The organism is Mesorhizobium sp. WSM4313, from assembly GCF_002294725.1.
Taxonomy (GTDB): Bacteria; Pseudomonadota; Alphaproteobacteria; order Rhizobiales; family Rhizobiaceae; genus Mesorhizobium.
Window position 1 is genome coordinate 115,343 of sequence record NZ_NSFT01000012.1, and the last position, 41,724, is coordinate 157,066.

Annotated in this window: 35 protein-coding genes and 3 pseudogenes (1 of these 38 running past the window's edge); 15 read left to right on the forward strand and 23 right to left on the reverse strand. The window is 57.9% G+C overall.

Going from position 1 to position 41,724, the window contains the following annotated elements; genetic code table 11:
- From CK219_RS23435 to CK219_RS23450, 4 genes and pseudogenes are all read right to left on the reverse strand, one after another.
- Positions 1–29, reverse strand: the beginning of a protein-coding gene (locus CK219_RS23435) for a HAMP domain-containing sensor histidine kinase (RefSeq protein WP_063169275.1). It extends 1,300 nt beyond the left edge of the window; only the first 29 of its 1,329 coding nucleotides appear in the window; the start codon lies at positions 27–29; its stop codon lies beyond the left edge, outside the window.
- Complete coding sequence (locus CK219_RS23440) at positions 26–685, reverse strand: response regulator transcription factor (protein ID WP_024505389.1); 660 nt, start codon at positions 683–685, stop codon at positions 26–28. Before CK219_RS23440 ends, CK219_RS23435 begins: the two co-directional genes overlap by 4 nt.
- A 619-nt stretch (positions 686–1,304) precedes the next feature.
- A pseudogene (locus CK219_RS23445) lies at positions 1,305–1,737 on the reverse strand (helix-turn-helix domain-containing protein); the annotation flags it as partial.
- Positions 1,738–1,981: 244 nt separating this feature from the next.
- Positions 1,982–2,440 carry a response regulator transcription factor gene (locus CK219_RS23450; RefSeq protein ID WP_224570033.1) on the reverse strand — a complete coding sequence of 153 codons (459 nt, stop codon included), beginning with the start codon at positions 2,438–2,440 and terminating at the stop codon, positions 1,982–1,984.
- Positions 2,441–3,191: 751 nt separating this feature from the next.
- Here CK219_RS23450 and CK219_RS23455 point away from each other — a divergent pair.
- Both CK219_RS23455 and CK219_RS23465 read left to right on the forward strand, forming a co-directional pair.
- A complete protein-coding gene (locus tag CK219_RS23455; protein ID WP_063169274.1) occupies positions 3,192–4,313 on the forward strand; it encodes a DUF418 domain-containing protein in 1,122 nt (373 codons plus the stop codon).
- 1,543 nt (positions 4,314–5,856) lie between these two features.
- Positions 5,857–6,069, forward strand: a complete 213-nt coding sequence (locus CK219_RS23465; RefSeq protein ID WP_008874821.1) for a cold-shock protein — start codon at positions 5,857–5,859, stop codon at positions 6,067–6,069.
- Positions 6,070–6,297: 228 nt separating this feature from the next.
- Here the strand turns inward: CK219_RS23465 and CK219_RS23470 are convergent, their stop codons facing one another.
- The 6 genes from CK219_RS23470 to CK219_RS23495 form a co-directional block, all read right to left on the reverse strand.
- A complete protein-coding gene (locus CK219_RS23470; RefSeq protein ID WP_024505385.1) occupies positions 6,298–6,768 on the reverse strand; it encodes a MucR family transcriptional regulator in 471 nt (156 codons plus the stop codon).
- Positions 6,769–7,662: 894 nt separating this feature from the next.
- Positions 7,663–8,205 (reverse strand): tetratricopeptide repeat protein, encoded by a 543-nt coding sequence (locus CK219_RS23475; protein ID WP_082826568.1) that lies wholly within the window; start codon positions 8,203–8,205, stop codon positions 7,663–7,665.
- 53 nt (positions 8,206–8,258) lie between these two features.
- Entirely contained in the window at positions 8,259–10,322 is a 2,064-nt protein-coding gene (sctV, locus tag CK219_RS23480; RefSeq protein WP_063169272.1) for a type III secretion system export apparatus subunit SctV, read from the reverse strand.
- Positions 10,323–10,554: 232 nt separating this feature from the next.
- Positions 10,555–11,445, reverse strand: a complete 891-nt coding sequence (locus tag CK219_RS23485) for a hypothetical protein (RefSeq protein WP_024505382.1) — start codon at positions 11,443–11,445, stop codon at positions 10,555–10,557.
- 117 nt (positions 11,446–11,562) lie between these two features.
- Positions 11,563–11,805, reverse strand: a complete 243-nt coding sequence (locus CK219_RS32315) for a nodulation protein NopA (protein WP_224570034.1) — start codon at positions 11,803–11,805, stop codon at positions 11,563–11,565.
- Positions 11,806–11,876: 71 nt separating this feature from the next.
- Positions 11,877–12,206, reverse strand: a complete 330-nt coding sequence (locus CK219_RS23495) for a hypothetical protein (protein WP_081714433.1) — start codon at positions 12,204–12,206, stop codon at positions 11,877–11,879.
- 1,348 nt (positions 12,207–13,554) lie between these two features.
- Between CK219_RS23495 and CK219_RS23500 the strand changes: the two genes are divergently transcribed.
- Entirely contained in the window at positions 13,555–15,669 is a 2,115-nt protein-coding gene (locus CK219_RS23500) for a hypothetical protein (protein ID WP_224570035.1), read from the forward strand.
- Positions 15,670–16,194: 525 nt separating this feature from the next.
- Here CK219_RS23500 and CK219_RS23505 read toward each other — a convergent pair.
- The 12 genes from CK219_RS23505 to CK219_RS23560 form a co-directional block, all read right to left on the reverse strand.
- Positions 16,195–16,998, reverse strand: coding sequence for a hypothetical protein (locus tag CK219_RS23505; protein WP_024505378.1), 804 nt, complete (start codon positions 16,996–16,998; stop codon positions 16,195–16,197).
- 355 nt (positions 16,999–17,353) lie between these two features.
- Complete coding sequence (locus CK219_RS23510; RefSeq protein ID WP_024505377.1) at positions 17,354–18,391, reverse strand: EscU/YscU/HrcU family type III secretion system export apparatus switch protein; 1,038 nt, start codon at positions 18,389–18,391, stop codon at positions 17,354–17,356.
- On the reverse strand, positions 18,388–19,206 hold the full coding sequence (gene sctT / locus CK219_RS23515; protein ID WP_063169270.1) for a type III secretion system export apparatus subunit SctT: 819 nt from the start codon (positions 19,204–19,206) through the stop codon (positions 18,388–18,390). Before sctT ends, CK219_RS23510 begins: the two co-directional genes overlap by 4 nt.
- 8 nt (positions 19,207–19,214) lie before the next feature.
- Positions 19,215–19,463, reverse strand: coding sequence for an EscS/YscS/HrcS family type III secretion system export apparatus protein (locus tag CK219_RS23520; protein ID WP_081714428.1), 249 nt, complete (start codon positions 19,461–19,463; stop codon positions 19,215–19,217).
- A 29-nt stretch (positions 19,464–19,492) separates the two neighbouring features.
- Positions 19,493–20,158, reverse strand: coding sequence for a type III secretion system export apparatus subunit SctR (sctR, locus tag CK219_RS23525; protein ID WP_029354851.1), 666 nt, complete (start codon positions 20,156–20,158; stop codon positions 19,493–19,495).
- On the reverse strand, positions 20,151–21,179 hold the full coding sequence (sctQ, locus tag CK219_RS23530) for a type III secretion system cytoplasmic ring protein SctQ (protein ID WP_095769044.1): 1,029 nt from the start codon (positions 21,177–21,179) through the stop codon (positions 20,151–20,153). Before sctQ ends, sctR begins: the two co-directional genes overlap by 8 nt.
- An 89-nt stretch (positions 21,180–21,268) precedes the next feature.
- Positions 21,269–21,781 (reverse strand): hypothetical protein, encoded by a 513-nt coding sequence (locus tag CK219_RS23535; protein WP_063169269.1) that lies wholly within the window; start codon positions 21,779–21,781, stop codon positions 21,269–21,271.
- Positions 21,757–23,115, reverse strand: a complete 1,359-nt coding sequence (sctN, locus tag CK219_RS23540) for a type III secretion system ATPase SctN (RefSeq protein ID WP_063169268.1) — start codon at positions 23,113–23,115, stop codon at positions 21,757–21,759. The genes CK219_RS23535 and sctN overlap by 25 nt, the downstream gene beginning before the upstream one ends.
- Positions 23,112–23,735 (reverse strand): type III secretion system stator protein SctL, encoded by a 624-nt coding sequence (sctL, locus tag CK219_RS23545; protein WP_024505371.1) that lies wholly within the window; start codon positions 23,733–23,735, stop codon positions 23,112–23,114. Before sctL ends, sctN begins: the two co-directional genes overlap by 4 nt.
- A complete protein-coding gene (locus tag CK219_RS23550) occupies positions 23,732–24,418 on the reverse strand; it encodes a nodulation protein NolU (RefSeq protein WP_210326671.1) in 687 nt (228 codons plus the stop codon). The genes sctL and CK219_RS23550 overlap by 4 nt, the downstream gene beginning before the upstream one ends.
- Complete coding sequence (sctJ, locus tag CK219_RS23555; protein ID WP_024505369.1) at positions 24,363–25,226, reverse strand: type III secretion inner membrane ring lipoprotein SctJ; 864 nt, start codon at positions 25,224–25,226, stop codon at positions 24,363–24,365. The genes CK219_RS23550 and sctJ overlap by 56 nt, the downstream gene beginning before the upstream one ends.
- A gap of 9 nt (positions 25,227–25,235) precedes the next feature.
- Positions 25,236–25,745 carry a nodulation protein NolB gene (locus CK219_RS23560; protein ID WP_024505368.1) on the reverse strand — a complete coding sequence of 170 codons (510 nt, stop codon included), beginning with the start codon at positions 25,743–25,745 and terminating at the stop codon, positions 25,236–25,238.
- A 187-nt stretch (positions 25,746–25,932) separates the two neighbouring features.
- Here CK219_RS23560 and CK219_RS23565 point away from each other — a divergent pair, with 187 nt between their 5' ends.
- The 12 genes and pseudogenes from CK219_RS23565 to CK219_RS23620 all read left to right on the forward strand — a co-directional run bounded on the left by CK219_RS23565 (position 25,933) and on the right by CK219_RS23620 (position 41,486).
- Entirely contained in the window at positions 25,933–26,631 is a 699-nt protein-coding gene (locus CK219_RS23565; protein WP_024505367.1) for a secretin N-terminal domain-containing protein, read from the forward strand.
- Positions 26,632–26,932: 301 nt separating this feature from the next.
- Positions 26,933–28,867: an HrpF/NolX family T3SS translocon protein gene (locus CK219_RS23570; protein ID WP_024505366.1), complete on the forward strand. Its 1,935-nt coding sequence runs from the start codon at positions 26,933–26,935 to the stop codon at positions 28,865–28,867.
- 1,056 nt (positions 28,868–29,923) lie between these two features.
- Entirely contained in the window at positions 29,924–30,268 is a 345-nt protein-coding gene (locus CK219_RS23575; RefSeq protein WP_082826567.1) for a helix-turn-helix domain-containing protein, read from the forward strand.
- Positions 30,269–30,305: 37 nt separating this feature from the next.
- On the forward strand, positions 30,306–31,643 hold the full coding sequence (gene glyA, locus CK219_RS23580) for a serine hydroxymethyltransferase (protein ID WP_063169266.1): 1,338 nt from the start codon (positions 30,306–30,308) through the stop codon (positions 31,641–31,643).
- Between the two features lie 57 nt (positions 31,644–31,700).
- On the forward strand, positions 31,701–32,876 hold the full coding sequence (gene metK, locus CK219_RS23585; protein WP_063169265.1) for a methionine adenosyltransferase: 1,176 nt from the start codon (positions 31,701–31,703) through the stop codon (positions 32,874–32,876).
- A 100-nt stretch (positions 32,877–32,976) separates the two neighbouring features.
- Complete coding sequence (locus CK219_RS23590) at positions 32,977–33,990, forward strand: adenosine kinase (RefSeq protein ID WP_063170366.1); 1,014 nt, start codon at positions 32,977–32,979, stop codon at positions 33,988–33,990.
- A 65-nt stretch (positions 33,991–34,055) separates the two neighbouring features.
- Positions 34,056–35,090, forward strand: a complete 1,035-nt coding sequence (gene tdh / locus CK219_RS23595; RefSeq protein ID WP_063169264.1) for an L-threonine 3-dehydrogenase — start codon at positions 34,056–34,058, stop codon at positions 35,088–35,090.
- Positions 35,091–35,804: 714 nt separating this feature from the next.
- Positions 35,805–35,973, forward strand: a pseudogene (locus CK219_RS32320) (transposase); the annotation flags it as partial.
- Between the two features lie 805 nt (positions 35,974–36,778).
- Positions 36,779–37,465, forward strand: coding sequence for a response regulator transcription factor (locus CK219_RS23605; RefSeq protein WP_063169262.1), 687 nt, complete (start codon positions 36,779–36,781; stop codon positions 37,463–37,465).
- Positions 37,466–37,536: 71 nt separating this feature from the next.
- Complete coding sequence (locus CK219_RS23610; protein WP_063170365.1) at positions 37,537–38,958, forward strand: type II and III secretion system protein family protein; 1,422 nt, start codon at positions 37,537–37,539, stop codon at positions 38,956–38,958.
- 12 nt (positions 38,959–38,970) lie between these two features.
- Positions 38,971–39,531: a CpaD family pilus assembly lipoprotein gene (locus tag CK219_RS23615; RefSeq protein ID WP_063169261.1), complete on the forward strand. Its 561-nt coding sequence runs from the start codon at positions 38,971–38,973 to the stop codon at positions 39,529–39,531.
- An 83-nt stretch (positions 39,532–39,614) separates the two neighbouring features.
- Positions 39,615–41,486, forward strand: a complete 1,872-nt coding sequence (locus CK219_RS23620; protein ID WP_063169260.1) for an acyltransferase family protein — start codon at positions 39,615–39,617, stop codon at positions 41,484–41,486.
- Between the two features lie 106 nt (positions 41,487–41,592).
- On the opposite strand, the pseudogene CK219_RS23625 reads toward CK219_RS23620, so the two are convergent.
- A pseudogene (locus CK219_RS23625) lies at positions 41,593–41,724 on the reverse strand (IS481 family transposase); the annotation flags it as partial.

Below are 41,724 nucleotides of genomic sequence, written 5' to 3' on the forward strand. Positions count from 1 at the left end.
TTTCTCGTCATGCTGTTCGAGTTCGTCATGTGACCACGAGCCTGTATCCGGAGCCACGCACGGTTGCTATTCTATCCCCGCCGATCTTCTTGCGGAGCCGGCTGACATAAACCTCCACTGTGTTGCTCTCGAACTCCGAATTGAATGAATAAAGCGCGTGCTCGATCCTCCCCTTTGAAACGACCGAACCGGGCCGGCGTAGAAGGCAGTCGAGCACCGCCCATTCGCGTCCAGACAGGTGGACCTCCTGCCCGTCGCGGAAGAGGCGTCGCTCGGCTGCCTGTATGGAAAGCGTCCCAACCGAAAATTGCGGCTCCGGAAAATGCCCTTGGCGACGTGCCACTGCACGGATGCGTGCCGAGAGTTCCCCCAGATCGAACGGCTTGACCAAATAGTCGTCGGCGCCAGCGTTGAGCCCCTCGATGCGATGCGAAATCCGATCGCGGGCTGTCAGAATGATGACCGGCGTTGTATCAAGCCCCTTGATCAGCTCCCGCAGATAGTCGATGCCATTGCCGTCCGGCAGGTGAACGTCGAGCAAAATAACGTCGTAGCCGGCCACAGCTGCATGACCGCGCGCTCCGGACAGGCCCTCGGCCCAGTCGACCGCGTGGCCACCAGCCACCAAATGATCGTGCACAGCACTTCTAAGGTCGTCGTCGTCTTCAATGAGCAGTATTCGCATCAGGCTGCCGAGCTCCGGTATGAGGGCAAGGCTCCTGCCTTATTGATCGAAGCTGACAGTAGGCTGAACCGGCGCCAGCGAATATCTGGGGGCTTTCAGGCTGCTGTCAGCTACAATTGCAAGAAAGGGGTCGTTAACAAAGCCAAACGAAGAGGCCTTATGAAACCCCTCCTGATCTCGGCACTTTTGCTCAATGTGACCACCGGCGGCTGTACACTGGTTGGCGGGCAATTCGACGTGGCGGTCAACGAATGGCAGCCGCGCCACGCGTCAATGTCCAGGCTTGAAACTGACAGGTGTCTTAAATACGAGGGCACCGTAGCGGGTGCCTCCAGTTATCGAACAGTGCCTAGCAGGTCAGAAGTGCACTTTGACCATAGGGGTCGTCCGTATTTTCGGCGCTCGCGAACAGAGTCGACGGTCAATCGATGCGCCACTGCCAGAGTCTGGAACGGTCAAGTGTTTGTTATCCCCCGTCCGGGCCATATTCTCTGCCGAGGACCAAGAAGGCCCTATTTTCGGTGCCCACGAACAGAGCCAACGGTCAATCGATGCGCCACTGCCAGGGTCTGGAACGGTCAAGTGTTTGTGATCCCCTGTCCCGGCCGTGTTCTCTGCCGAACTCGCCCTTGTAGTCGGCACACCAAAGATCGTTAGGGCGACAGCCGTTTGAAAGTGGTGTCCCCGTCGCCCTGTTGCGCCTGCGCTTGCGGCGCTCGACCATGCCGTGGCGGTCGAGCACGGCATGCACGGCCGAGATCGCGGGCCGGTGCACATCCGGATACAGCCGGGCCAGCCGCTCGCGTATCTTCGGCGCACCCCATGTCGGCTTGTCTTGCTTGAGGCGCACAATCAGCTTCTCGATTTGAAACGGAAGCTGATTGGCGTGGCGATAGGGCCGCCGCGATCGGTCCGTCAGCCCTCCAGGCCGCTGTCGTTGTAGCGCGTGAGGATCTTGTAGCCGGTCTTGCGCGAGATATCGAACTCCCGGCAAAGCACCGCCATCTTCTCGCGTCCAGCAGCCGGGCGACGAACTTCAGCCGCTCTTCCATGACGTTACACTCCTTCCAAGGCACCTTGCTCTCCTTGCAAAGGGCCGAAAGTGTAACCCATCTATCCGGAATGAACTGTCACCCATCTCTCGGGAAGGAAAGTCATGGCCAAGGCAACTGGAAGCCGAATTTTCTTTTAGAGTATGAATCAGCGCCGTCTGCCGAAAAGCGCGTCCACGATCTTCCCTTTTGAAACGACCGTGCAGGGCTGGGGCAGACGGTAGTCGAGCACCGCCCATCCGCGTCAAGTCAGGTAGACCTCCTGCCCGTCGCGGAAGAGGCGTCGCTCGGCTGCCTGTATGGAAAGCGTCCCAACCGAAAATTGCGGCTCCGGAAAATGCCCATGGCGACGTGCCACTGCATGGATACGCGCTGAGAGTTCCCCCAGATCGAACGGCTTGACCAAATAGTCGTCGGCTCCAGCGTTGAAGCCCTCGATGCGATGCGAAATCCGATCGCAGGCTGTCAGAATGATGACCGGTGCCGATTCAAGTTCCTTGATCAGCTCCCGCAGATAGTCGATCCCATTGCCGTCCGGCAGGTGAACGTCGAGCAAAATAAGGTCGTAGCCGACCACAGCTGCATAATCGCGCGCTTCGGACAGGTTCTTGGCCCAGTCGACCGCGTGGCCACCAGCCACCAAATGATCGTGCATAGCACTTCCAAGGTCCTTATCGTCTTCAGTGAGCAGTATTCGCATCATGCTGCCGAGCTCCGGTATGAGGGCAAGGCTCCCATCTTATTGGTCGAAGCTGACAATAGGCTGAACCGGCGGCAGCGAATTATTTGGGGAGCTTTCAGGCTGCTGTCAGCTACAACTTGCAAGAAAGGGGTCGTTAACAAAGCCAAACGAAGAGCCCCTATGAAACCCGTCCTGAACTCGGCACTTTTGCTCAATGTGACCCCCGGCGGCTGCATCAGCAAATTGATTTGGGAAACAGGCGCGCCGGTTCTAATGACCGACGCAGGCCGAGGTCTGGAGCTGGACCAGCGAACGGCGTCTTCGGTTTTTCAGGCAACAGCCACATGGAAGAATATGATTGGCTCGACCATGCGCCGAGCTTTGTCGAACGGATTGGTCGCGGGCGCACTACCACAGATTATGGCAGGTTTACGCCCTGGCCTTGACACCCGGGGTGATCGTCACCGGCGGAGCCGCGGCGTACTGATCGGATATCTAACGTCGCTGAGTCTCTCGTCGGTGCAGTGGATCTCTCGGCTTAGCCATCATGCAAAAAACGACGGTTCCGCGACACCACTTTTCAGGTCCGTGACACAGGCTTTGTGAGCCGATCTGTTGTTCTTACCCCAGGCTAATGGCTGAACAGCTCTGTCGCCGGCTCGATGCGCCAGATGGCGCGATGTTTTGAACCCTTTCACGAGGCGACGGCAGCAGCCGACCGGCTCTCCTATCGCGGCTCCCGCGATCCACACACCCAACAAGGGAATCTACCATGGTAATGAAGGCACCGGTTGCCGACGCTAGGAATGGGTCGGTAGTAGATCGGCTGGTCGGCATCGACCTCGCTCGGGGCCTGGCTGTCTTCGGGATGTATGCCGCCCATCTCGGTCCCGACCCCGGCGAAGGAGGACTAGTCGGGTTTCTGATGGAACTAACCCATGGGCGGCCGTCGGCCCTGTTTGCCGTATTGGCCGGTTTTTCAATCCTCCTGATTACAGGTCGCAAGGCGCCGAAGTCGGGGATAGCCGGTAGACAGGCCATCGCCAGAGTCGCAATTCGTGCCCTTGTTTTGCTCGCGCTTGGCTCAATCCTGGGCTGCCTCGGTACCCAGGTCGAAGTCATCCTAGAATACTACGGAATTTGCTTCTTGTTGGTATTGCCGCTCCATCGGCTCAGCGCATATCAGCTGGGCTTGATCGCTGCCGCTACGGCATTAGTTCTCCCGCAAGTCCGTTCCTCCCTTCTGTCGGTTGCCCCCAACCTCCTCGACCCGGTCTTCAACCTCATGGTCAACGGCTACTATCCCGCGGTGACCTGGGTTCCTTTCCTCATCGCTGGCATGGCCATCGCGCGCCTTAATCTTAATACGCTAGCAGCGCATTGGCGCCTTGGTCTGGCGGGGGTCGCGCTGGCCGTGTTGGGCCATGGGGGATCCTTGCTCGCGCTGAGTTCCCGCGCTTTGACTGAAACCTCCTTGTGGTGGTCTGACGTTGACGGCGCTTTTGAGCCTTCCAAGTCGTCATTTATAGTCAAGTCGTCATGGATAGCCGCACCTCATAGCGAAACGACGCTTTCGATCGTGGGCAGCACCGGTTGCGCAATGATCATCTTGGCGGCTTGCATGCTCGCTGTGGATGCGCTCCCGCGTCTGCGAAAGCTGGTCTGGCCAATAATCGCAGTCGGCTCGATGTCTTTGACGGCCTATGTGCTGCACATTGCGGGAATAGCCTATCTTATGAAGATAAACATTTTCAAAGACGAGAGCCTGTCCACGCTCTTTGGCTTCGTTGTGGTTATCAGCACTTTTGCGGTGCTTTGGCTGCGCATCTTCCAGCGAGGACCGATGGAAGTGCTGATGGGTAGGGTCGCAGATCTCGCGCGTCACATCCGCTGAGCACCGCCGCGCCCCGGCCTCCCGATCACATTACGGACAAGGTGGGGCTTTGTCCAAAGCTTGTTCGCGGCAGGGGAGGGTACTTCCTCCCAGCCTGCCGCCTTGTTGATGGAAGCTAAAACGGTCGCGCAGGCGCTAGAGTTGCATCGGCATAATCAGCTTAAACTCGCGAAGTTAAACCCGCGGTTGGTCTATCTCGGCCCGCCTCACCTGAAAGGCTAAGGTATCCGTTTCGGTCAAGGGTTTTAGGGGCCATTTTCGCTGCGCCTTGAGGAGAGCGTTTGCTAGGATGAGGAGCTTTCGCAACAAGATGATGACCTTTGCGGGTTTGCCTGCCGCCTTTAGCGCCTGGTATTTTGCCTTGAGGTCGGGGTTGAAGCGCAGGGCGAAGGGCCGGGCATGTAGAGGGCCTGGCGAACATTGGCCCGGCCGCCCCGGATGAAGGCGCGGCCGCTCCATTTTGCCGAGGCCGGCGAGGCTTGCGGCCTTTGGTTCCGAGTTCCGGCATGTCGATGGTGAGTGTGCAGGCGGTGGCATCCGATGCGCCATATGCTGGTCAGGATTTCGCGGCGCTGGACAGCGTCGGGATCGGCTTTCATGAGGGTAAGCATCGTCTGATCGATATCGCTGAGTTCACGTGGATCTGCTTCCAGCCACTCGTTGTTGTGGCGCCTGAGCAAGGCAAGCGGTCAAGGTCTGGCTCTGGTGCTGGCTGCGGTGCGATCCCCGCACGGGCCAGGTGCCGATCGTGTCGACGATCCACCTCGCCGCGACCAGAGAGCTGCTACTCTCTTCCGCTGTTCATTCTGGCCTCTTCGCAATGAATGTCATAAAATCACCTGTCGCAATTAATGGTTTTTGATTTGGCTCCTACAGCTGGCAGATATCGCCGAGAGTTCCGCAGAGAGCGTCGAAAGTTTTGGCCGCCTTCTTCCGCAGCCGCGCCTTGAGTTTTGAGCAGACCTGTCTTGATCGGGTTGAGATCGGGCGAGCATGGCGGCAGGATCAGGAGCCAGTGCCCCTTTGGCCAACCAGTGGGCGGCGCGTACCTTGCCGACAATCTGGGGTTCCGAACCCGACAGTTGGTTTTCAACCCGACAGTGGCCCGCCTCAGAGCAGGCTACCGCCCTTCGGAGCAGGCAGAAGCTAATCGAGGTTCGCGGGTTCCGGTTTGAATGTGCAGGTCGCTGCGCGCCTGATCTTTCGGTCTGGCGGCACATGACAAAAACTCTCATTTTGGCCGACGATACCCGGTCAGGAGCGGGTATCGCAGTCGAGAAGCGACCCGAGCACGTCCACAAGATGTGCCGAGTTTGCAAGGTGTGTCATTGTTTCTGTCAACGTTCGAGCGACAGCGCACGACGAAACGTCTGGCATACGCCTCGTCTGGCACGCGCCTCGCATATGTTGCAGTTGCTGCTGGAGATCAGGCGATCGAGTGGGCCTTGCAATTTTCCGATTTTGATGCGCCTAAAGTCTCGTGTACAAATCAGGCTGGCGTGAATGGCCTGCCTAAGTTGCGACTTATTACAAAGGAATGGATATGGCGACTGGAACGGTGAAGTGGTTCAACAGCACGAAGGGTTTTGGTTTTATTCAGCCTGACAACGGCGGTCAGGATGTCTTTGTCCACATTTCCGCTGTTGAACGAGCGGGCCTGTCGACCCTTAATGAGGGCCAGAAGATCAACTACGAGGTGGAACAGGATCGCCGCACGGGAAAGTCCTCTGCAGGCAGCCTCAGCAAGGCTGGCTAACGGTCCGGGAAAGCCTTGGCAAGGTTCGTCATCGCCGGAACGCATTGACGGCTCGAAACCCGGGCCGGAGCATGCAAGTTAATGCCGCGGCAGGGATTGCTGGAGCCATCATGAATTACTCTGGAAATGAGGCTCTTGGACGGGAAAGGCGGGGCTCATCCCCGCCCTTTGATTCCGCGCAGATTGGGCCAACGGCTGCTGCGCGTCCGAACGACTGTTGATACGGATTTAGGCTGCGACCTTCTTGCGGGTCCGTTTCGCCGGCGCCGTGGCTGGGGCTTCCGGCTCTTTCGGTTTGCGGCCGAGTCCCATGGTCTTGGCCAAGGCGGAGCGCGCAGCGGCGTAATTCGGCGCCACCATGGGATAATCCGACGGCAGACCCCATTTGGCGCGATATTCGTCTGGGGTCAGACCATAGTGCGTCGCCAGATGGCGCTTTAGCGATTTGAATTTCTTGCCGTCTTCAAGGCTAATGATGTAGTCCGGTTCGATCGACTTTTTGATCGGGACAGCAGGTTTTTTTACAGGCACAGGCTCTTCTGCCGGTATGAGTCCAGCCGTGCCGTTTAGAGCCCCGTGCACTTGGGCGATCAGGGCAGGAAGCTCCCCCGCCGGGACGGGGTTGTTGGAGACGTAGGCTGATACAACATCGGCAGTGAGCTCGATGAGGATGTCGGTCTTGTGGGGTTCTTCTGTCATAAACTTCTCCGGGCAGCTTGAAACACAGTTGGGCGAAGTGTCGCTTCATAGTGGCGGTTGCCGCTGAAAGCAAATGGATCGACGGGTGCGCTGCTCCTCCACCATTGAAGTCTCGGCGACGCATCCCGTCATCGTCCATCGCTAAAGGCAGCGTATTGAATTATGGGAGCGGTCGCGCCCGCCCCACCATAGCGATACAGCAAGACAATCAAAAAAGCCGGTCTTTGCTTGGCCCCAAATCTTTTCTCCTTTCGTGAACGCTGAGCTGCCAAGCTGCTACAGTTCACCTCGCGGGGCAACCGTGCACAACACAGGAGTTGCCCGAGCGATACATTCTTCACTTGCCGCTTATCAGCGCTGGTGATTGCACTTTGCAGCCTGCCTCCGGACCCGCAGCGCTCACGCTGTTGGTTTTGCGCCTGCAGGCGTCGGAAGTCGGATCGCCGCAGCTAATTTCCTCAGGCGGACGAATTCAACAAATCGATTGTTTGGATCGAAGGCATCCACACCATCGATGCCTCTAGAATATGATCCAGCTACAATCACCGTGCTGTAATGGCAGGGACGGCCAGCACAAGCGCGACACGATCCGGCGGGTCCATCGCTGCGTTACGTATTCATGGCTACTGCATCGGGCGCTCGGTCGACCGCCTTAAGCCAGGTCGCCGCATTGCGAGACGGTGACCGGCGAGGGAGAGGGCGCTCTGGCAACGAAGCGAGGCGGGTGGCCTTGCGGGTGGCCGCGTGATGTCATCCGGCTCTCCTGCCGATCTCTGCCGGCCAGATCTGGAGCAACTGTTTTGCATAGATATGGCTCTCTTCAGGGGGCCATCTATGATGGGAGCCGAGCGCGTGTTCGAGCCGGGGAACAGGCTGCGCATGCACTGTGCCCACCTATTGCGATCGTGCTAACCTTGGTTGTTCGGACTTGCCGTTAAAGGCAAGCGACAGATTGAAGTTATGCTGCACCATCTGATTGCCTGGCTCGTTTTCGAGAGCTCGCCGATACAGGGCCTGTGCCGCGTCATGCCGCCCCTCAATGTCCAAAATCACGCCCTTCGCATTCAATGCACGTACGTTTCCTGGGGCTGCAACCAAGACGCTGTCGAGCACCTCAACCGCTTCGTGCGGGCGCTTCTGGCCCACCAAGGCATTTGTAAGTCGTATCGCCGCATCAACATTGTCCGGGTGCTGCTTCACCTCATCCCGCAAAGCCCGCTCTTGAACATCCTGACCAACTTCGCGCAAAATGCGTTCGCGCATAGCCGGATCGATTTGATCGGCGCTGAGCAACTCGGGGGAAGATGTCTCCTGCACGGAAAGAGCCGGCTTTTGCCAGCTGGCGCAACCGCCCAAAGGCAGAATGGCGAGTACGGCAAAAAGAAGTGAGTTCCGGCGCAGAAACATAGGCGATGGAGAAACTGTATTACTATTCATGTTATCTCTCAGTTATCGGGGAGGCGCGTGGCGTTCAGTTAGGAAAGGTGGGACTACTCTAACAATCCGCTGTTCGATCCGTGCGGGAGTGTGACGGATCCTGCGGGGCGAATTGTAAAGTCGGAGGCGAGGTCTTGATAAGACAGCACGGCGAGATCAACCCCGTTTCGCGTCAGAAAGCCGCGGACGAAACGTCGGACATCCATCGACGTCAACAGAATAGGGCGGGTTTGACCCGGTTCTGCGTTCGAAAGGACCTGACGTATCTGTGATAGCATCGCTTCGCTTTGCCGATCCTCCAGTGCGAGATAGGGGCCTGCATCCGAATCTCGAACCGCGCCACGCATCACATCCTCGCTCTCGCGCTCGACGACCAGGGCGGACACGATGCCCTCCGTGTTGGCATGGCGGTGGCAGATCTGTCGCTTCAAACCAGAACGGACATATTCCGTCAGCAGGGCAACGTTCTGCTCACGCTCGCTCCATTCGGCCAATGCCTCCAACACGAGACGGGTGTGGCGGATTGGGATACCTTCCTCCAGGAGGCGGCGCAGAACATCGGCAATCCGAGGAATCGGCGTCGTGCGTAGCACCTCTTTCACAAGCTCAGAATATTCCTGCTCCATTCGGCCCAGGAAATGTCGGGTCTCTTGGATGCCCACCAATCGCGGTGCGTAGCGGGTCAACGCTGCATGGACGCGCAAGGCGAGGAGTTCGCCGGGAGCCCTATGCTCCGTGCCGGCGCCCGTAAGGGCCTTTGCAGGGGTATGTTCAACCGGGAGTCTGTCCGTTTTCGGCTCACGTCTAAGGGGGACACCGCTCGAGTCGACGTGCGCTACATCGGCTCGGAGCGCCATCTGGTTTGGATCTAAGGCGTCCTGTTCGACTGGCACGCCCTCGACATCAATTCGGAATTGCGATTCAGGCAGCTGCTCGTCAACCAAGACAGGGATGCGAGGAACGATAATGCCCAGATCGGCTGTGACCAGGAGCGAAACGCGCCCAATATGTTTTTGCAATTCGGCTTGATCGACCGCCTGCATAAGATCTGGCGCTAGAAAAAATGCGATCGGGAATTCCTTCGCAGGCGCGGCTTGCTTAGGCTCCGCTGCAGTTCCACCTTTCGCATCGGCAGTGCCGGCGCCCAGCACATCAGCCTTGACAATGCTTACCGCAGCGAACACTGCGGCCAGCATCAGAAAGACGGGGAGGGGAAACCCAGGAACGAACCCCATTACAACCAGGACGCCGGCCGCCAGTCGCAAGGCTCGAGTGCTGGCCGTGAGCTGACTGACCATTTCTGTACCGAGGTTGATCCTCGCCGTCCCAGTCACACGGGTGACGATGGTCGCCGCAGTAATGGAGAGCAGAAGGGCCGGAATCTGCGATATCAATGCATCGCCTATCGTCAGCAGAGTGTAGTGATGCAGTACCTCGCCGAAGGACATGCCCTTGGAGAGCAGGCCGATCGAAATTCCACCCAGCATGTTGATGCAGATAACCACCAGCCCGGCGATGGAATCGCCCTTCACAAATTTCATCGCGCCGTCCATCGCGCCATAGAGTTGGCTTTCCTTCTCCAATTCGGCGCGCCGCCGGCGGGATTCGTTGGCATCGATGTGGCCGTTGCGTAGCTCTGCGTCGACCGCCATTTGCTTGCCCGGCAGAGCATCCAGCGTGAAACGCGCCGCCACTTCTGCCACCCGTTCGGCACCCTTCGCGAGGACCATGAATTGCACCATGGTGACGACCAGAAATATGACGAAACCCACCACGATATTGCCTGAAATGACGAAATCGCCAAAAGTATGAATAATGCTGCCGGCCTCCCCCTCGGCCAGGATCAGTCGCGTCGTTGCGACCGTGAGCGCGAGACGGAATACAGTGGAAATCAAAATAACGCCGGGCAAAGAGGAAAAATCAAGTGGAGTACTGACATACAGGGCAACCATCATCAGCAGTATGGCCAACCCCATATTGAATCCTATCAGGGCGTCGACCACCACGACCGGGATAGGCATGACCATCATCGCGACAGCCAGAAGCAGCATCAACGCAACCATTAAATCCGGGCTGGCCGGCGCACGCTTGATGAAGTCACGCAGGACGTTGGCCATCGAGACACCTTTGCAATCGGTTGAGACTTACTCTGCTGTTACGCCATGAAACGTGGCTTTCGAACTCCGAAGGCGCCTCAGCCTTGGCCAGCGCGTGACCCTGCATGAGAGCCACAAGCAGGCGCGAAATGGCTGGGCAGCAAATGTTTCCAACGCAGCCAGCTTGTCAGCACCGAGCGCGACAGGATGTTTGGCTGGCCATAGAGTGCTGCTTGATGGGGCCTGCGAGCTTTCAATATTGGAGAGCAGCAATGCGGCCATTCCTGCTCAGCAGCACACGGCTGTCCTCAATACGTTCGACCACCCATCCATCAGCCAAAATGGCGCCGACAAAATACTTCTCGCTGTCGATGACAATATATGGTTGGACCCCATGCCACACAGCTTCGACCGCGATTGCGGATGGCGCCTTCTCCTCTTTGATGAGCACTCCGTTCACCAGTGTTAGAGTACCCTTGGTGCGACGATCGAACGATTGCTGAAGCTTCTGCCAACTGATGACCGATTCAGACGTGACGGTGCCTTCGGCGGTCACAACACCCTTTGCCGACCCAATCTTGACGTCGAGAAGACCCGCTCGATCGACTTCCTCCTGCAGCTCTTGGGCCGCTGCCTCCGTAAGTTCATTGTCAGCGCGGTGACTGATCGTTCTGGACGCGACTTCAGCCCGAAGTGAATTGGGGCTCGATCCACTTGCATTGCCAAGATAGGAGATCGTGCCTGAAAGCGCGCCGATCCCGAGTGAGCTGATTATGACCATGGCGAGCACACCGATCGGTAGGCGCGGTATGCCGGTCGAACCAGGCGGCTCTGCATCCTGCACGGACAAAGCAATGGACATCTCGCCTACGAGCAGGACGACAGGAAGGGGCACAACAACGGACTGGCCTGCGGCGATATTCCGGTTGCCCTCGATACTGAGTCCGGGTGCAAGCGCCTCCAGTTCGATCGACTTGCCAAGAAGAGTTACACGAAGGTGATGCGGTGCCAGTCCCTGCTCGACAAAGACCAAATCGGCATCGAAGCCGCTGCCGATTAAACACTTTTGAAGATCCGTCTTGCCGGTCAGACCGCAATAGTGCCCCGAACGCACTTCGAAACGGAGGGAAACGGCGTCATCCACAGAGCATCTCTCAAACAGGATAGAAGCCGCATGGCAATTGCCATGCGGCTCATTTCGGGACTACGTCGCGTCAATAAGGAGACGCGCTAGGGGGCAGTCTAAAACCCGCTTCCGACATTACGAAACGCGTTCGTCGGCGGCCTTCTTGATGGTCTGGAGATTGGTCGTTAGAGTGCGCAACTGGACACTCCTTTTCGTCGCCTCCAAGCTAACATTGGTTAGTTCCTGCACTTGCGCCTGAAAAGCAGTAGCATCAGCTCCGCTTGTATTGCCGGGAGTGCCACTGTTAGTTTTATCGGTATTGCCGGCGCTACTGGTATTGGTATTGCCTGATTTTTTATTATTATCAACTGCAGCCATGATCATTCCTTTTTCTGTTGGAGTTGTGCCGTCAATAACGGCCTGTATGACCTCACGCCGGATTTCCCGCGTCAGGCATCTTCTGTGTCATCCAAAGCTTCATCGGCCTCAGCCATCGCATCGTTCGCGAATTGGAACGCGAACGATCGCAGGATACTTTGGAAGGCTTCACTTTGTGCTGCAGACTGTGAGTTGTCTTGAAGTTGATCATTTGAAACGGTCCGGTTATCCGCCCGATCGTTCCCGCCAGCTGCCTTGCCATCATTCCCACCAGCTGGCTTGCCATCATTGCCATCAGCCGGCTTGCCATCACCAGAATGCTCGGATTTCGAATCCCCATGGCCCTTTCGGATCAAGGAAGTCCCGAGGTTGCCAACTCCACTCCCAATTGCTGCTATCATCAGGTACTCCGGCATTTGCCATTGGCGGCGACGTGTTAAAGGTTAGCCTCGATCAAGCTAAGGGCGGGAGCTTTCGAGAACCTGACGGCTTTTGACAAAAACCGGCCAGCGCAAAAACGTATGCTCTGCAGGATGTTGCTCTCGCATCGAACAGTCGACCACGATCTCGGCTGTTCGGCCAATCCCGCCGTCCACGCATGCCGCGACCGAATGGCAGCCGCAGCAGCTCGTTTGCATCCTCGATGCTGTGGTGTCGAACAGGAGACACGGTCCACGTGCTGCATGACCGCAATGACCGTATTCTTGCTGGCTCCACGGGCGCACGCAACGAGCAGGAACTCGGTCTTTGCATCACCATTCTCTCGCCTGCACATCACGGCCCGGCGCGGTGAGCTCATTGGCTTCGAGAAGGTCGGCGACCGTACGAACATGGGATGGTCTGCCGGCTTTGGGAGGCCGGTGCGGATCCTCTTCTCACCATATCGAAAGCTTGAAGCGGTCGGATTTTCTTGCCCTGTTCGTGAGAACTCCCATCGTCAGCTAATCGTCAGCCAAGCGGTCTATCTAGGCCGGCCGTGCCTGACCTTCGGATCCAAAGGTCCCGTCTCGACACTTTTTGTAACTATAGATCGAAATGGTCCGCGTGATACGCAACGCACACGCTTCTCTGAAGCAAATGTGTGACTTTGTCGGTGGCGAACGAGAGGAGTGACGCATCAATAAAATCGTCAGGCACGTGTCTAGGAAGGGGAGCTAGCCGAGTTGGTCTGATTTCATTCGCTGTTCCTGGAAATCGGCGGACTGAAGCGCTGATAATCTCAGGACATCGATGGCAACGTTGCGAAAGTCCTGTGAGCTCGGGCCAATCTTGGCCTGCTACTGAGAAGCACTTTGGCGGGAACATTACGCCGTCGCGGGTCTGGCTGACCGTGACGTTAACCGAAAGATGCCGCTGGTCTCGTCAGCCGCCAGCACAATAGCAGCACATTCTCGCCTACTACGGAGACGCAATATGAAGGGCATTGGCCGACCACGGAAATCGCAGGCTGAAACTGGAGCCAGCCGCGCGGGGCGGGCGAGCAGTTCCCTTTCGCAATCAAGTCTTGCTGCGGGAGAAGGTGGACAGTCATTCGATTCCGTTGTGGAGCAGATGCGCTCTGGGGACGCCGATAGGAGGCCCTCCTCCCTTCCAGTTGCGCGCGGTCCAGGCGATGCCCGCGAAAGTCTGCCAGGCGCCTCGATTGGCGAAGATCAAATCCTGAACACACCGCCACGTGGAGCCGCTGCGCCACCACGCGGAACCGTAGCGCCACGTGGCGCAGCCGCAAGGCGGCGCGGTTCTCCCTCCATGTCTGAGGGCGAAGCCATGGCGCCGGTCGGTAGCCAACTATCAACCGCGCAGGTGGAAGGCACCAGCTCATCGTCAAATAAAGATATCAGTCCGACACAGCTCAGAATGAACAGTCTTGTTCAACAACTGACTGATTGCGAGGCTGCGGCCAGGAAAACCGACGTCCCCGAGGAGGCGGTGGAGCTGATCAGTGGGGTCGTCGATGCAGCCTCAGCAATTCTGGAGTACCGCGCTAGCCTGCCTGCGGCTGAGGCGCAGACAATTATGCCAGACGACAAGGTGCGTAGATGTTGCCAGATCGTGTGCGACGCCGCGAATGAAGTAGACAAACTTGGCCTGTCGACGATCACGAAATTGGACAAAAAGACCAAGAAAGCGGCAGGTATGGTCGATAAACTCTACTCCTACTCCCAGGCGGACCGGCAGGAGCTGTTGATTTTAAATGTGGAGAACCACCATACGGCGGCAATTAAGTGGTGGGAAAAAAAGGCATGGCGCTCCGAACGGCAGCGATCCGCCTGCGCTGCCACCGCTAGCCTATCCAGTGGAACGCCCGTGATGCGGGAAGCCGAGCGGTGCGCACTGCGGCTGCGTGCCGGCTCGGTACTGAGTGTCAGGATCTGGCTGGTCCGTGAGCGGATCGGTCTTGCGCGGGCCAAGATTGAACTGCGGGCGAGCAGGTTCGAGCCAGATTTGAAGGAACTCCTCGTCGGTCGAAATGGAGTGGTGCAGCTGATGGCAAGCGCCGCTCAAGAAGCTCTTCGCGCCCTCTCTTTGGCGAAGGGCATAATGGATGATGGCAAAACACTCAACGCTCATGATTGCGCGGTTGTAGAAAAAATCATGGAGCGGCTTTCGGATTTTGGATTGGCGTTGCACGAGGTGCATACCAAGCTAAGCCATACCTACCCAGATGCCGGCCTCCCATTGAAACTGTTCGAACGGATCGTGGACGATGCATGGATCACTGCGCACGATGCCATGCACTTGTTGAACCTGCAGTCTCCGCCGTCAGCCATCATGGCGCCACAGGCCCAGGCGGGCGCTGCGATGCCGGCCAGGGCAGGCGCTGCGATACCGGCTGACACTGCTGGTACGGCTGCAGTGTCAGAAGGCACTACAGCGCGAAGGAAAGGGAAGTCAAAGCATAAGTCGGCAGCTCGCGCCGGGACTTCTGCCGCCGGGCAGCCATCAACACCAGTCGCTGCGAACGCCGGCACAGTGCCAGCAGCCAAGGTTCTCGCGCGCTCGGATCAAGTTGCGAGTACACAGGTGAGAGCGCAAGAGGTGGCTGCGAGTTCGTCGGGGGCAGGCTCGACAATCGGGGGCGCCGCGTTGTCAATGGAGGTATTGACGGAGCGGCTCAAACGATTGGACGAACTTTTGCAGTTCGATCTGGCCGGTCAGCAAAGCGTCGTCTCCCAAGTGCGCCAGATGAAGCCTGAGGAGGCCGGTAAGGTCGTGGACGATGTGGCCCAGTACCTGCGAGCCCAGGCCATTGAGATGCAAACCTGTCTCGCCGGGTTGCAGGGGCGTAATGTACGCCTGCTACTCACCTCCACCCAGCTACCCAAAGTGCACGAACGCACAGACCAGCTCAAAGGGTTGCTGAACATGGTGCTGGGACAGGCCAACGCATTGAATGAAGGAAAAGCCGGCATTACGACTGATTGCATGAAGACCTACGCATTTCCGGCGCAAAAATACCTGGAACATTTGTGCAATGCCGACGAATTGATGCCGCCGGAGGCACCGGTCGCGCTGCGTGGCGAGCCAGGAAAGCTGTTTGAGATGAAGCTGCAGCCCAAGATGCTGGTCAATGGTGCGATGCCGAGCCCGATGTGGGTGCACATCCACACGAGTCGCCCCGTCATGGCCAGAAACTTGGAAGGGCTGGCTGATTCCGAATTCACCGCTTGCCACGTTAAATCCAACGAACAGCGCGGCTACAATCGAGAGCGAGAGGAAGCCGATGCTAGGTCCGGTCGCGAGAAGGTCATAATTCATCGCGGCAAACTCACCCCCGCTTTCTGTAAGTCCTTGTTGACCTCAGGGCTTGGCCGCCAACCACGCCATTCGCGTGCCGAGCTCCCGTCGGCGCAGGCTGCATGACAGGGCACTCAGAATGCGGCCGGCCACGCTGTGAGTCAGCGAGCATTTCTCCTGGCCAAACCGCGAATGCCGCTGCGCGAGTTGCGGTCCGGCGATTGGAGTCGATCGGCTACCGTCAGGGCCGATTTGCGATGTCGCGTTACCGGCTGTTGACGTGGCGGCGTATCTTGCCTCCCATCCAACTTATCGCCGAGATCGCGCCGCCAAGATCGAGGCGGAAGGTCTTCCTGCGAGCGCGGAGCAGGCATAGCCGATCCGATCGGGATCGGCGCATCGCAACGACCCAACGGTGTGGTGGAGAAAATTGGATTCGGGAGAGCTCGGTTCCAAGAGGCGGAGTTCCGGCCCGAATACAATCCGCTCGCAAGCACCCACGATGCGCATCCGCAGTTTATTGTCTGGGAGATGGGCTGGATTGCTCGGCGGCGCTGGCGCTAAGGCGGGGCTGTCGCCGGACAATTAGCATTCACTGCCAACAGCCTTGCAACCGTCACCAGTTGCAAGGCTCGGCGGCGGGTCGACAAATCACATGAAATCGTCGTCGGACCCGCTATCGCTGCTGTCGCTATCCTCGGTTTTGTGGAGATAGAGTGGAGGTTTGCCTGCACGCTGCCACTCACCGGCACTGTTCTTCGTCCATTTGTCGGGATGCTGCGTAGGGTCAAGCACCAGGTCGCCATGATCCACTTCAACAAACCCCATCGTCTGCGCGCGCGCTTGTGCTTCCGGATTAGCCGCACGCCAATTCAGCAACGGTCGGTCGCCGTCTATCCGAAGTTGATGCTCCAGCAGAATATCGCCCGCATTTTCGACGAGCGGATGGGCGACTTGAAGATCCACTATGGAAGTGACCTCAGTTCGACCAGGAAATTGTTCCCGCCAACTTTCCGATTCGAACTCGTTCATGCTGAATCCGCCTTCCATTCTCAGCAGTCCGGCACTCCGGTCTCCCAATTGGTAACTGAAATATCGCGCGTGCTCCGTATCTCGACGGATGCCATATTGCTGAGCAACGTCCGCGGTGCGCCTGGCTCGTGACGATACGAACTCCGAATACTCTTGAGGATTGTCGGCGATGTGCGTGATTTCATCACCATGAAATTGCCTCACCTGTCTCCTGAAGGAAGTCCTGTTGATCTCCACCACAGGAGGTCGGGAATTGAGGGAGTATGCTTGGGGAGCCGCCGATGATGAGGCGCCGCTACCTTCCGATCCGGATAAGTGCATTCGGGCAAATGTGTCCGCGAACCCTTCGCTTCCTGCATCCGATTGCTCGCCGGCATTATGCGCGCGGTAACTATCGGATGAGCCACCAATTCGACCATACATGACGATTCGTACTCCTATGTTTCGCAACCGAGCTCAAGTTAGCACGGCTGTTCAACATAGGGCGCTTAGTTGACGACTAGCTGACGAGGGCATTCCAACGGCTGCACCAATCAAATCCGCACTGCCGGCCTCAAAACCTCGGACTGCGCCACGCACCGGCCAGCAGAGGCTGCAAGGTCATGCCCGGAGGACTTGCCGTAGTTGCTGGGTGGCAGATCCGAGGGGAGTGATTGCCCCAGGCCCGCGGTTGCGCGGTTGGCCTGACAGAGACACTGGGGCACGGATGGCCAGCCGACATTTGCCACTAGCATGGAGCCAGGTCAGTTTTGAACTGGGCAGTCGTGGACTTCCATGACTAGGCCAAGCCTGCGGCAAAGAATGCTTTCGCGACAGGCTGGAAATATTGCATAGGAACCGCGTGGCCGAGTTTTGTAGTGCCTATCAGCTGACGCGCTAAGACATGGTCATGGACGATCGTCAGGCGTAGTGCCCGCGCCTCGCTCAACACATGTGAAACGCGCTCACCTTCGGCACGGCAAACTAAGAACGGCACCCCGGTTTCACCGCGAACGTAACGCAGACCGATCAGGACCGCCCTTCCTGTTAAGACCAGCGTGGCGCGATGCACGCCAAGCGCAGGCTCGTCGGCCGCCTCCTCGCGGATGCGACGCTGTTCACCTTTCAACTCTGGCGCTCCTTGCTGATCCTTCGACTCGCGCGTCACTTCGGTATTGGTCATGCGCATTTCGCGCAGATACAACGCGCGCTGGAGCAGAAGATCGATCAGTCCGCCGACCAGCAGTGCGCCGGCGCCAATTCCCATCAGCAATTTTGTCTCCATAAAGATGAGGCCAACACAGCCCATGCCGCAGATCGGCAGAGGGACCATTGTCTTCCACATCCCGAGAAGGACAATGGAAAAGGTTGCGCTGAGAACCAATACCTTGAACATGGTCTTGCAGACTTCGACCATGGAACGAGCAGACCCCAAGCGCTTCAGCCCTTCAAAGGGGTCAATTTTCTTAAAGCTGAGCTTCATCGGCTCCAGAGAGAAGACAAATCCACCATTGGCTAGCAGGCTGGCCAAAATCACCGCGGCGACAAGGGTTCCAAGCAGCGGGCCAACAGCCGCGACTGTGAGTTGGACGAGCACAACCAATGCCTGCGGCACCGCGGTATCGAAAGGTAGGCTCTGCAACTTGGTGGCTAATAGGAGCGCTTCCCGGCATTTGTCCTCGATCACGCTGCCTCTTAGCCAAAGGTAGCCGAGCCCAGCGCAAGTCCCGACCGCGCGGACGAAATCGGAGCTACGTGGCAGCTGTCCTTTTTTGCGCGCTTCACTTAACTTCTTCGGGCTGGCGGCGTGTGTCTTCTCTTCACTTGTGTCGCTCATGGCAGCAATTTGTCGAACCACTCCAGCACGCCGTTGGCACGTGTGACCTCCAGTTTCATGCTCTCCACCAGATAGGCAGCGTAGGTGACCATGAGAACTGGAAAGACAATGTTCTTGATTGCCGGAGACAGTTGGCTCGCCTTAAATTGCGGGGCAAAGCGACGCAGCAGCATCATCGATATATCAATCAGTATCAGGAAGAACACGACAGGCCCCGAAACCAATAATGCCGTGCGCATTATGCTGTCGAGAAGCCCCAACAACTCCATTGCTCCTGGCCCGCTCAGTGTCGGGTGAAACTGATACACCGGCCAGATCAAGTAGCTGCGGTACAGGACACTGATCAAAGTTTCCAGGCCTCCTGATCCGACGAATATGGCAATCGCAGTGATCCCCAGAAAAACGCCCATCGCGGAAGCCTGACTGTTCGTCGCGGGATCGGCCGAAGCGGTCGGGCTGCTGATGCCGCGTTGGTTGTCGATAAGCTCCCCGGCAGCCTGAAGGCCCCAAAGCGGAATGCCAAGAAAAGTGCCAAGGAGTACACCGACAAAAACTTCCTTGAATCCGAGCAGGGTTAGCTGGATCAGGCGCGTATCAGGATCCAGCGCCGGCAATCCGCCGCTGACGTGTGCCAGGCATGGTAGTGCGAAGCCAACAGCCAAACAGCCCCGGATCAGCCCACTGATCTGCGAGCGTGTGAATACGGGAAAGATCAGCATGATGCCCATCGCGCGGGCTGCCCCAAGACCTGCCGCAACGACGAGTTCGAAAGCCGTCTGGATCAGAATTTGAATATCGGCCGATGGCGCGTCCATGGGGCGGACTAGTAGCTAAGTGTCATTGCGGGAAACTCGGTGAAGATCTGATCGGCTAGCTCTATGAGCGGGGCGCTTAGCACAGGAGCAAACAGCCCAATCACCGCGACAACGACCAGAAGCTTCACGGTGAGCGGCAAGCTTTCATCCTGGATCTGCGTCGCCGCCTGGAGGATGCCGATGACGAGGCCGACAACCACTGATGCAATGAGCGGCGGTAGAATCCAGATCATGAAAACCACCAGTGATTGGCTCATAAGAGTAATGATGCTGGATTCAGTGATGATCAGCCTCCCGGTAACGTATAACTCAGCACAAGCCCATGCATCAATTTTGACCAACCATCAATGGCAACAAACAAGAAGATCTTGAACGGAACAGATATAACAGTTGGTGAGACCATCGACATACCCATTGCCATCAAGATAGTTGTCACTATCAGATCTATAACAATAAAAGGCAGATAAAGTAGAAATCCTATCTCAAATCCGCGCTTCAATTCTGATAGCAAGAAAGATGGTACAAGTATTGCAAAGTCATCAGGCGTGGCTGCAGCGTGCATTTCCTCTGGCCAGACCTTTTCTGTCGAAGATAGGAAAAATCGCCGCTGCTCTTCATTTGTGAATTTCTTGAGATGCTCGCGCAAGGGCTCACTTCCGGCTTTAGCGGCGCTTACCCAGTCGTCGAATGTCTGATAGTGGAGCTTGGGATCCGACATGCGGTCATAGGTCTGCTCAGCAACGGGCGCACTAACGAACATAGTGAGGATCATCGCCGCGGCGTACAGCACCACATTGGGTGGTATGGTCTGGGTCCCGAGCGCATTGCGGACGAGGAAAAGAACAATTGATACCTTTACAAAGGCCGTTGTCGTGGCAACTGCTAAAACCAGCAGACCGAGTCCGGCGGTAACCGCAAGAAGCGCCAGGATTGTCGGCTGAGCTTCACTCATTGCATGCAAACCCGCCACGGAGCCTGATGCCCAGCTCTTCTCCGATGCGGACAATGTCGCCACGCCCGATACGCTGACCATTGGCCACTATGTCGACCGGGCCGTCGATCGGCCATCCAAGTTCAAAAATATGCCCTTCGCCGGCACTTCTTAATTCCCCAAGAGAAATAGGCCAGCGGCCGCATTCAAAGACAAGCACGATCTCGACATCGTCGAGATCCTTAGTAAGCTCCAGTTGCGATCCGGGTTGTGTCATATGCGCACTCTCCAAAGGACACGGTCGCGGGCGGAAAGGCCCCCGCAAGATTAATTCATCGCCGTCAAGATCCGCCTCGGCGCACAACTGGCCGACAGCTAGGGTGATCTGGCCGCGGCCGAACGGCGCAATATCGGGCAACAATGCATCACCGACACATGCGCTTCGAAGAAGCGCCGCAGGAAGGCGAAGCGTGCCGACCTCTCCTGCAACAATGAGCGGGAGCTCTGGAGGCAGCCCGCCCAGCTGCCGCGGCAACTGGGCAAGCAGTTCGCCTAGCGCGCGAAACGCAGGCGGTACTAAGCCGTCAAGTGGCGTGAACAGGAATAGACGGCCCTTGCCCTTGACCGCGCCGAAAATGATGTCGAGTTCAAGATGAGGAGCCAGCATCGTGGCTTCGCATACCCGCACGAGTTGCACGTTCAGACGCGTCGTCTCCTCCAGTCGAGTGACAAGCGGCTCCAGAGCGAGTTCGAGAATTAGCGAAGCAGTTGGCTCGGAAGGGAAGGCCAAGCCGTTCTGCACTGTCGTGATGAACTCCTCTACGAGCGGGCGCGACAGTGACAAGATGACCGTTTCGGCTCCCACTCTCCAGACGCAGTCAAGCATCGGAATGGCAGCAGGTTCCTGCTGCCAGACAAGCCCTGCCGTTCGCACCGATAGCGGCACCTCGTTGATCCGGCTTTGAAACGGCGTGCGCGGCGCTGCTGTATCATTGAGCCACGAGACAACCGTGTGGGACAGTTTCAGAACTGGTTCGAACATGGCGGGTGTGACCGCAGCGCCTATCAAAGACTGCACGGTCGTGTCATTCGGACGACCTCTTGCGACCGTCGGATCCGGTTGCGCGGCATTTAGGCAAGCGACCCCCTCGCATATTTCAGCAGTATCTCATCGTCGGCCTCGATCTCGGCTGCGGCCTCCGAATGAGTCTCGACGGCGCGCCGCACGTCGTCCTCGATTTGTTGCCATTTGTCCCTTGCCGCCGAACATATGACCCATAGCTCCCTCGTCCTGGACGCCGCCATCTCAGCCTCCTCTTGAGCGATTTGGGTATCATCAAGCATCTGCCGTCTGGAATTGATCTCAGCGGCAAGTTGTTCAGTGTGAAGGCGGTGACGGTCGAGCGCTGCGCTAGACAAGTTGTCGAGTGACATCAGATGCTGATAGAGCGCTGCTTCTTTTCTTGAACAATGTTGCTGTATCATTGCAAGCTCCCTAGAGGCATTTTGTACGGCTGAGGCGGCCACATCGCGCTGGGCTTCCTTCTTGGACAGCTCGCCAAGGGCACGACGCTCTTGCATTTCCTTCAGAAGCCGTATACTCGAAGACTGAATCCAGTTTACGCGGTCAGACGCGACATCCATGCGACCGTCTCCTCGAAATCTGACGCGTCATCTTCGCTCTGGCGCAGAAACTCCCTCAGTTCGTCGATTGACGCGACAGCCCGGTCAGTCAGGGGATCTCCACCTGGCTTGTATTCGCCAACATTGATCAAGAACTCGGTCTCGGCATAGCGCGACAGGAGCTCGCGGAAAATGGATGCTGCCTTGCGATGTGTCCCCGAAACGACTGCATCCATGACGCGGCTGCGACTCTGCAGCACATCAATAGCGGGGAAATGCGATCGCGCCGCAATAGCGCGTGAGAGGATGACATGGCCATCGAGAATACCACGCGATTCCTCGGCGATTGGATCACCCGTGCCATCACCCTCTACAAGCACCGTATAGAAGGCCGTGATTGAGCCCCGCTCACCCATGCCGGCGCGCTCGAGCAGGCCTGGCAGCATGCCAAAAACGGAAGGAGGAAAGCCCCGTCGCGTCGGCGGCTCACCCGCAGCAAGGCCTATTTCGCGCATAGCGCGGCAGAAGCGCGTCAGCGAATCCAGCATGAGAGCAACGCGTAGGCCTTGATCGCGGAAATATTCCGCGAGCGCAGTCGCCATTGGAGCGCATTGCGCACGCTCTACCGCCGAGCGGTCGGATGTTTCAACCACGACGACCGTACGGAGAAGGCCCTCTTCACCAAGATTCCTTTCGATGAATTCACGAACTTCCCGTCCACGTTCGCCTATGAGCGCCACTATGACGACGTCAGCGGCGGCACCCTTTACGATCTGTGACAACAGCGTCGACTTGCCACCACCTGGCTCGCCATAAATCCCGATCCGCTGGCCCTCGCCGCACGTCAGCAGACCATCGAGGACACGGACCCCAAGCGGGAATGGCCGCTCAATCATGCGCCTCGTCATCGGATTGGGGGCTCTGCCATGCAGGGGCCGAGTTTCGACGGTCTTGATTTCGCCTTTGCCGTCCAATGGGCGGCAACGACTGTCGATCACGCGACCGAGCAAATCGCCGCCGACGGGCACCTCACGCATTCGGCCAGTGGCCACGACCTCTGCGCGGCTGGATAGGCCCACCAAGTCCCCGATCGGTGTCAGCAATACACCATCACCCGACAGGCCGATCACCTCGGCCTCGAGCGACAGCCCGGTTCGCGGGTCCTCTAGGAGGCAAAGTTCCCCAATACGAGTGTCTGGCAAGACGGCATGAACCAGTGTGCCGATAGCCCGCGTGATCCGACCGCGCACCGCACGCGTGTCAATTCGCTTGGCCGCAGCCCTCAAAGACGAGATTGCTGGAACGAGAGCTCGAGTGTGGGCGTCAGCGTTATGTTCTGGGACGGGCTTTCTCATAGCTCGCCTTTCTCACAGAGCGTCCCGAAACCAAGGCGCAGCGCGCGCATCTGGGCGTCAAGTCCAAGGTCAACATTGCCGTACTCGCTCCACAGCACGCAGCGTTGCGGCGACAATGTCGGGTCGGGCTCGATCCGCACCCTTGGTCGACCATCCTGGCCGTCGCATCGAGCAAACTCTCGTGCAAGCATGTCGACTTGCATGGGAGAAACATGAAGGCAAACGTCGGCGCCGCTGTATTGACACTCTATGGCGTGACGAACAGCCCTCACCAATAGCTCGCCCGGATCGAAAGCGCCGATAAGATCGCTCAATATTTCCATCACGAGCTGCGGCAATTCCTGCTCCAGAGCCGCCTTTCGTCGCGCGATTTCGGAGATTGTCTCCGCAATCAACCCTGCCATCTCCTCGGTGCCTGCATTCGAGCCCTCCATGTGGCCGCGCGCCCACGCCCGCTGGTAAACCGCGCGTGCCCAGTTTCGAACGCGCTGCCGATGCCGTTCTGCCGCGGCAAGGGCTTGCGCGGCGCTGTGCCAGGTTTCGAGCTCGCTCGCGGGTATCAGTGGTCCGACTGGACGCATCTGCGGCGCTATTGGCCCCTCGGAAAGTTCGACTGTCATTTCACCGGGGTCTCTGTCTCAAAATGAGCTACTACAAGTGAAAGCAATTGGCCGGCGGCGGTCCAATGCTCATGTGCTGGAGTCTCCGCGGCAGTCCCCTCGGGCAATCGAAGAAGCACGCGGTTACGCTCGGTCGCTGAACTGTCCTGGAGCCAAGCTCCAAGACATGCGTGTCCATCGTATTCGATTTGCTGAGCGAGTTTTTCTGGGTCCGAGATCAGTCTTTTGTCAACAGCATGCAGCAGGTGTCGGATTCCGAATGCGTGTGCATCCACGCCGATGCGTTTAACAAGGATGGCAAGCTCAGGCTGAGAGACAAACGCGACCAGCGAACGGGCATGCCAGATACTACCAGCAAGAAGGGTCGCTCGATATGGATCATGCCCGCGTAGAAGGTCCGGCCTGCAGCCGATGTGGTTCAGATCCACGTCATCGTTGCCCAGCAATTCTGCCAGCCTTGGATGCAGTCTGGAACACTTCTGCAACTTCACTAACGTTTCGGCCGATAACGCTGGATCAAGACGCGCCGCAAGACGGGTTGGATGGGCCGAAGCCGCAAGCTCGCTCGCGCCCGGAAAGTGCGGACCATCAGGTCGGGCGGTCTGTATAGGCATTGGCAATGAGATGTCACCCACGTCCAATTGCAGGCATTCTTTTGCGAATGGCCTCGACAGCAGAAGCATCCCGGCGCCCCTCGACCTTGGAAACGCCGGTTGATTGCTTGCGCCGACGCGTAACAACGCCGATCAAGAGATAACAGGCCACGGCGAATACGGCTGCGGCAAAACCTGTTACGGTCGCCAGAAGTGGCGCAGGAAGAGGTAGTGATGCTTGTGGCAAAACAGCAGTCGGATCGGGCCGTTGCTCGTGTGCGGAACGTTCTACCGGCACCAAAACCACTTCCACCTTATCGTAGGACAGGCCTTCGATGCTGTCGGCTACAAGCATCTTTATCTTTGGCAGCAGAGCCGCGACATTTGTTTTTGCGTCGTGCCTGATAAACACCGAGGCCGAGGATGGCGTGGCACCGGCTCGCACAAGGTCGTTATGCGGCAGCACGACGTGAACACGTACAGAAAAAACGCCATCGATATCGCTGATCGTCCGCGACAACTCTTCGCTCAGGGCATACACGTAACGGGCACGCTCTTCGGTCGGCGAGGCAATCAGGCCTGATCCTTGGAATATCTCACCGAGGTTCTTGAAGGATTGGCGCGGCAGCCCCTTGGCGTTCAGAAGGTTGATTGAGAAGGCGAGCAGCTTTTCGTCAACCTGGATCGTGCTGGTTCCATCCTTGGCGACCACCCGGATCGCGGCGACCCCGTTGTCTTCAAGAAGTGCGAGCATTTCATTTGCCTCACGCTCTTGCAATTGCGTGTAGAGGTCGGCTTTGCAAGCAGTGAGGGCGACGAGAACTGGCAGCATGACAAGTCTAACCGACCGCCACCCTGACAGGCCACGCATGATTTCGCCCTCGGCCAAGCCAATCATGCGCGCGGTTCAGCCTTCCTTCAAAAGTTTATTCACGGATGATGTGACGCCGCTGACGCCTTTGGAGATAAGCGCCACCTGGGTGACGCCGTTGTAAACATCCCGAAGACCAGCCATCATCGTTTCGAAGTCTTGCCCTTGTTGGGGAATGCCCGAGATTCCGGTTCCCGCCTCACCTGGAACGGGAAGCTTCTGCGCCGGTCCCGGTAGAGCGCCCTTCGAAAGGGCTATGTCATGGTCGAGCGCGGGGAAGGAAACAGTGTTGTGTGGATATAGGGAGGAAATCGTCTGCAACACGCGATCGCCCATGCCGCTCGTCGGCGCAGCCGCGCGCTGAACATCCATCGCCGCAGCAACTGGCGCCGCACTCGCTGGCCCCGCGGCGGCATCGTTTTTCAGCGAGTCGGCTGCATGCCCTAAGGCGCGCTCAAACTGGGCCTGCTCGACAATCGACGGTGATCCGACCCTGGGGAGGCCAGCCGTTAGAGTGGCAGAGATCGACGTGACAGGCATCATCATGTAAGGACTCGGTTGCTCTCTCTGACCGGGCGAGCCCCGCCCATTCATCACCCGGTGTCGGCGCAACACTCCTAGGGGGGCAAGCTGACAACAAGCTGACTAACGGCGGCGTCATTTCGACAATCTAAAATCTCTTCGGCAATTTAGTCACTTGTGATGATTTCAGCGTTTGGTTTATCAGTGCGACATGCCGAGAACGCTTATCCAACCCGTCACCCTGCATGTTTTGAGACTTCTTTGTGCCGGGTTTTTTCTGTCCACCGGGATTCACCCGGCGCATGCAGTCCCGCTGTCCCTTCCGGCGACACCCTATAGATACACGGTTCTGGATCAGGAGCTCGCTGCAGCGTTGCAGGAATTCGGCAACAACCTGAATATCAGGGTCAACATCAGTCCTGCGGTGAAGGGGCGAATTCGCGGACGTATGCCTGATTTGCCACCGCGCGCGTTCCTCGACCGCTTGACGAACCTTTACGGTCTACAATGGTACTATGACGGCCTTGTGCTCTATGTGTCTGCTGCACAAGAATCGCAAACTCGAATGCTTTTGATGACGTCGATTCGCTTCGATGCGTTCAAGGGGGCTCTCGACAAGCTTGATATCTCCGACGAGCGCTATGTGGTCAAACCCGTGCCAGGCAATGGCCTCGTCTTCGTTTCCGGTCCACCGCGCTTCGTCGCACTCGTGGAGCAGACCTTTAACGGCTTGGTGGCGCAGGCGCAGGCGCAGACTCACATAGCGGCAACGCCAAAGGAATCAGTGCTGATCTTGTTTCGCGGCTCCTCCACTACGGTCGTTCGCGACGGACGACCGGATGCTTCTTATTCTTCTGACATCCCACAACAGGATAGCGTTGGCGGGAAGCCTGAGCTGGGCAAGAAATGAACATTGAGGATTTCCCGCAGCTCTGAAGAACATGACTGCGGCTACCCCTTTGTGAACTCTTCGCAAACTCGTCAGTTTCTCGAAAGCTAATCCGCTCATGATGAGTCCCGGCAGCTCTCGCGGTGACTCCGGCCATTGTGTTGGACCGAACCTTGGAGCCGGCCCGGAACACAGCAATTGAAGGCAGGGCAGGCGCATTCGTGACCTGCCGACGCTTGGAATTGTCGAATTTTGTGAAACGCAAGGGATCTTCTGTCGGGGTCTCTTGTGGGGATTTCAACGTCACGTCTGAGGATGCATAATGTCGGCCAGTAATCTTTCAACTTTCTACCGCTCAAATTCGCTACAGTCCGCAAGGGGTTGGCCGGGCCTGAAAGTTTCCCATTTTGCGACCCAGCATCAGCAAAGTGCATCGTGCTTCGAAGCGATGCTGTCCACTTGTGTGCTGGCAGACAAGCCCGGCTCTTTCGCGCAAGGGGATCTGCCAGCGTCGAATCTTGATTCGACAATGGATAAATTGCGGCAGGACCCTTTGGGCCATCTGGCACCGGATGTCTTGACATTGAATGGCTTGGAGCAACACCCACTGGATCTGCTGCCGCCAAATATGAGGGCGGCTCTCAAGGAGGACCAATCGCAACGCTCCAAGGCGACTGAAGCCCAACATCTGCTCGGCGTCACTCCGAAGATCGAGCCGGCTCCCAGGCCGAGCCCCGGAATCACGTGGAACGGTGGGTCGCTGACCACGGCTGAGTTGCAGATTGTTGCGGTACTCAACCGTCACAAGGACCAATGCCCGCTTACTTGGAAGTCGTTGACCGACAAAGCCAATGATCCCTCTACGCCACCGGATCTGAAAGCGGCGATCCAGGGACTGCAGCAGGATTCGGGACTTTTTTATGCGATTGGCTCGCAGGGCGACGGCCGCTGTGGAGGCAAGATCAACGCCAAGGACTTGGCCGGATTTTCAAACCACCACCCACAAGTTGCTGCATTTCAGGAAGCCCAAGCGCGAAGCTACGAGCAGAACTACATACCATCCGACGGCAGCGGAGGTTTGCAGCCTTCGGTCATGACCTTGAGCGATGCCTTGCGGGAGTTTTACCGGTACTCCGAAAATCTGTCCAAGGACCTGAGTCTGGATGAGTTCAAGAAAATGGTCGGCGGCGAATCGAAAAACGGCAAATTTCCGCCCCAGGTCATTGCGGCGGCGCAATATTTCCTCGATCACCCCGATGCTTGGAACCAGTTGTGCGGTGGCTCGAAAGGGAAGATGCACAAAGAGGATTTCCTGCAAGTCGCCTCATCGTCGATGAGCCTCACGCAAACTGAGCTGAATACGGTCGAGATGATCAAGGACCATCAGGACACGTTCTTTGGAAGCGGTGTTCTGACTCGCGACAAACTGGCGAAAATGAAAGACGACAAGAGCCTTGATCCGAAAGTGCGGGAAGCAGCCTCTCAGCTCCTTTCAGATCCTCTTTTGTTTGGCCTCCTGAACAATTCGATCACGGGCTATAAGACCCATCATAAATTCTTCGACTTTGGCGGCGGGCATACGGTTGATTCCGGCAATATCAGCAAAAAAGACTTTGCCCATTTTTGCACAAACATGTCGTCTGCGAACCGCAACGTTCAGCAGCCAATCACCCACGGCGCCCAAACCGCAGAAGAGCAGAATGCCGTCGCGGACATGAAGATGGGCCTGATGGACCAGCCTGACATTAAGTCAGCCAAAAAGAACGGCGGGGCCGTCATGCACGTCGTCGACTCCGTGCTCAAAATCGAGACGAAAGTGCTCGACTTGGCGGCAACGGCGGTGGGACTGCTCAGCTTCATTCCGGGCCTCGGACAAGTAGCCGATCTTGCCTCGATGGTTCTCGAGGCTGAGTCGCAAGCAGCCAATCTCCTGCGTACGGCCATTAACGGAGGCGATATGAAGCGAGCGCTGGAGGAAGCTGGCCTCAATATGGCCGCGCAGGCGATCGGCCTTATCGCAGGCCCCGAGGTCAAGCTGGCCATTCGAAATGGGCTCGTAAAGCACCTGATGGAAGAGGCCTTGGCGGCAGGCATTGATCTTTCGGTCTCGACGGCGCAGGACTACGCAGAAGGCTATGTGAATAACCTCAAAGCGCGCCTTGCAGGCGGCCCTGAGCAAAGCCTAGGCCTTCCGAGCATGCCATCATTCCAGAGTGTGGCAAGCAATGTGCCCTTCGTCGGCATTGCCTTATCCTAGCCGTCGCCTTGCGCGGAAGCTTTGGCTCGCGCGCTGACATAAGGGTCATTGTGGCACAAGCAGGGGTTCATCCGCATCAACGCAAGCGGTGTTCCTGACGCCATCTGGATCGGACTGTGAGGGGGATGTCCGAAGTCTGTGAAGACTTCGGTATATGACGACTTCAGAGTTACGCTGAGCCCAGCCATCTCGAGCCGGTGCGCCGGGTCGAGGTTTTCACGGGCGCCGGCCGGTAGCGGGAATGGTCTCCGGAAGGCACGGCGCGGATGGTGGCGGAGCGGCGCAGCCGAAGGAACGGCTGTCGCGCGCCCAGGGCGGCCTCCCGAACAGCAGACGATGATCTCCTGCCTTGGGCCTATATCCTCGTGCCACGCTCAAGGCAGTCGGCTGAAAACAGCGCTGATTTAAAACAGCATTATCCTGCACTGCACCCTCGATCCTTGCGCTCACCGATCGCTCGTCGACACGCACGCGGTCAAGTCGTTATCGGCGCTATGCCGATGGGCTTCGAGAGCAAGGTGGACGCTGAGCGGTGCGTCAGCCTCAGGGCGCGGCTGGCCAGCTTTGGGTCTCACGCTCTATGACGGCAACACCCGGCTGATCCACTTGGCCTGTTCGCGGGCTCCCGGCAGCGGCGCGGAAGCCACGGTCCGCCTTCCTCGGCTTCAGGCCAAAGATACCGCAGCATGCTCCAGAGCTATGTCTGCCGCCTTCGCCCCATCGTCGCTGGTCATGTGGAAAGGACAAGCAGGCTACGCACCCTATAATCCCGTCGGGCAGGATTCGACAGTCGACGGCGAGACATTCGCCAAACCTCCCCCTTGATTCTCAGCAACGTTAAAAAAAATTCACATAATGTTCGTGAGTGTAGTCTCCTGTCAGGTGGTACATTAGCCCCAATATCTGGCGTCTTAGTCGTAGAAAGGACTGTGATCTATCTTCCATTAGCATCCATACCAGCGGATTTACAGCAAATGACGAGAGAGGTCTCATGCGGATTGATGGGGATAGAAGGGCTAGCGGCTTGCTGCATCCCGTCCGGGTTGATGCTAACCAATGTTGACACTGGTAAATCGCCTAAGGACGGCAGCGCATCTTGATCGCCTTCGAATCCTGGGCCTTTGCGCGCATGCGGATCTAACCGTCGGCGAGCTGGCCGATATTACCGGTCTGCCTCGCGAGCAGGTTCGACGCCACGTTCGGCGGCTGGTCAGAGCCAACTTTCTTTGCTGCAACGAACAACGTCCGCAGTCTTCGTACCATATGCAAGCAGGAGGCAAGGATGGCGAGCTGGCTCAATTGGTGGTCGATCTCCTGCCCCACGATGATGGCCATCATAAAAGAGACCTACAACGCCTGGAAGCAATACAAGACGCGCGGTTGAAGGGACCGCCTGCTTGATCGTGAAATAGATCAGTCCAAATGGAGCGCGACTACCATGGATAACTCCGCCGGCGGCGCCATCGCGCAGCCCGACACTTACGGGCGGCCTCACTTAGCCGCCGTCGACTCCCGCGTTCACGAACTGCTTCTAAGACAGGAGCGTCAGGAGCGGACAACTCTCAAACTGATCGCCTCCGAGAACTTTGCCTCCTCGGCGGTGTTGGAAGCGACCGGGTCGATTTTCACCAACAAGTATGCCGAGGGATACCCCGGTGCGCGCTACTACGCCGGAAACGAGATCGTCGATGAGCTTGAGACCCTCGCGATCGAGCGCCTGAAAGCGCTATTTGGCAGTGAACATGCCAACGTCCAGCCTTATTCAGGCTCGCCAGCCAACCAGGCTGTCTATCGCGCGCTTTTGAGCCCCCGTGACAAAGTCATGGGCTTGCCTTTACCCGAAGGCGGCCATCTGACTCACGGTTGGTCCGTCAATTTTTCCGGCAGCGATTATCAGCGCGTCCCGTACAGGCTGCACGAAAAGACACAGCAAATTGACTATGACCACTTGCGCGAGACCGCCAAGCGGGAACGCCCGAAGCTAATTTGGGTCGGCGGAACTGCTTATCCGCGTATTTTTGACTACGCGGCAATGGCCGAAATTGCTTCGGAGGTGAACTCGTATCTGGTGGCTGACATCGCCCACATCTGCGGCCTGGTTGTCGCAGGAGTGCATCCGAACCCCGTGTCCCATTGCGATGTGGTCACCAGCACCTCTCACAAGTCGATCCGCGGTCCCCGGGGTGGCTTCATTTTATCAAGGAATGAAGACCGTTATCAGCCCCTCCATCATCCGAAGAGCAAACACAATCTGGCCAAACGTATAGACCGCGCCGTGTTCCCTCTTCTGCAAGGCGGACCGCATATGAATACTATCGCCGCGCTTGCCGTCGCTTTGCAGGAAGCAGCGAACTCGTCCTTTCGTGTCTACGGTCAGCAGATCGTCCACAACGCCAAGGCTCTGGCCCAGGCACTTCTGGAGCGAGGTTATGAACTCGTCACCGGGGGCACTGACAATCACATGCTGATCCTTGATCTTCGGGACCGGTCGCTGTCAGGCAAAGCCTATGCGGAGCGCTTATCGCGTGCAGGCATCATTGCGAATTTCAATATGGTCCCGGGCGACCGGCGGCATCCGGCGCTGACAAGCGGCATCCGCTTAGGGACACCAGCGGTGACGTCCATGGGCATGCGCGAAACGGAGATGGTGCAGATCGCCGCTTTCATCGACTCGGTCTGCCGCCAGCCCGATGACCAGGAAGTTCATGCGAGCGTACGAAGAGACGTTGCCGACTTCTGCACTGCGTTCGATGTTCCCGGCATCCCCGACCGATAAGCCACCCCAATCCAGAAACTCCTCACTAACTCCAGCACTTGAAGCGAGGGCATTTTTATGACCAGGCAGTTCGTGTTCTCTTCCGAATCCGTCGGCGCGGGACACCCCGATAAGATGGCAGACAACATCTCCGATGCCATTCTCGATGCGGTCCTGCGCACCGATCCGAAGGCGCGCGTCGCCTGTGAAGTGTTGGTGAAGACGGGGATGGTCGTTGTGGCTGGCGAGATCACCAGCCATGCCCACATCGATTACAGCCAAGTCGCCCGCGATACGATACTCGATATTGGCTACGACGATGATGCGATTGGCTTTGATGGTCGACGTTGCGCCGTCGTTCTGGCCCTCACCGAGCAGTCGCCCGACATAAGCCAGGGCGTTGATGAAGGACGAGGGCAGGATCTCGGGCAAGGGGCAGGGGATCAGGGCATCATGTTTGGATTCGCATGCAACGAGACGGATACATTGATGCCCCTGCCGATCCAACTCGCTCACCATTTGACGAAAAGACAGGCCGAGGTCCGGAAAGCGGGACAGCTTGGCTGGCTGCGTCCGGACGTGAAATCTCAAGTGTCGGTACGCTACGAAGGGCTCCGCCCGGTGGCGCTGGATACCATAGTCCTGTCAACGCAGCATGACGAAGCGGTCTCACAAGCCACGGTCCGCGAAGGCGTCATTGAGGAGATCATAAAACCGGTCCTGCCGGCCCACCTGGATACTTCGGGGATCAGATTTCTGGTCAACCCAACAGGGCGGTTCGTGGTCGGTGGGCCTGCCGGCGACTGCGGCCTCACAGGACGGAAGATCATCGTCGATTCCTACGGTGGGACCGGGCGTCACGGCGGCGGTGCCTTTTCGGGCAAGGACCCATCCAAGGTTGACCGCTCGGCGGCCTATGCCGCCCGGTATGTCGCGAAGAACATCGTTGCCAGCGGCCTTGCGGAGGTCTGCGAGGTTCAGCTTGCCTACGCGATCGGCGTGGCCAGTCCGGTTTCTGTCATGGTCAATACCTTCGGAACCGCAAGGATCGAGGAAAAAAGGATCGAGCGCCTTGTTCTCGAGGTTTTCAATCTCCGACCGAAAGGCATCATCAAGATGCTTGATCTCTTACGGCCGATATACCGCAAGACGGCGACATACGGACACTTCGGGCGTGAAGAGCCTGAGTTCACTTGGGAGAAGACGGACAAAGCTGACGATTTGCTGCGTGAAGCCGGACCGGCAGCTGCGTGAGGGCGGCTGGATCAAGCGCATGCGGCAACCCATTTCAACTCGCGAGACCACGCCCGGCCGGCGTGGCAAGAAGCCGGCTCGGGTTTTGGCGGAGATTTTGATGCCGGATTATGACGTGCTTTGCATCGGCAATGCCATTGTCGACATCATCGCCCAGTGCGACGAGGAATTCCTCGAGACCAACGGCATCATCAAGGGCGCGATGAACCTCATCGACACACAACGCGCCGAACTGCTCTACAGCCGCATGGGCCCGGCGATCGAAGCGTCCGGCGGCAGCGCCGGCAACACGGCGGCCGGCGTCGCCAGCTTTGGCGGCCGCGCGGCCTTCTTCGGCAAGGTCTCCAACGATGCGCTGGGCGAAATCTACGCCCACGACATCCATGCGCAGGGCGTCGCCTTCGGCACCACGCCGCTCAAGGGTGAGCCGCCGACGGCGCGCTCGATGATCTTCGTCACGCCCGACGGCGAGCGCTCGATGAACACCTATCTCGGCGCCTGCGTCGAGCTTGGCCCTGAGGATGTCGAAGCCGACAAGGCGTCCGGCGCCAAGGTCACCTATTTCGAAGGCTATCTGTGGGACCCGCCGCGCGCCAAGGAGGCAATCCGCCAGACGGCGAAGCTGGCGCACGCGGCAGGCCGAGAAGTGTCGATGACGCTGTCGGATTCGTTCTGCGTCGACCGCTACCGCGACGAATTCCTCGACCTGGTGCGCTCGGGCACGGTCGACATCGTCTTTGCCAACAGCCACGAGATCAAGTCGCTCTACCAGACATCGTCGTTCGACGAGGCGCTGGCCCAGATCCGCAAGGATTGCCGGATCGCCGCCGTCACCCGCTCGGAAAAAGGCTCGGTGATCGTGCGCGGCGACGAGACCGTGGTGATCAAGGCGACCGCCATCAAGGAACTGGTCGACACGACGGGCGCCGGCGATCTCTATGCCGCCGGCTTCCTGCATGGCTACACGCAAGGCCGCGACCTGCAGACTTGCGGCGACCTTGGCTCACTGGCAGCCGGATTGGTGATCCAGCAGATCGGCCCCAGGCCCCGTCAGAATTTGCGCCGCGAGGCTGAGCAGGCGGGGCTGACCATTCCGGACGTTCAAACGAGTTAGTGGCCTACCTTCCCGTTGTGCAGGCTATCTCGCCAGAAGCGCAATCACGGAATAGGGAAATCCTGATGTCGAACATGATGAAGGCGCTTGTGAAGGCCAAGGCCGAACCGGGCATCTGGATGGAAGAGGTGCCGGTGCCGGAAATCGGCCCCAACGACGTGCTGATCAAGATCAAGAAGACGGCGATCTGCGGCACCGACGTGCACATCTACAATTGGGACCAGTGGGCGCAGAAGACGGTGCCGGTGCCGATGGTGACGGGCCATGAATTCGTCGGCACCGTTGCCGATTTCGGCGCAGCGGTCACCGAATACAAGGTCGGCCAGCGTGTATCGGGCGAAGGCCACATCGTCTGCGGCCATTGCCGCAACTGTCGCGCCGGGCGAGGGCATCTGTGCCGCAACACGCTCGGCGTCGGCGTCAACCGTCCAGGCGCCTTCGGCGAGTATCTGGCGATCCCGCAGCACAATGTCGTGCCGATCCCCGACGATGTGCCCGATGAGATTGCCGCGATCTTCGATCCCTTGGGCAATGCCGTCCACACCGCATTGTCCTTCGATCTGGTCGGCGAGGACGTGCTGGTGACTGGCGCCGGGCCGATCGGCATCATGGGCGCGCTCGTCGCCCAATGCGTCGGCGCGCGCAAAGTGGTCATCACTGACATCAACCCGGTGCGGCTGGCGCTAGCCAAGAAACTCGGCGTCCAGCATGTCGTCGACGCCTCGAAGGAGAAGCTGCGCGACGTCATGCCGGTGCTCGGCATGACCGAGGGGTTCGACGTCGGCCTCGAAATGTCAGGCGCCGCCCCCGCTTTCCGCGACATGATCGACACCATGAACAATGGCGGCAAGATCGCCATTCTGGGCATCGCGCCGACCGGCTTCGAGATCGACTGGAACAAGGTCATCTTCAAGATGCTGCATCTCAAAGGCATCTACGGCCGCGAGATGTTCGAAACCTGGTACAAGATGATCGCGCTTGTGCAGGGTCCGCTGGATGTCTCCGGCCTGATCACCCACCGCATCGGCATCGACGATTTTCAGATCGGTTTCGATGCGATGAAGAGCGGCAGTTCCGGCAAGGTGGTGATGGACTGGTAGGGATTGCCTTGGCCGCTATTCAGGAAAAGCTGACGACAGCACCTCTGGTCCGCCGGACATTTTCCAACTAGGGGAACATGGCTGGGTGGAGAGCTATGGCTCCGCTACGTGCGCTCGCTAATCATATACGGCGACGTATCGCGGCCCACCCGGTGACGGTCGATGGGGCAATTCGCTTCAGTCGATGACGGAAACCCGGTGAACCGATGCTGAGGCCCCGACGCGATCGTCTATTTCCTATGATCTGCGATTGAGGTCGAGGTGTTGCCGCTTTCAGCGGGTAAGATGCGATAGACGACTTCCGGTACCCTTCCGGTCAGCGAAAAGGAAGGCAACGAGCCGCATTGCCTCAAGCAAAATGTTACCAATAGTGTCCTGTTCCAAAGGGGATGGACAGGTCGTGCCATTCCGGTTCGGGGGAAGGATGGCGCGGCTCAGCATGGCGACACGGTGAAGCGGCGATCGTGGAGCTTTATTGCGGCGTTGACAAGCGGCGCATTCTGGATGAGTTCGAGGCGGTAACCGGCTATTATTCGCAAGCGCGCGATCCGTCTTATGAACCGTCGTGAGCAGAGGCCGTCTGCGGGCAAGAGCCGCAGCCGCTGTTACGGCAGCGATGTCCGCGACGCGCTCATCGTGTTGTGGGAGGATTCGGAGCGGCTGGGTCCGCATCGACGCTCGCGGCGGCCAGCGCCGCCGGGCAGGAATGAGTTCGCAGTTCGCCGCTCGGTGCCAGCCCGCACCTTCGGCGATTGGAAAGATCCGCCGCCCGGCTTTGTTGAGCGCATTCGGGCACGTCTTCGTCAGGGAGCTTCGTGCAGACGATGGTGCTGACCGGATTGCCGCCGGCTGGACCGATTGCATTCCGCTCCGCACGCGCGACAGCGGCAATGTGATCATGGCGATCAAGCAGGCCCGCTCCCGGTTTCGCTGACCCTGTGCTGCTGTTTGCCGGCATCCGCCCGCACAGGAAGAGCTTGTAAAAGTGCGGAAATCGAGGAGCCGTTGGTCGTCGATCTTCAGCCTGAACGCGGTCGTTTGCTGGTGCCGCAAATCGGCTGTTGCATGTACATCCCTGTCAGACGTCAGTTTTCCTCGCCTATTTTGGTGTCGAGCGCGAAGTGCTCCAACCAGATTGCAAGGCTTTTTGGAAATGAGAGCGGCTTTGCGCAGGGCGCTCCGTTGTTGAGCATTCAAGCTACCAAGCCAATGACGCGCAGGTTCCACCAGGCTCGCCAGCCTTGAAGGACAGCGAAAAAAGCAGAGCACGACAGACACAACAGTGCATCAGGACGCCGCAGTCGTTGAAGATGGTGCGCTGCATCCATACCGTGGATGCATTCGATCCAAATAATCGATTTGTTCAATCAGTTTCTCGAAAGCTAACCCTACCCTCTGTGGGAATCGGGCTCTGAGCCGCGACGCTGCCTTGCGAGCGCAGGGGCTGCACGTAGGAGAGATGATGCAACGAGAAATCGCACGCGGGTTGCTGGCCTCGTGGGTTCGCCGACCGGCGTATTTGAGCCCGTCAGTTGGTCCTCACCCGCGCCTATTGCCACCGAGCGACTTGCATGTCCCTCCGACTCGGACCAGTTCCGAGAGCTGCGACGAGTTGCGCGCCGTGTGCTCCGATCAGATGGCCGCCGGTGACGCGTTCGATGGGCCGTCCCTCTTCGAGAGGAGATGAAATGCGAACGCTGCTCGTGGATCATCATGCGGATCTTGCGCGCGCCATGCGACTTGCGCTCGGGGATGGCGGCTTCGTCGTTGATGTCGTTGGTACTCTGGAACTGGCTTCGAGTGCATTTTCTTGCGCCAGCTATGAAATTCTCCTGCTGGAATTGGCTCTGCCAGATGGCGATGGCTTGGGTTGGCTGAGGCAGTTGAGGACCCACGGGCATTCAGTTCCTGCCGTCATTATGAGCAGCCTTAACGATCTCGATAAGCGAATTGCGATCTTCAACGGTGGTGCGGACGACTTTCTGCTCAAACCCATCTCTACCGATGAGCTTATTGCCAGAATGAGAGCCATTCTGCGCCGGGCGACACAGATGACCGACCTGAGGCTCGTATTTGGCAATCTCGACTTTGATCCGGTCGCCCGCCAGGTTTTCGTTGATGGGCACCCAATGATGATCGCACGTCGCGAACTCTGTGTTCTAGAGCACCTGCTTAACCGGGCAGGCCGCATCGTGCCCCGTGCGCAATTGGAAGATCACCTCTATTCATTCAACGACGACGTGTCTGCCAACGCGCTTGAAGTCGGAATTTATCGTTTACGGGGACATCTGACCAGATCAGGTGCAACGCCACGGATCAAGACCATCCGAGGCATTGGTTACATCCTAGAATTGACTGACGCCTCGTCCGCATAGTTTGTCGAATCGAAAGAAGATCTATTTTGCTGATCCTTCAACATCCTTGCGCTGCGCTCAATTGGCGGGCGATCGCCAACAAGGTTACAAGACCTGCAGTGCCCCGTTACCTGGGCCATCTCCTCTGCGCGCTTATTGTGACTTTCCCACTTGGTGTCGCGGCGCAAAACAAGCAGGACAAAGGCCCGCCGCATGCGGCTTCGAATAGCATCAACGCCACGCTGACCCTTTCCTCTTCGCTCGGGGAGACCGTTCATCTGCCCGGGCCAGCCACGACCATCTTTGTTGCTGACCCCACGATCGCGGATTTTCAGGCGCCATCGAGCAAAACAATCTTCGTCTTTGGCAAGAAATCGGGGCGGACCAGCCTATTCGCCTTGGATGGCAATGGCGAGCCTCTCGCCGAATTGCGTATCGTTGTCACGCAACCGATCGGGGATTTACGCGCCATGTTGCGGGAGCAGGTCGGCGACTATCCCATCCGCGTCAACTATACGCCGCGCGGCGCAATCCTTAGCGGGACGGCGCCCGACGCAGAGGTCGCCGACACCGCAAAAAGAGTCACTGAGCAATATCTGGGCGACGGAGCGCAAGTCGTCAACAACATCAAGGTCGCTGGATCCCTGCAAGTTAACCTCAGCGTGCGCGTAGCCGAAGTCTCACGCAGCGCCATGAAGTCACTCGGCGTCAACTTGTCCGCCTTCGGTCAAATCGGCAATTTCAAAGTGGGCGTTCTAAGCGGAAGCGCTGCAAGCGCTGGGTCTGGTTCAACCCAGGGTGGCGGTACAGCAGAAATCGGATTCGACAACGGTGCCGTCAACGTCAGCGCGGTTCTCGACGCGCTCGCCAAGGAGCATATAGCTTCCGTCCTGGCTGAGCCGAACCTCACCGCTATGTCGGGTGAAAAGGCCAGCTTTCTCGCGGGCGGCGAATTTCCCATTCCTGTCCTGCAGGAAAACAGGCAGGTATCGGTTGAATTCCGTCACTTCGGCGTCAGTCTGGAATTTGTGCCGACAGTTCTCAGCAACAATCAAATCAACATTCACGTAACGCCCGAAGTCAGTGAACTGTCGACGCAAGGTGCCGTGCAAATCAACGGAATTTCCGTGCCGGCAGTTTCCACGCGCCGAGCCGATACGGTCGTCGAACTCGCCAGCGGCCAGAGCTTCGCAATCGGCGGTCTAATCAGGCGGAACGTCAACAATGATGTCAGGGCCTTTCCCTGGCTCGGAGAACTGGCGATCCTGGGACCGCTTTTTCGCTCGACCTCGTTTCAAAAAGAGGAGTCAGAACTGGTCATTCTAGTTACGCCTTACATTGTAAGACCAGGCTCCAACCCAAACCAGATGAGCGCACCGACCGAGCGGGCGGCACCGGCTTTGAACGGAGGGGGCGCTCCGACGAATTCCGTGACAAGTCCCCCGCGAGACCGCGCTGCTATCCGTGCGGGCGCGCCAAGCGCCCAGGGCGGTCTCGGCTTCATCATCGAATAGTGTCATCCAAAGATGTTGCGTTTTATAATCCTCTTTGTCGCTCTGGCACCAAGCGTAAGTGGCTGCACAAGCACTACGCCAGTTGATGTCGAACCATCGGCACCAATGCTTGTCCGAGAGGAGACCACCGTCCTGACGTTGCAAAGCCTGCGCGCTTCCGAACGGCAGCGTTTGCGTGTTTTCCTAGACAAGGCCAGTCGCGGCCGGTTCGATGCCATCCACCTCCTCATCAGCGGTTCGCCCCAGCTCAGCGCAGGGGTAGCCCATCAGGCCAGGCAGTTGGCAATCGAAGAAGACAACATTCAATTGCGCGATCAACACGACGCCGGCTCAGTGCGAATTGAGGCGATTGTCTATCACGCCCGTCCGCCGGTCTGTCCCTCATATGGTGCCTTACCCAATGAAGAATCCTTCAAACAGCCGCTTGGTTGTTCGACAGGACATAACCTGGCCGTGATGGTCAACGATCCGCGCGATCTGCTCGACAATCAGGCCGTCAAGGCCGGCGATGGCGATCGTGCTTCTGTACCAGTTGCAACTTACAGAACATTCGGGACGGATAAAGGTGGCTGATACCGCCCTTATCTCGGCAGCACTCCTACCGGAGATTGAAAGCTTCCAATCGCGTCCTGATCTAAAATAAAAGGAACCGCTGGATGCAATATAGGCGCTATATCGAGGGCCTTAGGGCCGTTGCTGTACTTCCGGTCGTACTCTTTCATTTCGGAATTTCGGCGATCCCGGGTGGCTTTAGCGGGGTCGATATCTTCTTCGTCATCTCCGGCTACCTAACCAGCGGAAGCCTCCTGGATGACCTTGAACGCGGCCAATTTTCCATCGTCAACTTCTACTGGCGCCGTGCCCGGCGCATTCTGCCGGCGCTCGTCTTTGTGATGCTTCTCACCTGCATTGCGGCATTGTTCATTCTTCTGCCACCGGATCTGCGCGGATTCAGTCTTAGCATCATAGCTACCTCGACCTTCTGGTCGAACGTTTTCTTCTGGAAAACGTCAAGTTACTTCTCTATCGATGCCGCGCTTCTACCACTGTTGCACACTTGGCCGCTTTCCGTAGCGGAGCAGTACTACATCTTCGCACCAATCCTGATGTTCCTAATCTATCGCTACATCGGGAAGCGCTGGCTGACGACACTTCTTCCGATAATTCTCTGCAGCTTCGTAGTGGCGGTGATGGCGACATCGCTGGCACCCACCGCCGGATTCTATCTGCTGCCGACCCGAATCTGGGAACTCATGTTGGGCGCCCTGCTCATGCTCAAATGCCCCTCGCCGCTGGGCAACCGACTCCTGATGGAGTCGGTGGGGGTGGCCGGATTTGGCCTTCTCGCCATCGGGTTCTTCGCGATTTCGGCGAGTGATCCGTTCCCAGGCTACAACGCCTTGTATCCATGCATCGGAACGGCCCTTCTGATCTATGTTGGCCAAAATACCCCCTCGACGGTCGCCACCCGCATGCTCGAAGTCAGGCCGCTGGTCTGGATTGGGCTCATCTCGTATTCGTTGTATCTTGTTCACTGGCCTCTCAATGCGTTCGCGCACTATCTTTCGTTCCAAAAACTCGATCCGTTGATGACCGGTGCGATGTTGGTGGCAAGCCTCGCATTGGCTGCATTCTCCTGGAAGTTTGTAGAGCAGCCGTTTCGACAGAAGAGGGCCTTCACCTCCCCGGGGCCTATCTTCGCCTTTTCAGCGCTCGCGATCGTTGTCCTTTGTGCCGGCGGAGCGGCGGGGGCGCTCGGCAACGGCTTTCCGCAACGGTTTCCGGACTATGTCCAGCGGCGCATTTCCGTCGGGGACTGGAGGAATGGCATCTGTTTCAACGAGGGCACCAGCCGGATCGAAAGCTGGAATATGGAGGATTGCACGCGCACCAGCGGTTTTCCAACAACGGTTTTTTTGTGGGGCGACTCCTTCGCCGCGCACTATGTTTCCGGCTTGGGTGCTAACATAAATCGATTGCAGGCGAACATCGTTGAATATACGTACGCCAGCTGCGCGCCGATACTCTATTACTACCCGTACGATCGTCTTGATTGTGTCCGGTTCAATCGCAAGGCCTTGGACGTCATCTTGGAAGCGGACATCAAGACGGTTATCCTCAGCGGTAGATGGAGTGACTATGAGGTCAGAGGTTTCGACGGTCTTCAGCAAACAATCGCTACGCTTCGTGCCCTGGGCGTGCGCGTGTTTGTCATCGGCCAGTCTCCGCAGTTCCCAACTGACGTCCGGAAAATTGCGTTCTTCGCCAAGCGCCAAAATCTGGACGATACGTCCTGGCCGATCGCGATGGACCCCGACGTCAACGAACGTGTGCGCTCATTTACCAAAGGCGCCACATTCATCGATCCGCTGAAATTCCTGTGCAGCGCAGGACGCTGCGCCTATTTCGATAGAGGAGAGTTTTTATATTTCGACTATGGTCATTTCTCTTCAGCCGGCGCCACACTGGCAATCTCGAAATACTGGCCGGCTTTTGGCAAGGACAATGCTCTTCCTAAGACGAAGTAGCGGCTCAGCGGCTGACAAGCACCAGTACGGGTCCCAGTGATAGCTCCTGCTTCCGCAGCAGCCGCGACGATGGAGCTGTTCAGGTTTAAGGCCCCCCGATAGTGACCTAGGTGTGGAGCTTCAACAGGTTGTCCTCGATCAGGGCGAGGCGACTGATAGGCGTTTTTGACTTTAGGCTGCCATGTGGACGATGCCAATTGTATCTGTGCAGCCAGACAGGCAGTTCGGCGGCACGATG

Bases quoted from the DNA above. Each gene is read 5' to 3' on its own strand.
- CK219_RS23440 (WP_024505389.1), bottom strand. From the start codon at position 685: ATGCGAATACTGCTCATTGAAGACGACGACGACCTTAGAAGTGCTGTG.
- CK219_RS23450 (WP_224570033.1), bottom strand. From the start codon at position 2,440: ATGATGCGAATACTGCTCACTGAAGACGATAAGGACCTTGGAAGTGCT.
- CK219_RS23455 (WP_063169274.1), top strand. From the start codon at position 3,192: ATGGTAATGAAGGCACCGGTTGCCGACGCTAGGAATGGGTCGGTAGTA.
- CK219_RS23465 (WP_008874821.1), top strand. From the start codon at position 5,857: ATGGCGACTGGAACGGTGAAGTGGTTCAACAGCACGAAGGGTTTTGGT.
- CK219_RS23470 (WP_024505385.1), bottom strand. From the start codon at position 6,768: ATGACAGAAGAACCCCACAAGACCGACATCCTCATCGAGCTCACTGCC.
- CK219_RS23475 (WP_082826568.1), bottom strand. From the start codon at position 8,205: ATGAATAGTAATACAGTTTCTCCATCGCCTATGTTTCTGCGCCGGAAC.
- sctV (WP_063169272.1), bottom strand. From the start codon at position 10,322: ATGGCCAACGTCCTGCGTGACTTCATCAAGCGTGCGCCGGCCAGCCCG.
- CK219_RS32315 (WP_224570034.1), bottom strand. From the start codon at position 11,805: ATGGCTGCAGTTGATAATAATAAAAAATCAGGCAATACCAATACCAGT.
- CK219_RS23495 (WP_081714433.1), bottom strand. From the start codon at position 12,206: ATGATAGCAGCAATTGGGAGTGGAGTTGGCAACCTCGGGACTTCCTTG.
- CK219_RS23500 (WP_224570035.1), top strand. From the start codon at position 13,555: ATGTCTGAGGGCGAAGCCATGGCGCCGGTCGGTAGCCAACTATCAACC.
- CK219_RS23505 (WP_024505378.1), bottom strand. From the start codon at position 16,998: ATGTATGGTCGAATTGGTGGCTCATCCGATAGTTACCGCGCGCATAAT.
- CK219_RS23510 (WP_024505377.1), bottom strand. From the start codon at position 18,391: ATGAGCGACACAAGTGAAGAGAAGACACACGCCGCCAGCCCGAAGAAG.
- sctT (WP_063169270.1), bottom strand. From the start codon at position 19,206: ATGGACGCGCCATCGGCCGATATTCAAATTCTGATCCAGACGGCTTTC.
- CK219_RS23520 (WP_081714428.1), bottom strand. From the start codon at position 19,463: ATGAGCCAATCACTGGTGGTTTTCATGATCTGGATTCTACCGCCGCTC.
- sctR (WP_029354851.1), bottom strand. From the start codon at position 20,158: ATGAGTGAAGCTCAGCCGACAATCCTGGCGCTTCTTGCGGTTACCGCC.
- sctQ (WP_095769044.1), bottom strand. From the start codon at position 21,179: ATGTTCGAACCAGTTCTGAAACTGTCCCACACGGTTGTCTCGTGGCTC.
- CK219_RS23535 (WP_063169269.1), bottom strand. From the start codon at position 21,781: ATGGATGTCGCGTCTGACCGCGTAAACTGGATTCAGTCTTCGAGTATA.
- sctN (WP_063169268.1), bottom strand. From the start codon at position 23,115: ATGAGAAAGCCCGTCCCAGAACATAACGCTGACGCCCACACTCGAGCT.
- sctL (WP_024505371.1), bottom strand. From the start codon at position 23,735: ATGACAGTCGAACTTTCCGAGGGGCCAATAGCGCCGCAGATGCGTCCA.
- CK219_RS23550 (WP_210326671.1), bottom strand. From the start codon at position 24,418: ATGCTTCTGCTGTCGAGGCCATTCGCAAAAGAATGCCTGCAATTGGAC.
- sctJ (WP_024505369.1), bottom strand. From the start codon at position 25,226: ATGATTGGCTTGGCCGAGGGCGAAATCATGCGTGGCCTGTCAGGGTGG.
- CK219_RS23560 (WP_024505368.1), bottom strand. From the start codon at position 25,745: ATGATGATGCCTGTCACGTCGATCTCTGCCACTCTAACGGCTGGCCTC.
- CK219_RS23565 (WP_024505367.1), top strand. From the start codon at position 25,933: ATGCCGAGAACGCTTATCCAACCCGTCACCCTGCATGTTTTGAGACTT.
- CK219_RS23570 (WP_024505366.1), top strand. From the start codon at position 26,933: ATGTCGGCCAGTAATCTTTCAACTTTCTACCGCTCAAATTCGCTACAG.
- CK219_RS23575 (WP_082826567.1), top strand. From the start codon at position 29,924: ATGTTGACACTGGTAAATCGCCTAAGGACGGCAGCGCATCTTGATCGC.
- glyA (WP_063169266.1), top strand. From the start codon at position 30,306: ATGGATAACTCCGCCGGCGGCGCCATCGCGCAGCCCGACACTTACGGG.
- metK (WP_063169265.1), top strand. From the start codon at position 31,701: ATGACCAGGCAGTTCGTGTTCTCTTCCGAATCCGTCGGCGCGGGACAC.
- CK219_RS23590 (WP_063170366.1), top strand. From the start codon at position 32,977: ATGCCGGATTATGACGTGCTTTGCATCGGCAATGCCATTGTCGACATC.
- tdh (WP_063169264.1), top strand. From the start codon at position 34,056: ATGTCGAACATGATGAAGGCGCTTGTGAAGGCCAAGGCCGAACCGGGC.
- CK219_RS23605 (WP_063169262.1), top strand. From the start codon at position 36,779: ATGCGAACGCTGCTCGTGGATCATCATGCGGATCTTGCGCGCGCCATG.
- CK219_RS23615 (WP_063169261.1), top strand. From the start codon at position 38,971: ATGTTGCGTTTTATAATCCTCTTTGTCGCTCTGGCACCAAGCGTAAGT.
- CK219_RS23620 (WP_063169260.1), top strand. From the start codon at position 39,615: ATGCAATATAGGCGCTATATCGAGGGCCTTAGGGCCGTTGCTGTACTT.